This is a genomic window from Burkholderia reimsis (genome assembly GCF_003294055.1).
GTDB classification, from domain to species: domain Bacteria; phylum Pseudomonadota; class Gammaproteobacteria; order Burkholderiales; family Burkholderiaceae; genus Burkholderia; species Burkholderia cepacia.
In genome coordinates this window covers 169,794-224,582 of the sequence record NZ_QMFZ01000009.1, presented here as the reverse complement: position 1 = coordinate 224,582, position 54,789 = coordinate 169,794, and the positions used below count along the sequence as shown (strand labels likewise).

Annotated in this window: 56 protein-coding genes and 1 pseudogene (2 of these 57 running past the window's edge); 37 read left to right on the top strand and 20 right to left on the bottom strand. The window is 68.3% G+C overall.

Annotation, left to right across the window (positions count from 1 at the left end):
• Together DPV79_RS13940 and DPV79_RS13935 are read right to left on the bottom strand one after the other, a co-directional pair.
• Positions 1–966: the beginning of a heavy metal translocating P-type ATPase gene (locus DPV79_RS13940; RefSeq protein ID WP_113045656.1), read on the bottom strand. It extends 1,866 nt beyond the left edge of the window; 966 of the gene's 2,832 nt are visible here — the first part of the coding sequence; it begins with the start codon at positions 964–966; the stop codon falls past the left edge of the window.
• A 183-nt stretch (positions 967–1,149) separates the two neighbouring features.
• The gene (locus DPV79_RS13935; protein WP_060220056.1) at positions 1,150–1,476 is read right to left on the bottom strand and encodes a type II toxin-antitoxin system HicB family antitoxin; all 327 of its coding nucleotides are present in this window, start codon (positions 1,474–1,476) and stop codon (positions 1,150–1,152) included.
• Between the two features lie 439 nt (positions 1,477–1,915).
• Between DPV79_RS13935 and DPV79_RS13925 the strand changes: the two genes are divergently transcribed.
• Positions 1,916–3,352 (top strand): DUF1254 domain-containing protein, encoded by a 1,437-nt coding sequence (locus DPV79_RS13925; protein ID WP_113045654.1) that lies wholly within the window; start codon positions 1,916–1,918, stop codon positions 3,350–3,352.
• Positions 3,353–3,499: 147 nt separating this feature from the next.
• Positions 3,500–7,282 carry a DUF748 domain-containing protein gene (locus DPV79_RS13920; protein WP_113045653.1) on the top strand — a complete coding sequence of 1,261 codons (3,783 nt, stop codon included), beginning with the start codon at positions 3,500–3,502 and terminating at the stop codon, positions 7,280–7,282.
• 59 nt (positions 7,283–7,341) lie between these two features.
• Here the strand turns inward: DPV79_RS13920 and DPV79_RS13915 are convergent, their stop codons facing one another.
• Entirely contained in the window at positions 7,342–7,566 is a 225-nt protein-coding gene (locus DPV79_RS13915) for a hypothetical protein (RefSeq protein ID WP_027790361.1), read from the bottom strand.
• Between the two features lie 317 nt (positions 7,567–7,883).
• Between DPV79_RS13915 and DPV79_RS13905 the strand changes: the two genes are divergently transcribed.
• Positions 7,884–9,557 carry an alkaline phosphatase family protein gene (locus DPV79_RS13905; RefSeq protein WP_425267357.1) on the top strand — a complete coding sequence of 558 codons (1,674 nt, stop codon included), beginning with the start codon at positions 7,884–7,886 and terminating at the stop codon, positions 9,555–9,557.
• Positions 9,558–9,638: 81 nt separating this feature from the next.
• Here DPV79_RS13905 and DPV79_RS13900 read toward each other — a convergent pair whose 3' ends face one another.
• Entirely contained in the window at positions 9,639–10,535 is an 897-nt protein-coding gene (locus DPV79_RS13900) for a LysR substrate-binding domain-containing protein (RefSeq protein ID WP_048023562.1), read from the bottom strand.
• 162 nt (positions 10,536–10,697) lie between these two features.
• On the opposite strand from DPV79_RS13900, the gene DPV79_RS13895 reads away from it, so the two are divergent.
• The 8 genes from DPV79_RS13895 (at position 10,698) to DPV79_RS13860 (ending at position 17,117) form a co-directional block, all read left to right on the top strand.
• Entirely contained in the window at positions 10,698–11,549 is an 852-nt protein-coding gene (locus DPV79_RS13895) for an ABC transporter permease (RefSeq protein WP_060228862.1), read from the top strand.
• Between the two features lie 7 nt (positions 11,550–11,556).
• Positions 11,557–12,600: an ABC transporter ATP-binding protein gene (locus tag DPV79_RS13890; RefSeq protein ID WP_113045651.1), complete on the top strand. Its 1,044-nt coding sequence runs from the start codon at positions 11,557–11,559 to the stop codon at positions 12,598–12,600.
• Between the two features lie 26 nt (positions 12,601–12,626).
• A complete protein-coding gene (locus DPV79_RS13885) occupies positions 12,627–13,715 on the top strand; it encodes an extracellular solute-binding protein (RefSeq protein ID WP_048023558.1) in 1,089 nt (362 codons plus the stop codon).
• Between the two features lie 10 nt (positions 13,716–13,725).
• On the top strand, positions 13,726–14,556 hold the full coding sequence (locus DPV79_RS13880; protein ID WP_048023556.1) for an ABC transporter permease: 831 nt from the start codon (positions 13,726–13,728) through the stop codon (positions 14,554–14,556).
• Positions 14,557–14,632: 76 nt separating this feature from the next.
• Positions 14,633–15,088 (top strand): TIGR00725 family protein, encoded by a 456-nt coding sequence (locus DPV79_RS13875; protein ID WP_224052235.1) that lies wholly within the window; start codon positions 14,633–14,635, stop codon positions 15,086–15,088.
• A 98-nt stretch (positions 15,089–15,186) separates the two neighbouring features.
• Positions 15,187–15,381, top strand: a complete 195-nt coding sequence (locus DPV79_RS13870; RefSeq protein WP_048023552.1) for a YqaE/Pmp3 family membrane protein — start codon at positions 15,187–15,189, stop codon at positions 15,379–15,381.
• 120 nt (positions 15,382–15,501) lie between these two features.
• Positions 15,502–16,818: a type II toxin-antitoxin system HipA family toxin gene (locus tag DPV79_RS13865; RefSeq protein WP_048023549.1), complete on the top strand. Its 1,317-nt coding sequence runs from the start codon at positions 15,502–15,504 to the stop codon at positions 16,816–16,818.
• A gap of 14 nt (positions 16,819–16,832) precedes the next feature.
• A complete protein-coding gene (locus DPV79_RS13860) occupies positions 16,833–17,117 on the top strand; it encodes a helix-turn-helix domain-containing protein (RefSeq protein ID WP_048023547.1) in 285 nt (94 codons plus the stop codon).
• Positions 17,118–17,138: 21 nt separating this feature from the next.
• Here the strand turns inward: DPV79_RS13860 and DPV79_RS13855 are convergent, their stop codons facing one another.
• The gene (locus DPV79_RS13855) at positions 17,139–18,044 is read right to left on the bottom strand and encodes a LysR substrate-binding domain-containing protein (RefSeq protein WP_113045650.1); all 906 of its coding nucleotides are present in this window, start codon (positions 18,042–18,044) and stop codon (positions 17,139–17,141) included.
• 208 nt (positions 18,045–18,252) lie between these two features.
• Between DPV79_RS13855 and DPV79_RS13850 the strand changes: the two genes are divergently transcribed.
• The gene (locus tag DPV79_RS13850; protein ID WP_244321744.1) at positions 18,253–18,840 is read left to right on the top strand and encodes a hypothetical protein; all 588 of its coding nucleotides are present in this window, start codon (positions 18,253–18,255) and stop codon (positions 18,838–18,840) included.
• A gap of 144 nt (positions 18,841–18,984) precedes the next feature.
• Here the strand turns inward: DPV79_RS13850 and DPV79_RS13845 are convergent, their stop codons facing one another.
• The 3 genes from DPV79_RS13845 to DPV79_RS13835 are packed head-to-tail and all read right to left on the bottom strand — an operon-like array spanning position 18,985 to position 21,598.
• Positions 18,985–19,167: a hypothetical protein gene (locus DPV79_RS13845; RefSeq protein ID WP_113045648.1), complete on the bottom strand. Its 183-nt coding sequence runs from the start codon at positions 19,165–19,167 to the stop codon at positions 18,985–18,987.
• Positions 19,139–20,146, bottom strand: coding sequence for a cytochrome d ubiquinol oxidase subunit II (cydB, locus tag DPV79_RS13840; RefSeq protein ID WP_021163567.1), 1,008 nt, complete (start codon positions 20,144–20,146; stop codon positions 19,139–19,141). The genes DPV79_RS13845 and cydB overlap by 29 nt, the downstream gene beginning before the upstream one ends.
• A 30-nt stretch (positions 20,147–20,176) precedes the next feature.
• Positions 20,177–21,598 (bottom strand): cytochrome ubiquinol oxidase subunit I, encoded by a 1,422-nt coding sequence (locus DPV79_RS13835; RefSeq protein WP_060174005.1) that lies wholly within the window; start codon positions 21,596–21,598, stop codon positions 20,177–20,179.
• Positions 21,599–22,100: 502 nt separating this feature from the next.
• On the opposite strand from DPV79_RS13835, the gene DPV79_RS13830 reads away from it, so the two are divergent.
• The 3 genes from DPV79_RS13830 (at position 22,101) to ltaE (ending at position 24,150) form a co-directional block, all read left to right on the top strand.
• The gene (locus DPV79_RS13830) at positions 22,101–22,427 is read left to right on the top strand and encodes a hypothetical protein (protein ID WP_021163569.1); all 327 of its coding nucleotides are present in this window, start codon (positions 22,101–22,103) and stop codon (positions 22,425–22,427) included.
• 13 nt (positions 22,428–22,440) lie between these two features.
• Positions 22,441–22,971 carry a YMGG-like glycine zipper-containing protein gene (locus DPV79_RS13825; RefSeq protein WP_060051060.1) on the top strand — a complete coding sequence of 177 codons (531 nt, stop codon included), beginning with the start codon at positions 22,441–22,443 and terminating at the stop codon, positions 22,969–22,971.
• Between the two features lie 165 nt (positions 22,972–23,136).
• A complete protein-coding gene (gene ltaE, locus DPV79_RS13820) occupies positions 23,137–24,150 on the top strand; it encodes a low-specificity L-threonine aldolase (protein ID WP_059487550.1) in 1,014 nt (337 codons plus the stop codon).
• Positions 24,151–24,264: 114 nt separating this feature from the next.
• Here ltaE and DPV79_RS13815 read toward each other — a convergent pair whose 3' ends face one another.
• Positions 24,265–24,477, bottom strand: a complete 213-nt coding sequence (locus DPV79_RS13815) for a DUF1059 domain-containing protein (RefSeq protein ID WP_042978387.1) — start codon at positions 24,475–24,477, stop codon at positions 24,265–24,267.
• Between the two features lie 159 nt (positions 24,478–24,636).
• On the bottom strand, positions 24,637–25,542 hold the full coding sequence (locus DPV79_RS13810) for an HTH-type transcriptional regulator ArgP (RefSeq protein ID WP_021164296.1): 906 nt from the start codon (positions 25,540–25,542) through the stop codon (positions 24,637–24,639).
• Positions 25,543–25,828: 286 nt separating this feature from the next.
• On the opposite strand from DPV79_RS13810, the gene DPV79_RS13805 reads away from it, so the two are divergent.
• From DPV79_RS13805 to DPV79_RS13795, 3 genes are all read left to right on the top strand, one after another.
• Positions 25,829–26,482 carry a peroxiredoxin gene (locus DPV79_RS13805; RefSeq protein WP_059648996.1) on the top strand — a complete coding sequence of 218 codons (654 nt, stop codon included), beginning with the start codon at positions 25,829–25,831 and terminating at the stop codon, positions 26,480–26,482.
• Between the two features lie 131 nt (positions 26,483–26,613).
• Positions 26,614–27,684, top strand: coding sequence for a rhodanese-like domain-containing protein (locus DPV79_RS13800; protein WP_048023538.1), 1,071 nt, complete (start codon positions 26,614–26,616; stop codon positions 27,682–27,684).
• 127 nt (positions 27,685–27,811) lie between these two features.
• Positions 27,812–28,471: a glutathione S-transferase family protein gene (locus DPV79_RS13795; protein ID WP_021164299.1), complete on the top strand. Its 660-nt coding sequence runs from the start codon at positions 27,812–27,814 to the stop codon at positions 28,469–28,471.
• 99 nt (positions 28,472–28,570) lie between these two features.
• Here DPV79_RS13795 and DPV79_RS13790 read toward each other — a convergent pair whose 3' ends face one another.
• The 3 genes from DPV79_RS13790 to DPV79_RS13780 form a co-directional block, all read right to left on the bottom strand.
• The gene (locus tag DPV79_RS13790; protein ID WP_113045647.1) at positions 28,571–29,263 is read right to left on the bottom strand and encodes a phosphatase PAP2 family protein; all 693 of its coding nucleotides are present in this window, start codon (positions 29,261–29,263) and stop codon (positions 28,571–28,573) included.
• A 475-nt stretch (positions 29,264–29,738) separates the two neighbouring features.
• Complete coding sequence (locus tag DPV79_RS13785; RefSeq protein WP_113045646.1) at positions 29,739–30,377, bottom strand: 2-hydroxychromene-2-carboxylate isomerase; 639 nt, start codon at positions 30,375–30,377, stop codon at positions 29,739–29,741.
• Between the two features lie 154 nt (positions 30,378–30,531).
• Positions 30,532–31,353, bottom strand: a complete 822-nt coding sequence (locus tag DPV79_RS13780) for an IclR family transcriptional regulator (RefSeq protein ID WP_059857119.1) — start codon at positions 31,351–31,353, stop codon at positions 30,532–30,534.
• A gap of 173 nt (positions 31,354–31,526) precedes the next feature.
• Here DPV79_RS13780 and DPV79_RS13775 point away from each other — a divergent pair, with 173 nt between their 5' ends.
• From DPV79_RS13775 to DPV79_RS13760, 4 genes are all read left to right on the top strand, one after another.
• On the top strand, positions 31,527–32,513 hold the full coding sequence (locus tag DPV79_RS13775) for a hydroxymethylglutaryl-CoA lyase (RefSeq protein ID WP_069255037.1): 987 nt from the start codon (positions 31,527–31,529) through the stop codon (positions 32,511–32,513).
• Complete coding sequence (locus DPV79_RS13770; protein WP_060127755.1) at positions 32,510–33,790, top strand: CaiB/BaiF CoA transferase family protein; 1,281 nt, start codon at positions 32,510–32,512, stop codon at positions 33,788–33,790. Before DPV79_RS13775 ends, DPV79_RS13770 begins: the two co-directional genes overlap by 4 nt.
• An 83-nt stretch (positions 33,791–33,873) precedes the next feature.
• Entirely contained in the window at positions 33,874–35,181 is a 1,308-nt protein-coding gene (locus tag DPV79_RS13765) for an MFS transporter (protein ID WP_059496248.1), read from the top strand.
• A gap of 1 nt (position 35,182) precedes the next feature.
• The gene (locus tag DPV79_RS13760) at positions 35,183–36,316 is read left to right on the top strand and encodes an amidohydrolase family protein (protein WP_059552607.1); all 1,134 of its coding nucleotides are present in this window, start codon (positions 35,183–35,185) and stop codon (positions 36,314–36,316) included.
• 31 nt (positions 36,317–36,347) lie between these two features.
• On the opposite strand, the gene DPV79_RS13755 is transcribed toward DPV79_RS13760, so the two are convergent.
• From DPV79_RS13755 to DPV79_RS13745, 3 genes are all read right to left on the bottom strand, one after another.
• Positions 36,348–36,824 carry an SRPBCC family protein gene (locus tag DPV79_RS13755; protein ID WP_113045645.1) on the bottom strand — a complete coding sequence of 159 codons (477 nt, stop codon included), beginning with the start codon at positions 36,822–36,824 and terminating at the stop codon, positions 36,348–36,350.
• A 119-nt stretch (positions 36,825–36,943) separates the two neighbouring features.
• Positions 36,944–37,429, bottom strand: coding sequence for an SRPBCC family protein (locus DPV79_RS13750; protein WP_113045644.1), 486 nt, complete (start codon positions 37,427–37,429; stop codon positions 36,944–36,946).
• Positions 37,401–37,766: an ArsR/SmtB family transcription factor gene (locus tag DPV79_RS13745; RefSeq protein ID WP_113045643.1), complete on the bottom strand. Its 366-nt coding sequence runs from the start codon at positions 37,764–37,766 to the stop codon at positions 37,401–37,403. The genes DPV79_RS13750 and DPV79_RS13745 overlap by 29 nt, the downstream gene beginning before the upstream one ends.
• A 204-nt stretch (positions 37,767–37,970) precedes the next feature.
• On the opposite strand from DPV79_RS13745, the gene DPV79_RS13740 reads away from it, so the two are divergent.
• The 3 genes from DPV79_RS13740 to DPV79_RS13730 all read left to right on the top strand — a co-directional run bounded on the left by DPV79_RS13740 (position 37,971) and on the right by DPV79_RS13730 (position 40,151).
• Positions 37,971–38,501, top strand: a complete 531-nt coding sequence (locus DPV79_RS13740; protein ID WP_059684059.1) for a GNAT family N-acetyltransferase — start codon at positions 37,971–37,973, stop codon at positions 38,499–38,501.
• An 11-nt stretch (positions 38,502–38,512) separates the two neighbouring features.
• Entirely contained in the window at positions 38,513–39,298 is a 786-nt protein-coding gene (locus DPV79_RS13735) for a YhfC family intramembrane metalloprotease (RefSeq protein ID WP_113045642.1), read from the top strand.
• A gap of 274 nt (positions 39,299–39,572) precedes the next feature.
• Positions 39,573–40,151 carry a hypothetical protein gene (locus DPV79_RS13730; RefSeq protein WP_059487540.1) on the top strand — a complete coding sequence of 193 codons (579 nt, stop codon included), beginning with the start codon at positions 39,573–39,575 and terminating at the stop codon, positions 40,149–40,151.
• Positions 40,152–40,197: 46 nt separating this feature from the next.
• Here DPV79_RS13730 and DPV79_RS13725 read toward each other — a convergent pair whose 3' ends face one another.
• On the bottom strand, positions 40,198–40,782 hold the full coding sequence (locus DPV79_RS13725) for a TetR/AcrR family transcriptional regulator (RefSeq protein ID WP_111997894.1): 585 nt from the start codon (positions 40,780–40,782) through the stop codon (positions 40,198–40,200).
• Positions 40,783–41,129: 347 nt separating this feature from the next.
• Here DPV79_RS13725 and DPV79_RS13720 point away from each other — a divergent pair, with 347 nt between their 5' ends.
• A complete protein-coding gene (locus DPV79_RS13720) occupies positions 41,130–41,834 on the top strand; it encodes an SDR family oxidoreductase (protein ID WP_048023522.1) in 705 nt (234 codons plus the stop codon).
• A gap of 64 nt (positions 41,835–41,898) precedes the next feature.
• On the opposite strand, the gene fabV is transcribed toward DPV79_RS13720, so the two are convergent.
• Positions 41,899–43,101 (bottom strand): enoyl-ACP reductase FabV, encoded by a 1,203-nt coding sequence (gene fabV / locus DPV79_RS13715; protein ID WP_021159934.1) that lies wholly within the window; start codon positions 43,099–43,101, stop codon positions 41,899–41,901.
• A 161-nt stretch (positions 43,102–43,262) separates the two neighbouring features.
• On the opposite strand from fabV, the gene DPV79_RS13710 reads away from it, so the two are divergent.
• From DPV79_RS13710 to DPV79_RS13685, 6 genes are all read left to right on the top strand, one after another.
• Complete coding sequence (locus DPV79_RS13710; protein ID WP_006480371.1) at positions 43,263–43,796, top strand: GbsR/MarR family transcriptional regulator; 534 nt, start codon at positions 43,263–43,265, stop codon at positions 43,794–43,796.
• 88 nt (positions 43,797–43,884) lie between these two features.
• Positions 43,885–45,204: an SDR family oxidoreductase gene (locus tag DPV79_RS13705; protein ID WP_113045664.1), complete on the top strand. Its 1,320-nt coding sequence runs from the start codon at positions 43,885–43,887 to the stop codon at positions 45,202–45,204.
• The gene (locus tag DPV79_RS13700; protein ID WP_021159932.1) at positions 45,201–45,671 is read left to right on the top strand and encodes a DUF2269 family protein; all 471 of its coding nucleotides are present in this window, start codon (positions 45,201–45,203) and stop codon (positions 45,669–45,671) included. The genes DPV79_RS13705 and DPV79_RS13700 overlap by 4 nt, the downstream gene beginning before the upstream one ends.
• Positions 45,672–45,767: 96 nt before the next feature.
• On the top strand, positions 45,768–46,643 hold the full coding sequence (locus DPV79_RS13695) for a thiol-disulfide oxidoreductase DCC family protein (protein WP_113045641.1): 876 nt from the start codon (positions 45,768–45,770) through the stop codon (positions 46,641–46,643).
• Entirely contained in the window at positions 46,640–48,139 is a 1,500-nt protein-coding gene (locus DPV79_RS13690; RefSeq protein ID WP_059648986.1) for a TIGR01777 family oxidoreductase, read from the top strand. The genes DPV79_RS13695 and DPV79_RS13690 overlap by 4 nt, the downstream gene beginning before the upstream one ends.
• 143 nt (positions 48,140–48,282) lie before the next feature.
• Positions 48,283–48,906 carry a glutathione S-transferase family protein gene (locus DPV79_RS13685; protein WP_021159929.1) on the top strand — a complete coding sequence of 208 codons (624 nt, stop codon included), beginning with the start codon at positions 48,283–48,285 and terminating at the stop codon, positions 48,904–48,906.
• An 81-nt stretch (positions 48,907–48,987) separates the two neighbouring features.
• On the opposite strand, the gene DPV79_RS13680 is transcribed toward DPV79_RS13685, so the two are convergent.
• Both DPV79_RS13680 and DPV79_RS13675 read right to left on the bottom strand, forming a co-directional pair.
• A complete protein-coding gene (locus DPV79_RS13680) occupies positions 48,988–50,406 on the bottom strand; it encodes a serine hydrolase domain-containing protein (protein ID WP_113045640.1) in 1,419 nt (472 codons plus the stop codon).
• Positions 50,407–50,598: 192 nt separating this feature from the next.
• Positions 50,599–50,883: pseudogene (locus DPV79_RS13675) on the bottom strand (hypothetical protein); the annotation flags it as partial.
• A gap of 88 nt (positions 50,884–50,971) precedes the next feature.
• Here DPV79_RS13675 and DPV79_RS13670 point away from each other — a divergent pair.
• The 5 genes from DPV79_RS13670 to DPV79_RS13655 all read left to right on the top strand — a co-directional run.
• Positions 50,972–51,391: an HIT family protein gene (locus DPV79_RS13670; protein WP_048023513.1), complete on the top strand. Its 420-nt coding sequence runs from the start codon at positions 50,972–50,974 to the stop codon at positions 51,389–51,391.
• 254 nt (positions 51,392–51,645) lie between these two features.
• On the top strand, positions 51,646–51,810 hold the full coding sequence (locus tag DPV79_RS42645) for a hypothetical protein (RefSeq protein WP_021159926.1): 165 nt from the start codon (positions 51,646–51,648) through the stop codon (positions 51,808–51,810).
• Between the two features lie 156 nt (positions 51,811–51,966).
• Entirely contained in the window at positions 51,967–52,626 is a 660-nt protein-coding gene (locus DPV79_RS13665) for a methyltransferase family protein (protein ID WP_113045639.1), read from the top strand.
• 378 nt (positions 52,627–53,004) lie between these two features.
• Positions 53,005–53,442, top strand: a complete 438-nt coding sequence (locus tag DPV79_RS13660; RefSeq protein WP_027790397.1) for a hypothetical protein — start codon at positions 53,005–53,007, stop codon at positions 53,440–53,442.
• 890 nt (positions 53,443–54,332) lie between these two features.
• Positions 54,333–54,789, top strand: the 5' portion of a protein-coding gene (locus tag DPV79_RS13655; protein WP_113045638.1) for a bifunctional allantoicase/(S)-ureidoglycine aminohydrolase. It continues 380 nt past the right edge of the window; 457 of the gene's 837 nt are visible here — the first part of the coding sequence; its start codon is at positions 54,333–54,335; the stop codon falls past the right edge of the window.

Genomic DNA, 54,789 nt, shown 5'->3' with positions numbered 1-54,789 from the left:
GTGGATGCCGAACGGCGCGACGAGCATCGGCGCGATCAGGGGCGCGCTCAGCACCGCGGACCAGATCACGAGATCGCGTTCGCGGATCGCTTCGAGGCGCTTGCGTGTTTCGGGGTCCTGTGCGGCGCTGGCCGGTTGTGTGTCGGCGCCGGCCGTGGCGCCGGCTGACGACGCGTCGGCGAGCGACGCGCGATAGCCGGCGGTGGTGACGGCCGCGATCAGCGTGGCGGCGTCGAGGGCGCCGGCGCCGTGCACCGATGCGCGCTCGGTCGCGAGGTTGACCGAAACGCGCGCGACGCCCGGCACGGCGGCCAGCGCTTTTTCGACGCGGCCGACGCAGGACGCGCAGGTCATGCCGTCGATGTCGAGTTCGAGGTCGGCGGGGGCGGTGGAAGCAGCCGGCGGGATGGCCGCGCCAGCAACCGGCGTCGCGCCGTATCCGGCTTGTTTGACGGCTTCGGCGAGCCGGGCGGCGGTAACGTCGGGCGCGGCGTCCACGGTCGCCCGTTCGGTCGCGAGGTTGACCGACGCGCGCGTGACGCCCGGCACCTTCGCCAGCGCTTTCTCGACGCGCGACACGCAGGACGCGCAGGTCATGCCGTCGATATCGAGTTCGATGGTGCTGTTGGCGGGAAGCGGATGGCCGGCTGTCGAAGCGGCTGCGGCCATCGGCGCGGGCGATGCTTCGACAGGATGCGCATGCGCGGCGGCGGCGGCTTCGAGCACCGGTGCGCGTACGGAGGCGCCGTAACCGGCTGCGCCGACCGCCTCGATCAGTCGTGCGGCGTCGACGGTTTCCTGCGCAGTCACCGTCGCTGCGTGCGCGTCGAGGTCGACCGCCGCGTCGACGACGCCCGGCACCGCGGCCAGCGCCCGTTGCACGCGGCCCGTGCAGCCGCCGCAATGCATGCCGTCGACGCTCAGCTCGATCGTATGCAGCGCTGCGGAGGCAAGTGGTTCAGTCATGTCGGATTCCCAAAATGCACGGCTCGTGCCGCGAATGGACCCAGTATCAACGTTCCCATGATGGTAAGGTCAAGCGGCGGCAGCGCATGCCGATGCACACAGGGTGTCACAACGCGGAAAAGCAATCTCCCGGATTCCTGACCGACATCCGGGAGCGGCGCGCCTTTGCGCTCGACTGCGCGATCAGGCGCAGAGCTTGGCGCTCGCGAGACGATTCAGGCTGACGCCCTGCTCGGCGGCCTGGATCACCAGCGCGCGGTGTGCCTGCGGCGGGATGCGAACCTTGAATTCACCGCTGTAGGTGCGGTCGGCGATCGGCTCGGGCACCTTTTCTCCGCTTGCGGTCAAGTCGCGAACGACATCGGCGACTAGCCGGCGAATACCGGCCAGCGCACCTTCCGGCGTTGCGTCGAGCCACGAAAGAGACGGGAATTCCGCGCACAGGCCGACGTGCTCCCCGTCCTCCGGGGACCACGTTACGCGGTACGTAAAGTGGTCTTGAGTCGTGATTTCTGTTCCTTCAGTCGATCGATCGCGTCGAGAACCTGTCGCACCTGATTGTTGAATCGCACGTTCGCGGGCTCGCGCCTCATAAGTTCGAGGATCTTCCATACGCCAGGCATATCGAATGGTGTCATTAGTGACACCATTCGATAATCGACCAACCGGCGAGATTGTTTCGCCGTGAGCGTGTGTCGTGCCGATATCCCCTGTTTTGTTGCAAATCGCCAGAACTATTTCGAATTTGTCGACAATACGGCTAGCGTTCGGCCAGCTATTCGGCATATTAGGGGATGCCCGTAGGCGCTATGATACCGGCCTGACATCAGCGCCCACCGTTACGCAACGTCACGAAACGGTTATCCGGGCACGCTGGGGTGCCTTGCTTTCGCCATTCGCGCGTCGCACAAGGCGTTGACTGAAAAGAACGATATTCGGCCAGTACTCGATGATTGAAAACCAGCAGGAATCAGTTTCTCTGCGGCGCGCGTGCGCGTCGCTGGCCATGGCGGCGTTGCTTGTGGGGTGCGCGTCGCAACCGGATGCCATTCAGCGGAAAACCGGCTGGATGCGTGCGGAAGTCGCCGACTCCTATGTATATGCGTATCCGCTCGTGCTGATGGACGTCGCGAAGGAAGCGGCGACGGGCGGCGACGGCGCGCAGCCGGGGCAGGCGCCGCTCAACACGCTGCGCCACGCGCAGGCGCTGCCGCCCGTCGGCGCGGTCAATCCGCCGCTGCCGGGCGTCGACACGCTCGACTCGACCGGCTGGCTCGACGTCGCCGCCGAACCCGTGATCGTCACGTTGCCCGACACGCGCGGCCGTTACTGGGACGCGCGTGCGCTCGACATGTGGACGAACGTGCTGTGGTCGTCGTCGAGCGTGGCTGCACGCGGCACACGCGGCGGTGTGCGATCGCAAACGATTGCCTTCGCCGCGAAGGATTGGCAGGGCACGCTGCCGAAGGGCGCCGTCCGGATCGACGTCCCGTCGGCCAACGCGTGGCTCGAAGTCCGTCTGCAGACGAGCGGCGGGCGCGACCTGACGAACGTGAAGAAACTGCAGCGCGCGATCCGCGTGGTGCCCCTGTCCGTCTACACGGGTGCGGCGCGCGGCGCGTCGGTGGCGGTCCATGCGGGCAGCGCGCCGTCCGAGGCGGTGGGCGGCGGCACGCCGGCCGAGCAGGTGGCCGCGCTCGACCCGAAGGCGTTCTTCGCGCGTTTCGCGCAGGCGCTGCAGGACAACCCGGCGCCGGCCGACGACGCACACGCGCAGGCGTTGCTCGGCGACATCGGCGTGTCGGCCGGCTACCCGGTGCTGTGGACGGGCGACCGCCTCGCGGCCGCGACGGCCGGCGTCGCCGAGGCGCGCGCGCGGCTCGCGACCCCGCCGTCGAACCTGCTGAACGCGAACGGCTGGAGCTGGATCGGCGATACGGCCGGCAAGTACGGCCAGGACTACACGCTGCGCGCGTACGCGGCCTACACGCAGTTCGGCACCGCGACGCGCGACGACGAAACGCTCGCGGTCGTGCGTGTCGACAGCGACGGCCATCCGCTGAACGGAGCGAACCGCTACGTGCTGCATTTCGCGCCGGGCGCGCTGCCGCCGGTTCGCGCGTTCTGGACGCTCACGCCGTATGCGACGAACGGCGCGCTGCCCGACGTCGGGTCGGCGCGCCGCTCGCTCGGCGATCGCGACCGCCTGCGCCGCAACCACGACGGGTCGATCGACATCGTCGTGTCGGCGTCGCCGGGCGGCACGCATGCGGGCAACTGGCTGCCGGCGCCGCGCGCCGATTTCGCACTCGCGTTGCGCCTGTACGCACCGAAGCCGCAGGCGAGCGACGGATCGTGGATGCCGCCCGTCGTCGTCCGGAAATGAACGGAGGGCCGGCGGCGTTGTCCGACCGGCGGGCGCGGCGGCGCCCGAACCCCGTACTGTTACCACCTGAGCCTATACTTTCGGGATAGCGTGCGCGGCCGACCGGTTCTCCGGTATGGCCGGCATCCCATCCCGAGGCATTCAAGCATGGCAAGCGCAGACAAAGAAACCGTACCCTCGACCCTCCATGCCCTCGGTGGCGTTGCACGCTCGCGCCGCACCCGGCGCATCGGCCTCGGCCTGCTGATCTTCCTCGTTTTATTCGGACTGCTCGGGTTCTTCGCGGCGCCGCCGCTGATCCGCCATATCGCCGAACAGCAGCTGAGCCAGCAGCTCGACCGCCCCGCCACGATCCGGCGCATCGCGCTGAACCCGTACACGCTGAACCTCGAGGCCGACGGCATCCATCTGGGCGACAAGGGTGGGCAGGGCGACTTCATCGACATCGCGAAGCTCGTCGTGCGGCCGTCGTGGTCGTCGCTGTTCCGCGGTGCGCCGATCGTCAATGAAATCCGCCTCGACTCGCCGCAGTTCCATATCGTCCGCTACGATGCGCAGCGCTTCAATTTCACCGACCTGATCGAGAAATTCTCGACGCCGTCGCCCAAACCGGAAAGCAAGCCGACGCAGTTCTCGGTGTCGAACATCCAGGTCAACAACGGCCGGATCGATTTCGACGACCGCCTGCTGAACGAAAAGCACGTCGTCGACAACTGGACGCTCGGCATTCCGTATATTGCGACGCTGGCATCGAAGACCGACATCTTCGTCGAGCCGAAACTGCGCGCGCGCTTCGACGGCAGCCCGATTGCGATCGACGGCAAGACCAAGCCGTTCGCGCAGTCGCGCGAATCGGAAATCGCGCTGAAATTCGACGGCCTCGACGTGCCGAAGCTGATCTCGTATGTGCCCGCGAAGCTGCCGGTGGCCGTGACGAGCGGCCTGCTGAGCAGCGACCTCAAGGTCGATTTCGTGATGAGCGGCGAGACGCCCGCGCTGCGCGTATCGGGCACCGTCGACCTGAACGACGCGAAGGTGACGGACCACGCGTCCGCGCCGCTGTTCGCCGCGCGCGGCGTGCATGTCGCGGCGGCCAGCCTCGAGCCGCTGCGCAACGCGTTGCACTTCGACGAGATTCGGATCGACCAACCGGTGGTCGACCTGTCGCGCGACAAGCAGGGCGTGCTGAACGTCGAGAAGCTCGCCGCGCAGCCGGCAGCCGCATCGAACGCCGCCGAGGGCAAGCCGGCGGCGCCGGGCGCCGCGCCCGCTTCCGCGGCTGCGGCAGCCGCCGCCAGCGGCGCAAAGGTCGAAGCCGTCGCGAAGGCGGCGCCGCCGCTCGACCTGACGATCCGCCATTTCGCGATCGACGGCGGCACGGTCAACGTCGACGACCGCGTGCCGGCAACGCCGACCGCGCTGTCGCTCACGAAGCTTGCCGCGACGCTCGACGGCTTCTCGATGCAGGGCAAGACCCCCGCGAAATACACGCTGTCGACGTCGCTGTCGCGCGGCGGCGACGTGACGGCCGAAGGCACGTTCAATCTCGCGGAGAAGCAGGCCGACAGCAAGCTGACGGTCGCCGCACTCGCGCTGCCGGCGCTGCAGCCGTACCTCGGCGAGGCCACGCGTGCGCGCGTGCTCGACGGCACGCTCGGCGCCACCGTCAATGCGAAGGCCGACTGGGGCAAGACGCCGCTCGCCGCGCAGGTCGCCGACAGCACGGTCAGCCTGAAGTCGCTGAAGATCGCGACGCCCGACGCGAAGGCGCCCGCGATCGTGTTGCCCGACGCGAGCGCGAAGATCGCGAAGGTCGACGTGGCCGCGCGCACCGCGGAGATCGCGAGCGTCGACGCCAGCGGGCTCGCGCTCGACGTGCAGCGCCTGAAGGACGGCAGGATCGACCTCGCGGCACTGGCCGAACCCGCACAGGCGTCGGTGCCGAAGCGCACGGTCGCGCGCAAGGCCGAGGCCGCCGCGCCGTCGTGGCATTACCGGATCGATGCGCTGAACGTGAAGGATTCGTCCGCGAACTTCACCGACCTGTCGACGCCGCGCCCGGTGAAGCTGGCGATCAAGCCGCTGGAACTGTCGGTGCAGAAGATCAGCGACGACATGAGCAAGCCGCTGCCCGTGCAGTTGAAGGCGACACTGAACCGCAAGGGCTCGCTGAACGTGACGGGCGACGTGACCGCGCAGCCGCTGAAGCTCGGCCTGAAGATCGACGGCAACCGCCTCGACGCGGCCGCGTTCGAGCCGTACTTCGGCAGTGCGCTGAACGCGACGATCGCCAGCGCGCTGCTCAACGCGCAGGGCAACCTGACGTTCGCGCAGGTGAAGGACGCCCCGCGCGCGACCTATCGCGGCGACGTCGCGCTCGTCGACGTGCGGATGCTCGACAAGGCGACCTCCGACCCGTTCGCGGGCTGGCGCTCGCTCGCGCTGACGAACCTGAAGGCGAACTACGACGAGAAGGGCACCGACGTCGACGCGGCGCGCGTGACGTTCTCGAACTTCTACGGCCGCGTGCTGCTCGATGCGCAGGGGCGGCTGAACCTGAAGGACGTGGTCGCGAAGGAGACGGGCCCGGCGCAGTCGCTCACGCGCGACGCGAGCAAGGGCGAACCGGTGCCGCTGTCGCCGGGCGTGACGCCGCCGGCTGCCGCCGCGCCGCAGGCGTCCGCGCCGGCCGCCGCGTCGGCGACGGTGGTCGTGAAGGCCGCGCAGCCGCCGCAGAACCCGGTGCGGATGCATTTCGGCGAGTTGCTGCTGCAGAACGGCCGCGTCACCTACACCGACAACTTCATCAAGCCGAACTACACGGCGAACCTGGTCGCGATCAAGGGCACGGTCGGCGCGTTCGGCACGGATTCGACGACGTCCGCGCCGGTCGACGTCGCCGCGAACCTCGCGGGCAACGGGCCGATCTCGATCAAGGGTTCGGTGAACCCGCTGATCGAGAAACCGGCACTCGACCTCACCGCGACTGCACACGACATCGAGCTGACCAACCTGACGCCGTATTCGGCGAAGTACGCGGGCTACCCGATCACGAAGGGCAAGCTCAACGTCGACCTGCATTACGAGCTCGCGAACGATCAGCTGAAGGCGAACAACCACATCTTCATCGACCAGCTCACGTTCGGCGACCATGTGGAGAACGACACGGCGACCAGGCTGCCGGTGAAGCTCGCGATTTCGCTGCTGAAGAACACGCGCGGCCAGATCGACGTGAACCTGCCGGTGTCGGGCTCGCTGTCGAACCCCGAGTTCAGTGTCGGCGGGCTGATCTGGCGCGCGGTGCTGAACCTGATCGCGAAGGCCGTCACGTCGCCGTTCTCGCTGCTCGCGCATGCGTTCGGCAGCGGCGGCGAGGATCTCGGCTACGTCGAATTCGCGCCGGGCTCGTACCAGCTCGACGACGCGCAGCAGAAGAAGCTCGACACCGTCGTGAAGATGCTGACCGAGAAGCCGTCGATCCGCCTCGACCTGATCGGCCGCGTCGACCCGGCGAAGGACACGTCGGGGCTCGGCGACGCGTATGTCGAGCGGCTGGTGCGCCAGCAGAAGCTGAAGGACGTGATCGGGCAGGGCGAGAGCATCGACCCGATGTCGGTGAAGGTCGAGCCGGCCGAGTACAGCAAGTACCTGACGCGCGCGTACAAGGCCGCCGACTTCAAGAAGCCGCGCAACCTGATCGGCCTGCAGAAGACGCTGCCCGATGCCGACATGAAGAAGGCGCTCGCCGAACACGCGCCGGCCGACGACAACGCGCTGCGTGCGCTCGCGCAGCAGCGCGCGCAGGCCGTGCGCCAGTACCTCGACGGCAAGATCGATTCGAGCCGCGTGTTCGTCGTCGCGCCGAAGCTCGATGCGAAGGGCATCGACGACAAGGGCGCGACCACCCGCGTCGATTTCGGCCTGCAGTAAGCAGGCCGTCCGCCGCCGCTGCGCCCGTTCCTCCGTTCGGGCGCGGCGGCGCGCTGCCTTCAGCGCGCGGCGATCGCCGGTTCCTCGCGCTTGCCCAATTCCTTCTTCGCGGCCAGCGGCAGACGTGCGTCGTCCCACTGCGCCAGCCATTCGACTTCCTTCGCGGTGAACACCTGTCCGTAGTTGCGCAACGCGTACTGCAACGCGTCGACGACGTGGTGGCGAATGATTTCGGGGGTGCGTGCATCGTCCAGCACGAACCGGAGGGCTTCCAGGGTCGACATGCTCTTGCTCCGGGTCAGGGAAAACCCTTTATCACACGCCAATAGTCGCGCGCCAAGCCGGAAAAAAAATCGCGCGGCGGGTGACGCCGCGGACGGTTGGCCGATGCACCGCGGCGGTGCTTGCCGGTGAGCGCGCGAGTCCGCGACGTGCGCCGGGCCACGCCGGTTTGCGACCGCATCGTGTCACTTGCGATTGGTTACGTTTGATAGAAAACAGAAAGCCCCGCTTCATGCGAGCGACCCACGGCGCAGCCATATTCTTGCGCGCCTGATGGCAAGTCACGCAGTTCAACGTCAATCGATGAGGTGGGGTGATCATGTCTTTCCTTGGTAAGCAGCGGAAGTGGGTGGGGATGGTGGCGGGCGCGCTGGCGCTCGCGGGCGCCAGCGCGCATGCGGCGCAGCAGGACGGCAACCGTCAGGACGAGGATCGCGGCCACGCGAACCGCGTCGTGAAGCACGTGCTGCTGATCAGCATCGACGGCCTGCACGAGCAGGATCTCGCGCGCTGCATCGGCGCGAACACGTGCCCGAATATCGCGGTGCTCGCGAAGAGCGGCGTGACCTACACGAATGCCTATACGCCCGGCCTGTCGGATTCGTTTCCGGGCCTCGCCGCGCTCGTGACCGGTGGCTCGCCGAAGACGGCCGGCCTGTTCTACGACGTGTCGTACGATCGCAACCTGTACGCGCCGGGCGACACGAGCTGTTCGGGCAAGCAGGGCTGGAACGTCGTGTTCGACGAGACGACCGGCATCGACGCGGAGAACGGCGGCGCGCTGGTTCACCTGAACGGCGGCGGCGCATTCAATCCGCAGGCGATCCCGAACGCGAAGGTCAACGGCAAGTGCGTGCCGGTCTATCCGCACAACTACGTGAAGACCAACACGGTGTTCGAGGCCGTGAAGGCGGGCATCCCGAACGCGACCACCGCGTGGGCCGACAAGCACGCATGGGGCTATGACTGGCTGAACGGGCCGTCGGGCACCGGCGTCGACGATCTCGCGCGCACCGAGATCAACTCGATCGACCCGGCGACGCAGACGGACTACACGGACGTCTATTCGCATACCGCGCAATTCGACAACCTGCACGTGCAGGCGCTGATCAACCAGATCAACGGCCGCGACTCGACGGGCACGAAGCGCGCGCCGGTGCCGACGCTGTTCGGCGCCGATTTCCAGACGCTGAGCGTCGCGCAGAAAGCGGTGGTGACGAAGGGCGGCGGCTACCTGGATGCGAACTTCACGCCGAACGGGCAGGTCGCGAACGCGATCACGTACGTCGACAACGCGATCGGCCATGTCGTCGAGGCGCTGAAGCAGGCGAACCTGTATTCGTCGACGGCCGTGATCGTCACGTCGAAGCATGGCCAGTCGCCGACCGATCACACGAAGCTCGTGAAGAACGGCGACACGCTGACGAAGCTGCTCGAAGCGAGCAACTATCTCGACCCGAACGGCAACTTCGGCCAGAACAACACGAAGACGGGCAACCTGAACGACGGTTCGGGCCTGGTCGGCACGGGCTTCGTGCAGACCGACGACGTCGGCCTGATCTGGCTGCGCGACCGCAACCAGCGCACGGCCGTCGTGCAGACGCTGAAGGCGAACCTGGGCTGCAATGCGCCGGGGATCTGCGCGGATGGCCCGCAGGCGTACATTCTGTACGGCGCGGCGCTCGCCGAGCGGTTCGGCGATCCGGCCAACGGCCGCACGCCGGACATCGTCGTCCAGCCGAATCCGGGCGTGATCTATACGTCGAGCACGAAGAAGGACGAGGAGCACGGCGGCAACGCGCCGGACGACAGCCACCTCGGCCTGCTCGTGTCGTATCCGGGCCTGCATCGCGCGCGCACGGTGACCGACACGGTCGGCACGAAGCAGGTCGCGCCGACGATCCTCGGGCTGCTCGGTGCCGACCCGCGCCTGCTGCATGCGGTGGTGGCCGAGAATACCGGCGTGCTGCCGGGGCTCGGTATCGGTCGCTGATGCAGCGTGCCGGATGCCGCCGTCGGGCGGCGTCCGGCACAGGGCGCGCGCGGCCGTGCGGCGGCGCGCGCCGTTTCCGACCTACGCGCGCGCCGATTCTTCCAGCATCCAGTTCCTGAACCGCCTCAACGCATCGCTCGTGTCGAGACGCTCCGGCGCGTAGCAGAGGTAGTGTCCCTGCGCGTCCACGTCGACCGGCGCGTCGAACGGCTCGACCAGCGTGCCGGCCGCGAGATTGTCGAGAATCAGGAAGCGCGGCACGAGGGCGATCCCGAGCCCGGCCTGTGCGGCCTGGATCAGCACCGAATACTGCTCGAAGCGGGGCCCGGCCAGCGCGTTCATCTGCGACGCGCGGTGACGTTCCGCCCATGCGGACCATGCGATCTCCGCCTGCTCGTGCACGAGGCGCGGTGCGGCCACGACATCGGCGGGCGCGTGCAGCGCATGCCGGTCGGCGAATTCGCGCGAGCAGACCGGCACGAACGTCCGTCCGCCCAGATAGTCGCTTCGCACGCCTTCCCATCCCCCGTCGCCGTAGCGGATCGCCGCGTCGAGCCCGAACGGAAACACGTCGCCGGGCGCGAGATGGCGGCGAAAACTCAGCGTGACATCCGGCGCCGTGGCCAGAAAGCGCGTGAGCCGCGGCAGCAGCCACTTGGTCGTGAACGTCGGCACGCTCGCGATCGTCAGCAGGTCGCTGTTCTCGCGTGCGCTCAGCAGTTCGATCGACGCGTTGCCGATTTCGCGCAACGGCCCGACGACGCGCGCGTGATACACCTGGCCCGCCCGCGTGAGCGCGAGGCCGCGCCCCTCGCGCACGAACAGCTTCACGCCGAACAGTGCCTCGAGGTTCGCAATCTGGCGGCTGACCGCGCTCGGCGTCAGGCCCAGTTCGCGGGCCGCGTAGGAGAAGTTCAGGTACTTCGCGGAAGTGGCGAATGCGTGCAGCTCCGCCACGTTCGGATACAGGTGCTTCATGGCGGGCTGTTCCGTCCTTGCACAGATCGATGCGCGCTTTTTACGTTTTTTTCATGACGATGCCATGTCGAAACCGCACACTGCGCCGGCTTCGACAACGCATGTGGACCACGTCCGGCGGGCGTTGTGCGATGTTTTCCCCGATCGTCAGCGAGTGTGTTCATGCATCCGTCAACCGCCCCGGCATTGGCCGACGGTGTTCCGATTCGTCTTAACAGACCGGCGCATCCGCGTGTCGGCCGCCTGTTGCTGCAGGCGCTGCTCGCGGTGTTCGCGCTCTATCTGCTGCTGCCGATCGCGTTGCTGCTGATCGGCGCCGTGGGCGAATCGTGGACGAACACGTTGCTGCCCACCGGTGTCACCGGGCACTGGTTTGCCGATCTGGCCGCGAACCGGAGCTTCACCCGCGCGTTCGGCACGAGCTTCATCGTCGCGCTGGCGTGCTGTGCGCTCAACGCGGCGATCGGCCTGCCGCTCGCGTACGCGCTGCACCACCGCGCGCAGGCCGGCGGCGGGTTCGCGACGCGCGTCGTGATGCTGATGCCGGTTGCCGTGCCGGCGCTGACACTCGGCTTCGGCTACATCGCGATCTTCAGCGGCGACACGCTGCCGTGGCTCGGCACGTTGCCGCTGATGATCGCGGCGCACGCGGTGCTGACGTTGCCGTATCTGCTGCAGACGCTGCTCGGCGACCTGCGTCACCTCGGCCTCGCGCGGCTCGAGGCCTGCGCGGCGACGCTCGGCGCGACGCCGCTGCGCCAGTTCGTCACGATCGTCCTGCCGAACCTGCGGCACAGCCTGTTTTCCGGCCTCGTGATGGTGGCCGCGCTGTCGATCGGCGAATTCCAGATCTCGAACCTGATCGCCGGCTTTCGCTACCGGAATTATCCGATCGTGTTGCTGCAGGCGTTCTACGGCGCGACAGGGATGGCGTGCGCGGCCACCGTCGTGCTGCTCGTGCTCGCCGTGCTCGCGACGCTCGTCTCCGTCGGCACCGTGCAACGTTTGAAGTGAGTCATCCATGAGTCTCGAATTCGAACACGTCAGCTTCCAGTATCCGGGCGCCCGTCACGGCGTCGACGACGTCACGCTGTCCGCCGCGCAGGGTGAACTGCTCGCGGTGATGGGGCGCAGCGGGTCCGGAAAATCCACGCTGCTGAGGCTCGCGGCCGGGCTGCTCGACGGCTGGCGCGGCCGCATCGCGATCGGCGGCGGCGACGTGGCCGGCGTGCCGGTGTGGCGGCGCGAAGTGGGAATGGTGTTCCAGCACTACGCGCTGTTCCCGAACCTGTCGGTCGTCGACAACGTCGCGTACGGGCTGAAGATGCGCGGCGTGGCGGCCGACCTGCGGCGCCGGCGCGCGCTCGACATGCTCGAGCGCGTCGGGCTGTCGGCCCATGCGACGCGCGGCGTCGCGATGCTGTCCGGCGGCCAGCAGCAGCGCGTCGCGCTTGCTCGGGCGCTCGTGATCGAGCCGAAGCTGCTGCTGCTCGACGAGCCGTTGGCGGCGCTCGATGCGGGCATCCGCCATCAGCTGCGCGACGAGATCCGTGCGCTGCAGCGCGCGTGCGGCGCGACGACGCTGTTCGTCACGCACGACCAGGACGAAGCGCTGAGCATGGCCGACCGCGTCGCGATCGTCGACGGCGGTCGCGTGCTCCAGGCCGGCACGCCGCGCGACCTGTACGAGCGTCCGGCTACCGCGCAGGTCGCGCGTTTCGTCGGGCATTCGACGCTGCTGCGCGGGCGGGTGCTCGCGCACGGCGAAATCGACGTGCGTTTCGCGACGCTGCGCGCGGAAACGGGAGCGTATCGACCGGGCGAGGAAATCGCGGTGCTGGTGCGGCCCGAGCATGTGCAGGCCGATCCGCCGATGCAGAGCACGAATCGCATCGAAGGCCGACGCGGAGAGGTGCGTTATTTCGGCGCGACGCAGCGCTATGACTTCATGCCGGACGGCTCGGCCGACGTGCTGCTGTGCGAGGGGCGCGAGCCCGCCGCGCACAGCATCGCGATCGAACCGCGTCATCTGCTCGTGCTGCCGGCATCGCCGGACGCGCACTGATTTCTTTCGTTCAACGGAGATTCACGATGCTTGCAGGCTCCCCCCTTGTGAAGGCCATGCGCGCCCGCGTGCTGGCGCTGTGCGCGCTCGCGGCGCTCTCTTGCGCGGCGGCGCAGGCCGCGCCGCTGTATCCGGGCGAAGACGCGCTGTACGCGAAGGCGGCCGACGAAGGGCTCGTCGTGTCGTTCGATACCGGCCCCGAGTGGGCGAACTGGAAGGCACTGTTCGCCGAATTCCGCAAGCGCTACCCGAAGGTCGAGATCACATACAACGACATCGGCTCGGCCGCGACCGTCGTTGCGCTCGACAAGTCGCGCCGCCGTCCGCAGGCCGATACCGCGTACTACTTCGCGGCGTCGGCGCTCGATGCCGCGGGCAAGGACGTCGTCGCGCCGTTCCGGCCGGTCAACTTCGACAAGCTGCCGGGCGTGTTCCGCTCGGCGGACGGCCGCTGGTTCGCCGTGCATTCGCTGAACATCGCGTTCCTCGTCAACCGGAAGCTCGTCAAGAACGTGCCGCAGCGCTGGTCCGACCTGCTGAAGCCCGAGTATCGCAACGCGGTGGTCTATCTCGACCCGCGTTCGACCGGGCAGGGCCAGGTCGCGGTGTTCGCGGCCGCGTATGCGAACGGCGGCAGCGTCGACAACCCGAAACCGGGCGCCGACTTTTTCGGCAAGCTGAAGCAGGCCGGCAACGTGCTGCGCGTCGAGGGCACGACGCCGTACGCGAAGTTCGTGAAGGGCGAGATTCCGATCCTGATCGGCTACGAGAACGACGGCCTCAAGGCGAAGTACGCGGACGGCATGGGCGACGCGGCCGACGTGGTGATTCCGCAGGACGGCAGCGTGTCGGCGCCGTATGCGATGAGTCTCGTGAAGAACGGCCCGAACCCGTCCGCCGCGCAGCTCTGGCTCAACCTCGTGATGAGCGACGTCGGGCAGGCGCTGTTCGCGCAAGGCTATGTGCGCCCGGCGGTGCCCGGCACGCCGGTCGCACCGGAGGTCGCGGCGAAGCTGCCGAACGCGCCGCAGGTGCGTCCGCTCGATGTCGCCAAGGCGGCGGGGCGCAAGGCCGAGGTCGACCAGCTCTGGTCGCAGGCCACGCTCGGCCAGTAAGGGGCGCGGGATGCAGGCTTCCTTGACGGAACGCGGCGTACTGCGCCGCTTCGGCGCGCTGCCCGCCGCGGCCTTGCTCGCAGTGTGCTTCGTGCTGCCGCTGGCCGCGCTGGTCGATGCGGCGTGCACGGACGGCGGTCGCGCGTTCGCGGCGGTGTGGCGCGATCCGCTCGTCGTCGATGCGATCGCGCGCTCGCTGATGCTGGCGATCGGCGCCGGCACGCTGTCGGTCGGCGTGGGCGTGCCGGTCGCTTTCGCACTGGCCGGGCAGTCGCCGGCGCGCCGCCACTGGTCGCTCGCGCTGCTCGGCGTGCCGCTCGCGTTTTCCGGGCTGGTGATCGCGTACGGCTTCATCCTCGCATTCGGCCGCGCGGGCTTCGTGACCACGCTGCTGGCTGCGCTGGGTGCCGATCCGACCGTGGTCGGCGGTGCGATCTACACGATGCCGGGGCTCGCGGTCGCGTATGCGTACTACCTGATTCCGCGCGTCGCGCTGATGATCTACCCGGCGCTCGCGAATCTCGACCGGCGGCCGCTCGAGGCGGCACTGACGCTCGGCGCGCGGCCGTGGCGCGCGTGGCTCGACGTCGCGTGGCGCGAACTGTGGCCGTCGGTCGCGTCCGCGTGGTGCCTCGTCACCGCGATCGCGCTCGGCACCTACGGCACGGCGCTTGCGCTGGCCGGTACGCAGATCAATATCCTGCCGCTGCTGATGTATCTGAAGCTGTCGGACGGGCAAACCGATTTCTCGCAGGCGGCCGTGCTGTCGATCGTGCTGACGGCCATCTGTACCTGCGTTCTGGCACTGGGGGAAGGTCTTGTTCGCCAACGACGTCATTGAATCCGCGTGGTCCGGGCCGGTGCGCGACGCGCTCGCGCGACTCGCGCGGCGGCAACGCAGCGCACGCCGGCACCGGATGCCGGTCGGCTTGATCGGCCCGCGCGACGCGACGGATGAGCAGATGCGGGTCGCGGAACGGATTGCGTACGCGGTGGCGTCGACGGGCGTTGCGCTGGTCGGCGGCGGCAAGCAGGGCGTGATGGAGGCCGCCGCGCGTGGTGCGCACGCGGCTGGCGGCTGCGCGATCGGGCTGTTGCCCGAAGACGATGCGACGCTTGCGAATCCGTACCTGAGCGTCGCACTGCCGACCGGGCTCGGCATCACGCGCAATGCACTGGTCGCGCGTGCGTCGCTGTGCCTGATCGCAGTCGGCGGCGGGCTCGGCACGCTGTCCGAAATCGCGCTCGGGTTGCAGTGGGGCAAGCCGGTATTCACGATTTGCGGTGCGCCACAGGTCGCGGGCGTCGAGCGCTTCGACGACACGGACGCGCTCGTCGCGCGCGTCGCGCAGTGGCTGGCCGATTCGGCGTAACGCCGGCTCGCGCGTCGGGCACGGCCTTGAATTGAGGCGTGCAACCCGCCATATTGGCTGCGTATCACCCGTTCAACGACGTACCGAGAGGATTGTTCATGCGCCTACTGCTTGCGCTGCTGCTGCCGTGGTTCCAGTTTTTCACGATCGGCCGCCCGATCGCCGGGATCATCTGCCTGGTCCTGCAACTCACGATCATCGGCTGGCTGCCGGCCGCGATCTGGTCGGTGTATGCGCTGAGCCAGTACAAGACCGACCGCAAGATCGACGCGGCGTTGCGCGAGCGGCGGTGAGCGGGCTCTGGCGGTAGCGGGAATCGTCAGGAGGAGCTTCCAGAAGCAGTTGTCATTTCGGCAGAAATTTATATAATTCATGCGTGCTTACCTGCATTATTTGTATAGATTTATGCGTAAATGAGGGCTTCCTGCACAATCCAGCTTCATGCCGATGGCAACTGGCACGATATCGGCAGCGTCACCCTGTTCGGCGAGCCTGACGAAGGGTGGCGCGGTCGCGCCTATTCGGGTTACGACGTCGAATGGATCGTCCGTCATCAGTCTGTTCGTGACGCGCACGCGATGTCGTGCACGTTTCCGGTCGAACTCGAGCCGCTGGTGACGTCTCACTGGCCGGTTTTCCTGATCGATTTGTTGCCCCAGGGTTTCGGCCGCCAGGAACTGTTGCGCCGCCTCGATTTGCCGGAAACGGCAGAGGAGCGTGCCGACTGGCCACTGCTGCTGGCGGGAGCCGGTAATTCGATCGGCAATCTGCGGATCAAGGAAGCCGCGCAGTGGCTTGCCGAGCGCGAGGGGCCGCTGCAAGGTTTCACGGATGACGACGTGGCCATGCGCGGAGACGCGTTCAGCGAATATCTCGCCGAACACGGATTCTTCGTTGCAGGCTCCTCGGGCGTGCAGGGTGAATGGCCGAAGCTGTTGCTGACCCGCGCCGACGACGGACTGCTCTATCTCGATCACACGCTGCCCGACGCGCGAGCGGTCGCGCACTACATCGTCAAGTTCGGGCGTGGTACCAACGAGCGTCTTGCACAGATCCTGCGACACGAAGCACCCTACATGGCTTTGGCCCAGCGCCTGGGCTTGCGCGTGCATGCGCCGCTCACGCTGCGTGATCGGGCGTTATTCATCCCGCGGTTCGATCGCGCACGCGTCGGCGACGGTGTTGTCCGGTTGGCCCAGGAAAGCATTGCATCGTTGACGGGCAAAGCCGGTTTCGGTGTCGTGCCGAGTCACGACGAGGTATGTGCGCATCTCGTCCGGCAATGCACGAATCCCCACACCGAGGTTGCCGAGTACTTGTGTCGCGACGTCGCCAATCTCGCGTTGGGCAACAAGGACAATCACGCGCGAAACACCGCCTTGCAACGCGATTTCGACGGGCATGTTGCGCTGACGCCGCTTTTCGACTTTGCACCGATGTATCTGCATCCCGACGGCATTGCGCGACGCATTCGGTGGGAAGGAAATGACGGCGGTCGGCCGGATTGGGAGCGGGTGCTCGATGCGGTTGTCCGGTCGAGCGAGCAGCACGCGGGAGAGGGGCAACCCGTGCTGGATCGTGACGCATTGCGTGCGCGGCTCCGTGCAATGGCACCGCGTTTGCAGGAGATCGCCGATCAGGGGGCGGATCTGGGCCTGGAACCCGATGTGCACGCATTTCTCAAACCGGGCCTGGAGCGGCTGGCCCGTGAACTGGATGCGTTGCGCTGAGCGGGAACGACACCATGGACAAACGCTATAACGCGATGTCGCTTCCGGAACAGCTCGCGCTGAGGCGGCAAGCGATCGAGGACGTGCTGGCGCACCCCGAATGGTCGCTGCGTGAATCGGTGCGCCATCTGAAGAAGACGATGCGGCTGACGAGCGCCGAAATGGCCAAGCTCGCAGGCGTGTCGACCAAGACGATTCAGGATATCGAGCAGGGCCGCAGTGACGGGACGGTACAGACGATGAATCGCATCTTTGGCATGCTGGGGCTCAAACTGGGTGTGGTGCGGCAGAACGCATAGCCCGGTAATGCCCATCGCCGGTTACTGCGGCGGCGGCCCATCCAGCGCCTCGGCCCGCGCGAACAGCCAGTCGATGAACGTGCGCAGCGCCGGATCGTCGTCGTTGCGATACAGGCAATGAAACGGCGGTCCTTCCAGGTGGACTTCCGGAAACAGCGCGATGAGCCGGCCGCGAGCGAGATCGTCGCGCACCACCGCGCGCGGCGCGAGGCATACGCCGAGCCCGCTCGCGGCGGCCTGGACCAACAGGAAAAACTCGCGATAGAACGGCCCGCGCAGCGTCTCGGTGGCGTCGGTGCCAGCCTGGTGGAACCAGTATTGCCACGCCTGCGGCAACCCCGCGTAGTGGAGCAGCGGCGCATCGCGCAGGTCCGCCGGCACGCGTACCCGTTCGAGAGCGGGATGGCCGGGCGCACACACGGGTAACGCGACATTCGCGAGCAGCGGCCGCGACACGAAACCCTTGCGACGCAGCTCCGGCGTATAGCGGCGGATCACGATGTCGCATGTCTCGTCGAACTGGTCGCGCTCCATGTCGGCGCTCGTGACGAGCTGCACGTCGATGTCGGGATGCGCGGCCTGGAACACGGCCAGTTGCGTCAGCAACCATCCATGCGCGAATGACACGGATGCATTGATGCGGATCGGATGGCCGCCGACCGGCTCGAACATCTGCCCCGTCGCCTGCGCAAGCCGGCCGAGGCAGCTCGCGACGTCGACGAGGTAATGCCGCGCGCGCGGCGTGAGCCGCAACGAGCGCCCGTCGCGTTCGAACAGCTTCTGCCCGAAGAACGATTCGAGCACGCGGATCTGCTGCGCGACCGCGCTCTGGGTCACGTTCAGTTCGTCGGCGGCGAGGGTGAGGCTCTGCAGGCGGCCGGCAGCTTCGAAGCTGCGCAGCGCGTTCAGGGGCGGCAATCGGCGCATCGTGAGATCGCGAAGAAAAGCTACACAGTGGGTCAAAAAATGTCATTTGTGGCGGTCGGGGCGCCTCCCTATCATGGCGCCGACAGGAGAGAACGCCCCGATGACGATCATATCGCCACCCGACGCCCGGGCAACCGGAATTCGCCACCGTCTTCGCGTCCGGCGCGCGGCACGTCGTGCGACGAACCGCCCGGCCGCGGTGCCGCCCATGCGCGGCCGCGGCGCGCTGGCGCTCGCCTGTGCCGGGCTGTTCGCGGCGCTGACCGGATGCGCGACGAAAGCCGACAACGAGCGGCAGATCGGCGACGGCGGATCGCTGGTGCGCTACAGCTCGAGCCAGACCGAAGTCGACCTGACCGATGCCGAGCAGCAGACGCTGCGCATGCTCAGCGACCGCCGCTATGCGGACGCGACGCAGGCGCGCGTGCTCGACGCGGTGGCCGGCGCGCTGCGTGCGCAGGGTTATGCGCCGGTGACGGTCGATCGCGATTCGGGGCTGGTGGAAGCGGGGCGCAGCGACACGCTGATCCCGAAGTGGCGTCAGCTGCTGCGCGGCGCGCTGAAGGCGCGCATCGGGATGCTGCCGACGAAGCCCGATCATGAACGCGTGACCGCAATCGTGACGGTTCGGGCGGGGCGGGACGCGCACGTCGCGATCGTGCGCGCGCGATTCGATCGTACGGTGTGGGACAGCGCCGGCGATTCGCGTACCAAGACCGTCATGGAGCCCGAGTACTACCAGGCGTTTTTCGCGGAAGTGGACAAGGCGATGTGCGCGACGAAGTGCGAGCAGTGAGCGGGGCACGCGCCGGCGCGTGAAAGCGTGAATGCCGGGGACGAGGATCGCCACGGCGGCGTGCCGGTGGCGACGGTGGCGCGCCGGAGGCGGATTGCGCGGAACGGGCCCGGCATGCGCCCTGGCGTGCAACGCGGAAGGGGCCTACTTCACCGCAAACAGCGTCAGGTTCATGAAGATCTTGAACGCGTAACCGAGCGTGACGGCGCCGATCACGCCGCCGGCCCACAGCACGACGAACCACATCCAGCCGCGCATCCGCGGCCGGGGGGCCGCGGCGGCGGAGTGCCCGGCGGAATCAGTGGTGGTAGTAATGCTGGTCTTCATGGCGCACCTTGCCTCGGAATACCCAGTAACCCATCGTCGTGTAGGCGATGATGATCGGGAGGATAACCGCTGCGCCGACCAGTGTGAAGGTCTGGCTGGAGCGCGGTGCCGCGGCTTCCCAGATCGTCATCGTCTGAGGAATCGCATACGGGAACAGCGTGACGAGCAGGCCGACGTAGCCGAGCAGCACGAGCGCCAGCGCGAGCACGAACGGCGTCATGTCATGCCGGTTGCGCACCGCGCGGCGCATCCATACCGCGCACGCGGCGACCAGGAACGGCACCGGCAGCAGGCGCCAGAACAGCCCCGAATCGAACCAGCGCTGCGCGATGGCCGGGTCCTGCAGCGGCGTCCACAGGCTCACCACCGCGATGAAGCCGAGCAGCACGAGCGTCAGCGGCCACACGACGCGATGGAGGCGCCGCTGCAGGTCGCCTTCCGTCTTCGCGACGAGCCAGCAGCAGCCGAGCAGCGCGTAGGTCACGATCAGGCCGAGGCCGGTCAGCAGGCTGAACGGCGTGAGCCAGTCGAAGGCATCGCCCGCGAACACGCCGTCCTTCACGTTGATGCCCTGCAGGAACGCGCCGAGCGCGATCCCCTGGAACAGCGTCGCGCCGGCCGAGCCGCCGATGAACGCCAGATCCCACAGCTGCTTCGTGCGCCGCGCCTTCGCGCGGATCTCGAACGACACGCCGCGGAAGATCAGGCACACCAGCATGAAGATCAGCGGCAGGTACAGCGCCGACAGCACGGTCGAATAGACGACCGGGAACACCGCGAACAGCCCGGCGCCGCCGAGCACGAGCCACGTCTCGTTGCCGTCCCACACGGGCGCGACCGTGTTCATCATCAGGTCGCGTTCCTTCTCGTCCGGAAAGAACGGGAAGACGATGCCGATGCCGAGGTCGAAGCCGTCGAGCACGACGTACATGAAGAGCCCCAATGCGATGATCGCGGCCCAGATTACGGTGACGTCCATAGGTTTTCTCGTATGCGGAATGGGGTGGGCTCAGACGGTCTCGATCAGCTCGTCGACGGCCGACATCGGACGGCGCGCGGTGTGATCGGGGCGCGTGTCGGGCATGTCGTGTTTCGGGTCGTGCTTCACGTCGGGCAGCGCGGGGCCGGCCTTCATCAGCTTCAGCATGTAGTACACGCCGGTGCCGAACACGAGGAAGTACACGATCACGAACGTCATCATCGACAGGCTGACCTGCTGCACCGACAGCGGCGACACCGCATGCGCGGTGCGCATCACGCCATACACGACCCACGGCTGGCGGCCCGCTTCGGTCGTGACCCAGCCCGCGAGCAGCGACACGAAGCCGGTCGGGCCCATCACGAGCGCAAAGCGCTGGAACCACTTCGATTCATACAGGCTGCCGCGGCGGCGCAGGAGCCACGCGAGCGCGGCGAGGCCGATCATCGCGATGCCGAGGCCGACCATGATCCGGAAGCTCCAGAACACGACCGTCGAGTTCGGGCGGTCTTCCGGCGGGAATTCCTTCAGCCCGCGGATCTCGCCGTCCCAGCTGTGCGTGAGGATCAGGCTGCCGAGGTGCGGCACCTTCACCGCGTAGCGGGTCGTTTCCGCCTTCATGTCCGGAATGCCGAACAGGTTGAGCGCGGTGCCGCCCTTCTCGGTTTCCCACAGCCCTTCGATCGCGGCGATCTTCGCGGGCTGGTGTTTCAGCGTGTTGATGCCGTGCTGGTCGCCGATCACGGCCTGCAGCGGTGCGAGCACGAGCAGCAGCCACAGCGCCATCGAGAACATCTTCTTCACGCCCTTGTCGCGGCGGCCCTTCAGCAGGTGCCATGCGCCCGTTGCGGCCACCACCAGCGCGGCGACGATGAACGCGGCGATCGCCATGTGGAACAGGCGGTACGGGAACGACGGGTTGAAGATGATCGCGAACCAGTCGGTCGGCACGACGCGGCCGTCGACGATCTCGAAGCCCTGCGGCGTCTGCATCCAGCTGTTCGACGCGAGAATCCAGAACGTCGAGATCAGCGTGCCGATCGCGACCATCAGCGTCGCGCCGAAGTGCGCGCGCGGGCTCACGCGGTTCCAGCCGAACAGCATGATGCCGAGGAAACCGGCCTCGAGGAAGAACGCGGTCATGACCTCGTACATCAGCAGCGGCCCGGTGACCGCGCCGGCGAAGCTCGAGAAGCCCGACCAGTTCGTGCCGAACTGGTAGCTCATCACGACGCCGGAAACGACGCCCATCCCGAACGCGACCGCGAAGATCTTCGACCAGAACAGGCAGAGGGTTTTGTAGTACTGCTTGCCGGTTTTCAGCCAGCGATATTCGAGGACGGCGATGAAGCTGGCGAGGCCGATGCTCAGCGCCGGAAAGACGATGTGAAAGGAGACGGTGAACGCGAATTGCAGGCGGGCCAGATCGAGGGCCGAAAGAGCGGTGTCCATACCAGTTGACCGAGGCTGACGATACCCGCCGGCGGGTGCCGGCGGACCCCGGCGGACGGGCGTCGGGGTTGGCTGGAGTATGGGCCGCGATGTTGCACCGCGAAATGCGCCAACTCGTCGCAGATGTCCAGCCCGTCTCTCGCGATTCCGGGGTAAATCGTTGATTCGTATCAAGAAGCCTGTTTGCGGCGCGCGCGGCTGCGGCGTGGCGGTCTGACGCACGTGCGTCAATATGGCGCGTCGCGTCATCGGAACGGTTCGATCCGGGCGCGAACGCTGCGCGACACCGCCCCCCTCGGCGCCCGCGCGCGGCCGAACCGTTGCGGTGCGTTATCGCGTAACGCACGCGCTCGTGCCGGCGGGCCGCGGGAGATGGGGTCTGTCACATCGGTAACGCCGCGCAACATTGGCGCGTGCGCCCGTAATGGATGACGGATCGCGCGCGGCGTAGCGTTCGGTATGTCGGGTTCGCATCGACGAACCGCCAGCCGGAGAACGTGACGTGAATGGATTGAAGCTCGCACTGGGCGCGGTGGCCGCAGTGGCGATCGCGACGGGCGGCGTGGCGCATGCCGCCCGGGTCGGGGTCTATATCGGCCCCGGCTACCCGTATTACTACCCCGTCGTCCCTGCGCCTTATTACTACCCGCCGCCCGTCGTCGCGGTACCCGTCGACCCGGGGCCGCCGCCCGAGTACGTCGAGAAAGGGCAGCCGCAGGACGACGGCGACGCGAACGTCTGGTACTACTGCGACGCGTCGAAGCATTACTACCCGCATGTGAAGACCTGCAAGTCGGGCTGGCGATCGGTGCCGGCACGGCCGCAGTGACGGAGGCGCGACGATGAAATCCCTGTTTCGACCACTGCGCGTGCCGGCCGCGCTGGCGCTGGCCGGCCTGCTCGGCGCGTGCGCGTACATGCCGACCGGGCCGAGCGTGATGGCGCTGCCCGGCACCGGCAAGTCGTTCGACCAGTTCCGCGCCGACGATGCGAACTGCCGTCAATACGCGTTCGAGCAATCGGGTGGCGTGAGTGCCGGGCAGGCATCGACCGCGAGCGCGGTCGGCAGCGCGGCCGTCGGCACCGCACTCGGGGCGGCGGCCGGCGCGGCGTTCAACGGCGGCACGGGTGCGGCCGTCGGCGCAGGCGCGGGGCTGCTCGCGGGCAGCGTGGTCGGTGCCGGTGCGGCGCAAGGCTCGGCCTACGACATCCAGCGCCGCTACGACTACGGCTACCTGCAATGCATGTACGCGACCGGGAACCGCGTGCCGGTGCCGGGCGGGATGAGCGGCGGCGGTGGATACGGCGGCGCACCGCGCGCGGCGCCGCCGATGCCGCCGGCGGGTGTCCAGCCGCCGCCGCCGCGCTACTGACGGCGGCCCGGGTGGCGGCGTGCCGCATCGCGTGCCGGTGCGCCGTGCATACGTCGCCCGCCGGCCGCCGCCACACACACGCTGCGTGAATTGCGTACACTCTGAGTCTCGTTTCGGCAGGGCCGGGCGCATCGGTTCCGGTCCGCGTTTACCCAGGACTCAGCGATGATCGATTTACGCAGCGATACCGTGACACGTCCGAGCCAGGCAATGCTGGCCGCGATGACTGCCGCCGAAGTCGGCGACGACGTATGGGGTGACGACCCGACCGTGCTGCGCCTGCAGGCGGTGATGGCCGAGCGGGCCGGCAAGGAAGCCGGCCTGTTCTTCCCGAGCGGCACGCAGAGCAACCTCGCCGCGCTGATGGCCCATTGCGAACGCGGCGACGAGTACATCGTCGGCCAGCTCGCGCACACCTACAAGTACGAAGGCGGCGGTGCGGCCGTGCTGGGCAGCATCCAGCCGCAGCCGATCGAGAACGCGCCGGACGGCACGCTGCCGCTCGCGAAGATCGCCGCGGCGATCAAGCCGATCGACAATCACTTTGCCCGCACGCGCCTGCTCGCGCTCGAAAACACGATCGGCGGCCAGGTCTTGCCGGAAGGCTATGTCCAGGAAGCCACCGCGTTCGCGCGCAGCCGCGGGTTGGCGCTGCATCTCGACGGCGCGCGCGTGTGCAACGCCGCCGTCGCGTCGGGCCGTTCGATCGCCGAGCTGTGCGCGCCGTTCGACACCGTGTCGATCTGCTTCTCGAAAGGGCTCGGTACACCGGTCGGCTCGGTGCTGGTCGGCAACCGCGTGCTGATCGAGCGCGCGCAGCGCTGGCGCAAGGTGCTCGGCGGCGCGATGCGGCAGTCGGGCATTCTCGCGGCCGCGTGCCTGTATGCGCTCGACCACAACGTCGAGCGGCTCGCGGACGATCACGCGAACGCCGCGCATCTCGCGGCGGGCCTCGCGCGCATCGACGCGGTGAAGGTGCTGTCGCACGCGACGAACATGGTGTTCGCGCAATTCCCCGAAGCCGATTGCGCGCCGCTCGAGGCGTGGCTCAAGGAACGCGGGATCCTCACGCAGATGCTGTACGCGTCGCGCTTCGTCACGCACTGCGACGTGTCGCGCGCGGACATCGATACCTTCATCGATGCGGTCGGCGCGTATTTCGCGCAGCGCCGCGCGTAACGGGGAATGCGCCGGCCGGCGGGAGAGCCGGCACGAGGTGGCGCGAAGCAGGGAGCGAAGAGGCGACGGGGGCGACGAGGCAATCCGTCTGTCGATATCGGGCGAGCCGGCGGATTACGCTTGCCGGGGTGCGTCGGCGGGGGGCGTGCCGTCGCGGAACAGCGTTTTCAGCTGCGTGCGCAGTTCGGCGCTGTCGGTGTGCTGGTGCACCAGCACCGCATGCTGCACGGCGGCCTCCAGCAGTTCGTTGTCGGAGTCGGCGGAAATCGCGACCGAGCAGTTCGTCGCGCTGGGAAACTCGCGGCAATCGATATAGCGGCGGGACATGATGTTCTCCTTGCGGGAAAGGGAACGGCCGGATGTGCGTGATCGGCCGCGCGGCGCGTTCGCGAGGCCGATGGAAAAAGTATAGGCGGCGCGGCAGGGTTTCTCGCTGCGATGCGTACCGCGCCGCGCACCGCCCCGGCGGTGTCGATCACCCGCGCGTCACGGCAGCGGCGCGAGCAGCCGGCGTGCCGCCTCGACGACGCGTTCCGACAACGACGCCATCGTCGGCGACTGCACGGTCCACGCGTGCCAATACAGCGTGACGTCGGTCGGATGCGCGGGCGCGAGATCGACGAGCCCCTGCGCGTCGAGCGGCGCGGCGCCGATCAGCGGCTCCGGCACCATCGCGTAGCCGAGCCCGTGCCGCACCGCCGCGAAGTGCGAATGGGTGCCCGGCACGTAGTGGCACGGGTAGGCGCCCTCGGGCAGCCCGAATTTCTCCTTCAGGAACGACGACTGCAGCGTATCGCGCCGCGAGTACGCGACGACGGGCGCCTTGCGCGCGCTCGTGCGGTTCAGCCCGCGCGGGAACCAGCGCACCGCGAACGCGGCGGCCGCGAGCAGCCGGTAGCGCATCGTGCCGAGCGGCGTCGCGAGACAGCCGCGCATCGGCTTCGGCTCGGTCGTCACGCAGCCCACCGCCATCCCGCTTTCGAGCAGCGCGAACGTGTGGTCCTGGTCTTCGACGATCAGCTCGAACAGGATGCGCTCGCCGGCGAGTACGGACGTCAGTGCCGGAAGAAACCACGTGCCGAGGCTGTCGGAGTTGAGCGCGATCGTGACCGAGATCGGCGATTCGCGCTCGGTCGCGAGCGTGCTTTGCAGGTCGGCCTGCAGCAGCGCGACGCGGCGCAGGTGCTGCAGCACGCGCTGCCCGGCCACCGTCGGGCGGCACGGCCGCGTGCGCAGCACGAGCGGCGTGCCGAGGCTCGCTTCCAGTGCGCGGACCCGCTGCGTGACGGCCGATGCGGTCACGTGCAGGCGCACGGCCGCCTGCTCGAAGCTGCCCGTGTCGGCGACGGCCAGCAGTGCGGCGGCCTGCTTCGGATCGATCGTCATCGACATGTCGGTGGCATTCCTGTGAACGTAAGACGAGAGGAGCCGCTAGTGTAAGGCAGCCCGCACGCGCGCCCGGTTGCGGCGCATCGTGCTGCCGTGCCGCATTCGTCGTCGGAATCGGCCGAGACATCGCGCACACCGCATGCCGGTGGCGCGCGCATTTTGAACTAGGCTATATGAACGCGCGGAACCCGGGCATGTGCCATGCCTGCACTCCGCGCGCGGACGATCGCGCGTCGCGCGCAAGCCGCGGCGCGGGCGTCGTGACGATTCCCATTTGACGGAGACGAACATGTCGATTCGACTAGGCGAGGACGCGCCCGATTTCACCGCGGAGACCACCGAGGGAACGATCCGCTTTCATGAATGGATCGGCGACCATTGGGCGATCCTGTTTTCCCATCCGAAGGATTTCACGCCGGTATGCACGACCGAACTCGGCTACATGGCCGGGCTCAAGCCGGAATTCGACAAGCGCAACACGAAGATCATCGGGCTGTCGATCGATCCGGTCAGCGATCACCGGAAGTGGGTGGCGGATATCGCCGAGACGCAGGGTCACGCGGTCAACTATCCGCTGATCGGCGACGACGAGCTGAAGGTCGCGAAGCTGTACGACATGATTCATCCGAATGCGAGCGGCGGCCCGCGCACGGCGGTCGACAACGCGACCGTGCGCTCGGTGTTCGTCATCGGGCCGGACAAGAAGGTCAAGGCGATGCTCGTTTATCCGATGAGCGCGGGACGCAATTTCGACGAGGTGCTGCGCCTGCTCGACGCGTTGCAGCTCAACGCGCAGCATACGGTGGCGACGCCGGTCAACTGGCGGCCCGGCGACGATGTCATCATTCCGACGTCGGTGTCGGACGATGCGGCCAGGCAGAAGTATCCGCAGGGCTTCCGGACGCTGAAGCCGTACCTGCGTTACGTGACGCAGCCGCGCTGACGCGCCGTGCCGGCCGGATGCCGGCAGTGCGGGACCACGACGGGGCGGCCCGCGGCGGCCGCGGCGACAGGGGTGGCTGCGGCGGCGCGGGCCGGACAATGCGCATCAACCAGCGACGGAGCGACTTCGCGATGATCTTCCGGCAACTCTTCGACCCGCAATCGTCGACGTACACGTACCTGCTCGCCGACCCCGCGTCGCGCGAAGCACTGCTGATCGATCCGGTGTTCGAGCAGGTGCGCCGCGACGCGGCGCTGCTCGACGAGCTCGGGCTGCGGCTCGTCGCGACCGTCGACACGCACGTGCATGCCGATCACGTGACGGGCGCGTGGCTGCTGAAGCAGCGCACGGGCAGCACGATCGCGATCTCGGCTGCGAGCGGCGCGCAGGGCGCCGATCGTTACCTGAACGACGGCGACCGCTGTGCGTTCGGCGCGCGCTACCTGACCGTGCGCGCGACGCCCGGCCACACGAGCGGCTGCATCAGCCTCGTGCTCGACGACGAATCGATGGCGTTCACCGGCGATTGCCTGCTGATTCGCGGCACCGGCCGCACCGACTTCCAGCAGGGCGACCCGCGCGCGCTGTATCGCGCGGTGCACGGCCGGCTTTTCACGCTGCCGGCCGCGTGCCTGCTGTATCCGGCGCACGACTATCGCGGGCTCACGGTGACGAGCGTCGGCGAGGAGCGGCGCTTCAATCCGCGCCTCGGCGGCGATCTGAGCGAAGACGATTTCGCGGGCTACATGCGCAACCTCGGGCTCGCGCACCCGCGCCAGATCGATGTCGCGGTGCCGGCGAACCTTCAATGCGGCGTCGCCGCGAACGCGCCCGATGCGCAGGCGGCACCCGACTGGGCGCCGCTCGTCTACACGTTCGCCGGGTTCTGGGAAATCGATCCGCAATGGCTCGAGGATCATTTGCAGGCGGTGCAGGTGGTCGACGTGCGCGAGCCGGACGAATTCACGGGCCCGCTCGGCCATCTGCCCGGCGCGACGCCGATTCCGCTCGGCGAACTGGCCGCGCGTGCCGGCGAGATCGCGCGCGACCGGCCGGTCGTGACCGTGTGCCGGGCCGGCGGGCGATCCGCGCAGGCGACCGTGATCCTGCTGAAAGCCGGCTTCGACACGGTCGCCAATCTCGGCGGCGGGATGCTGCGCTGGCGTGCCGAGGGGCGCGTCGTGATGGACGGCCGGTCGTAACGGCACAAGTCGCACGACAAAAATAAATTCCGGACCGCTGTCGAAACGGCCGGGTGCCGTTCGTCGTCAAGGTATCCGATCACGTGGCGCCGCACGACGCGGCGCCGAAACCCGGAGAGACCGCACGATGATACCGACGCTTTACGCCCATCCCTTTTCGTCCTACTGCCAGAAGGTGCTGACCGCGCTGTACGAGAACGGCACGCCGTTCGCGTATCGCGTGCTCGCGCACGACGATCCGAAGCCGATGCAGGAACTGGCCGCGCTGTGGCCGCTGAAGCGCTTTCCGGTGCTCGTCGATGCCGGCCGCACCGTGATCGAGGCGTCCATCATCATCGAGTACCTCGGCCTGAACCATCCGGGCCCCGTGCGGCTGCTGCCCGACGATCCGCACGCGGCGCTCGAGGTGCGCACGATGGATCGTTTCTTCGACAACTACGTGTCGACGCCGCAACAGAAGGTCGTGTTCGATGCGCTGCGGCCGGAAGCCGAGCGCGATGCACGCGGTGTCGCCGATGCGCGCGCGATGCTCGACACGTCGTATGCGTGGCTGGACAGGAAGATGGCCGACCGCGAATGGGCGGCCGGCGACCGCTTCAGCCTCGCCGACTGCGGCGCGGCGCCGTTCCTGTTCTATGCGGACTGGACGCACCGGATCGATCCGTCGTTCGCGAACGTGATCGCGTATCGCAAGCGTCTGCTGGCGCGGCCGTCGTTTGCGCGCGCGGTCGACGAGGCGCGGCCGTATCGCCCGTTCTTTCCGCTGGGCGCGCCCGATCGCGACTGAACGGCGCGGGCGTCGCGCGGCGCGCCGACGCCGCGCATGGCCGGCAGCGCGTGCCGGGGCGACGGAACGAAAGCAGCGGCAGCATCGCGGCGTCTCCCGTTACATCGTGCGGGTGGCCGACTGCGCGAGCGTCAGCAGTTCGTCGAACTGCGTGATCAGCTCGAAGCACAGCAGGAACGCGAGCGTATAGGCCGGCGCGGGGAAGCGTCGGATCGTCGCCAGCACCTGCGGCGCGAAGCGCGAGCGGATCGCGTCGCGCGTCAGCAGCCATGCGATCGCGACGCCGATCGCGGCGCCGGCGATCAGGTCGGTCGGGTAGTGGAAGCCGAGATAGGCGCGCGGTACGCAGATGAACACGACCGCATACAGCAGCGCGAGCACGCCGACGCGGCGCGCGATGATGAAGATGCCGGTGGCGATCGCCATCCACAGCATCGCGTGATCGCTGGGAAACGAACTCCATGCCTGCAGCGTGGCCGCGCGCAGCCCTGCCGACGGGAAGTGCAGGTGCAGTTCGGGGTTGTAGATCGGCCGCACGCGGAACGGCAGCACCTGGGCGAGCAGCCGGCCGATCGCGAGCGCAATGAGCCCGCTCGCGATCGTCGCGACGACCAGTTCGCGCTGCCGCTCGCGGTTCGGGCCCGGCTGGAACCACAGCCAGCACAGCACGGGAATGAGCACGAAGCCCTTGAACGTATACAGGCCAGCGATCACGCGGATCGCGTGATTCATCAGCGGTCCGAACGTGATGTGGGTGAGGAAGGTCTGGATCGTGGTATCGAAATTGTTCATGTCGTGCGATCCCGGCGGACGCTCGATGCATCACACGCGGCCGGCCGGATCTGGAAGCGCGCTCGCACCGGAGCGCAACGGGGGGCAAGTATGTCACCCGTTATTTCGAAGAAAATGCGAAAAAATACCGGGAATCCCCTGATGAAACGGGGTTGTGCGATGGGGCCGGATGGGCGGGCGCCGTGTGGCGGGGGGATCGAAATCGTCCGATATTTCCGCGTCGATGCGCGCGGCCATCCGAAAAATAATCGGTAGAACTGGACAGTCGCGCGGGACGGTGTGGATCTTGCACCGGATGAGCGGTTCTCGCGCCGGATGCGCGCGAATCTGCCGGGCCGCGCGGCGTCATCCGTGCACCGATCGAAAATAAAAGAAAAGGCGGGCAAGCCCTGTGGGCCTGCCCGCCATGGGCGCGCGGTGCGGAAATTCAGCGGCGCCGGATTCGTGCCGTGAGCGCCGGGCGGCCGCTGCGCCGTCAGCCGCGCCGGATGCCTTCGGGCAGTGCGCTGATGCGGCGCACTTCGGGCGAATCGAGCCACGCGCGCGACGTCGCGCAGTCGGCGAACATGTCGGTCGCATCCTCGCCCCAGAACAGGTCGCCGTCGAGTTCGAAGGTCGGCACGCCGAATACGCCGTGCGCGATCGCATCGTCGGTGTTCGCGCGCAGCGCGTCCTTGACCGGCTGGGCTTCGACGGCCGTCACGCCTTCCGGGAAGCCGACGGCTTCGCACAGCGCGGCGAACCCTTCCGGCGTCGACACGTCCTGGCCGTCGCGCCAGATATGCCGGAAGATCCGGCGGATCGCGTCGGGTGAATTGCCCATCGCGATCGCGAGACGCAGCGGCCTGATCGGATTGAACGGGTGCGCGGGCGGCATCCGGAATGCAATGCCGAGCTTGTCCGCGCGATATTGCGCGTGGCGATAGGTGAAGACGCGTTTCGTCGCGATCTCGGCCGGCGCTTTCTGGCCCCAGTGTGAGAGCAGTGCGCCGAGCACGATGGGCCGCGGCTCGAACGCGGCGGCGGCCGGCAACCGGTCGAACTGTTCCTGCTGCAGGTACGCGAACGGCGAGACGAAATCGAAATACCAGCTGGCGGTGCGCGCGGCGTTCATGGTGGCTGCCCTCATGGGTGTCCGGTTGGCGGTGGCACGCGCGGTACGCCCGTAGGCGGCGCGCGATGCATGCATCGGCGGCGAGTGTCGCACGCGGCTGCCTTTTGCGTTGTTGCGCTGTAGCGCTGTTGCGTGGCGGTGCGCGCGCCGCCGGTCACGACGCCGTGTCGTCGTGGCCTGCTGCCGACGCGAACTGCGCGAGGCTGTCACGTACGGCCGCCGCGTCGTAGCGTGCGCCTGCGCCGCCGAGCGCCACGGTCGCCTTCTGCGCGAGCGGCAGCAGCATCGCGAGCGCTGCCGCCATGGCCGGTGCGGCGGCGAGCCGCGATTTCGGGCCCGATACGGTCAGCGCGCCGACACACTCGCCGGCCGCGCCGAACACGGGTACGGACGCCGAAGCCGTCTCGGGGTCGCGCTCGCCGTAAGACGCGGCCCAGAGTCGTTCGCGCACGTCGTGCCATTGCGCATCCTGCGTGTCGGTGAACGCCAGCAGCACCTTCCCGGACGCGCCCTGGCGAACCGGAAATTCCTCGCCGACACGAATCGACACGCGCACCGCGCGGGCGGGCTCGACCCGGTACAGCACCGAGCGCATGTCGCCCTGGCGCACGTAGAACGATGCCGTTTCGCCGAGTTCGCGGCTGAGCGTTTCGAGCAGCGGCTCGACCACCGGGCCGACCCGGAACGAACGCTGGTACAGCGCGGCGAGCCGCAGCGGCTCGTGCCCGATCGCGTACTGGCCGTCGTCGAGCTTGCGCATGAAGCCGCCATGCTCGAGCGCGGCGAGCAGGCGCAGGATCGTGCTCTTGTACAGCCCGGTGCGGCGCGACAGCTCCGCGAGCGACAGCCGGTCGTCGGTTTGCCCGAAGGCGCGGAGGATCGCAAACGCGCGATCGAGGACGGCGACGCCGCTGGACGCTTCTTCGGCCGGCGAATCGGGCTCGCTGCCGGCGTGATCGGTGTGAGTCGTAGGCACTGCCTGCTTCCTTCAGAAGGATGATCGGCCGACTATATCGTTCTGTCTGGCAGAACTCAAGTTCCAGAAAATCGCAATTTCACGGGTATACCCCGCTTACAGCACGTTCGACGCACGCTTAGAGTTCTATCAAACAGAACGATGTTCTTTCAGATAGAACGATGGAGTACCAAATGAGCGTTTCCGAATATCCGAAGGTGCTGGTCAGCGAGGTCGGGCCGCGCGACGGCCTGCAGAGCATCCGGGCCGTGATGCCGACGGCCGGCAAGCTGCGCTGGATCACGGCGCTGGCCGCGGCCGGCTTGCGCGAGATCGAGGTCGGGTCGTTCGTGCCGGCGAGGCTGTTGCCGCAGATGGCCGACGTGCGTGAGGTCGTCGCGCATGCGCTGGCGATTCCCGGGCTGCATGTCGCCGCGCTCGCGCCGAACCTGCGCGGCGCCGAGGGCGCATTCGAAGCAGGCGTGCACAAGCTGACGCTGCCGGTATCGGTGACGGAGGCGCATTCGCTGGCGAATATCCGCAAGACGCCCGCGCAGATGATCGACGAGGTGCGCGCGATCGTCGCGCTGCGCGATGCGCGGTTCCCGTCGGTGCAGATCGAGGCGGGCGTGTCGGTCGCGTTCGGCTGCACGATCGCGGGCGCCGTCAGCGACGACGAGACGATCGCGATGGCGGTGGCGATGGCCGAATGCGGGGTCGACGAGATCGGGCTGTCCGACACGAGCGGTTATGCGAACCCGGCGCAGGTACGCCGGCTGTTTGTCCGGCTGCGCCGGGAAGTCGGCGACAAGGCGGGCGGCGCACATTTCCACAATACGCGCGGGCAGGGGCTCGCCAACGTCGTCGCGGCGCTCGACGCGGGCGTGACGACGATCGATGCGAGCCAGGGCGGCCTCGGCGGTTGCCCGTATGCGCCGGGCGCGACCGGCAACATCGTCACCGAGGATCTCGTGTTCCTGCTCGAATCGATGGGATTCGACACGGGTATCGACGTCGACGCCCTGCTCGCCGCGCGCGCGATCCTGCACGCGGCGCTGCCGGCCGAGGCGTTGTACGGCCATGTGCCGGACGCCGGTTTGCCGAAGGGCTTCCGTTATGCGGACGGCCGTTCTCCAACCGCGCCGCAACCGGAAGGATGCCTGGCGGGAGTCGCGCAATGAACGGCCGCCAACCCGCTTCGATGCTGCCGTACGCCGGCGTCCGCGTGATCGAGATGACGCACATGGTGATGGGCCCGACCTGCGGGATGCTGCTCGCGGATCTCGGCGCGGAAGTCATCAAGATCGAACCGATCGCCGGCGACAGCACGCGCGCGCTGCGCGGTTCGGGCGCTGGATTCTTCGGGATGTTCAACCGCAACAAGAAGAGCCTCGCGGTCGACGTGAAGGATCCGCGCGGGCTCGAGATCGTGCTGCGGCTCGTCGCGACGGCAGACGTGTTCAGCGAGAACTTCAAGAGCGGCACGATGGACCGGCTCGGCCTCGGTTATCCGGCGCTGCACTCGCTGAATCCGCGCATCGTGTACGTGTCGCACAAGGGCTTCCTGCCGGGGCCGTACGAGCATCGCACCGCGCTCGACGAGGTGGTGCAGATGATGGGCGGCCTCGCGTACATGACCGGCCCGGAGGGGCGGCCGCTGCGCGCGGGCGCGAGCGTGAACGACATCATGGGCGGCATGTTCGGCGCGATCGGCGCGATGGCCGCGCTCGCGCAGCGCGAGCGCACCGGCCGCGGCCAGCAGGTGCAGAGTTCGCTGTTCGAAAACAACGTGTTCCTCGTGGCGCAGCACATGATGCAGTTCGCGGTGACGGGGCAGGCCGCATCGCCGATGCCGAGCCGGATTTCCGCGTGGGCCGTCTACGACGTGTTCTCCGTGAAGGACGGCGAGCAGATCTTTCTCGCGGTCGTGTCGGATACGCAGTGGGCGCTGTTCTGCGATGCGTTCGGGCTGGCTGCGCTGAAGGACGATGCGCGCCTCGCGACCAACAACCTGCGCGTGCAGGCGCGCGAGTGGCTGCTGCCAGAACTGCGCGCGCGGCTCGCGCCGCATTCGGCCGCGGAGATCGGCGCGATCTTCGAGTCGATCGGCCTGCCGTATGCACCGATCACCAGGCCGCAGGACCTGTTCGACGATCCGCACCTGCTGGCGACGGGCGGCCTCGCGGACGTGAGGTTGCCGGCCGATGCGAGCAGCGCCGGGCGGCCGGTCGACACGCGCACCGCGCTGCTGCCGCTCACGCTCGCGGGCGAGCGCCTGCGGCTGCGCTCGGCGCCGCCGGCGCTCGGGCAAGACACGCGCGCGCTGCTTGGCGAACTCGGCTACACGCCGGACGAGGCGCGCGCGCTGATCGAGGCCGGCGTCGTGGCCGGGCGGCACGACGCGGACGGCGCGGCGGCGGGCGGCGCGCCGTCGCCGAACGAACTGGCGAGCGCGTAGCGCGGCCGCGATCCCCTGATCGAACAAAGGCGTCCCGGCCGCGCCACGCGCGGGCGAGGATCGCCCTATCCACGGAGACAACCATGACATCCGCATTCCCGGCGCTGGCCGCCGATCGCGAGACCGATGCATCGATCGAGCAGCGGGCCGTGCGCAAGGCCGCATGGCGCTTCATCCCGCTGCTCGCGCTCGCATATTTCTTCAATTACCTGGACCGCACGAGCGTCGGGTTCGCGGCGCTCACGATGAACCGCGATCTCGGGCTGACGGCGACGCAGTTCGGCTGGGGCGCGGGGATCATGTTCGCCGGCTACTGCGTGTTCGAGGTGCCGAGCAATCTCGCGCTGTACCGCTTCGGCGCGCGCCGCTGGCTCGCCCGCATCATGATCACGTGGGGCGTGATGGCGGCCGCGACTGCGCTCGCGACCGGGCCGACGAGTTTCTATGCGATCCGGCTGCTGCTCGGTATCGGGGAAGCCGGGTTCTTTCCGGGCGTGATCTTCTTCCTCGCCGTGTGGTTTCCGGCGAGCTACCGCACGCGGGTGCTGGCGTGGTTCACCGTGTCGACGCCGCTGTCGTCGCTGATCGGCGGGCCGCTGTCGACGTGGCTGCTGCAACTCGACGGCGCGCTCGGGCTGGCCGGCTGGAAATGGATGTTCATCGTCGAAGGGCTGCCGGCGTGCGCGCTCGGTTTTCTCGTACTGAAGCTGCTGTCCGATTCGCCCGCGGATGCCGCGTGGCTGACGGGCGACGAGCGTGCCGCGCTGCAGCGCGCGTTCGAGCGCGAAGGCGCGGCCGCCGGCCGCAAGAAGCGCTTCGGCGTCGCGCTGCGCGACGTGCGCGTGTACGTGCTCGCGCTGATCTCGTTCGGTTTCACGATGGGTTCCTACGGGATCGGCATCTGGCTGCCGCAGATGCTCAAGGCGCACGGCATGTCGACGATGCAGACGGGCTGGCTGTCCGCGGTGCCGTACTTCTTCGCGACCGTCGCGCTGCTGTGGTGGGCGAAGCGCGTGGACCGTCGCGGCGGCCCGGTCGCGAACCTGGCGATCGGGCTGTTCATCGGCGCGGTGGCGCTCGGCGTCTCGACGCACTTCCTGACGCTCGGCCCCGCACTCGCCGGCATCACGCTGGCGCTGGTCGGCACGATCGCCGGCCGCACGATCTTCTACACGCTGCCCTCGCGCTTCCTGTCCGGCCAGGCGGCGGCCGGCGGGCTCGCGCTGATCAACTCGATCGGCGCGCTCGGCGGCTTCGCCGGCCCTTATCTCGTCGGCTACCTGAAGGACGCCTTCGGCACCTTTACCGCCGGCATGCTCGGCCTCGCGATCGTGCTCGCGATCACGACGCTGCTGACGCTGTCGCTGTACGCGTTCGACCGGAGCGAATGACATGGACACGACGCTTTCGATCAAGCGGCGCCGGCTGCTCGGCGCGGCCGCCGCATCGCTCGCGCTGCCCGCGTTCACCGAGACGCGCGCGGCGACCCAGGAGGGAGTTTCCCGCATGACGACGCAAAGCAACTATCTGGCGGTCCGCCCCGACTGGCTCGCGTCGGCGCTCGAACCCGTGCTCGAGCCCGACCTGCCGATCGTCGATGCGCATCATCATTTCTATGAGCGGCCAGGCTGGATCTACATGCTCGACGACTATCTGCAGGACGCGCGCTCGGGCCACAACATCCAGGCGTCCGTCTACATGCAGGCGCAGACGCGCTATCGCGATGCGGGCCCGGTCGAACTGAAGCCGGCGGGCGAGACGGCCTACGTTGCCGGCGTGACCGAGCCGTTGCAGCAGCACGGCCGTCCGGCTGTTGCGAAAGGCATCGTCGGCCATGCGGACCTGCGTCTCGGCGAGCGCGTGCGCGAGGTGCTCGAAGCACATCTCGAAGCCGGGCGCGGGCGGTTTCGCGGCGTTCGTCACCTGACGACCTGGGATGCCGATCCCACGCTTGCCAATCCGCTATCGGCGGTGCCGCGCGGCATGCTGCTCGATTCCGCGTACCGGGCGGGCGTCGCGCAGCTCGCGCCGCTCGGGCTGTCGTACGACGCGTGGCTGTTCTTTCCCCAACTCCCTGAACTGTTCGAGCTCGCGAAGGCGAATCCCGATACGCGCATCATCGTCAATCACTGCGGCGGCGTCGTACGGATCGCGAGTTATGCCGACAAGCGGCCGGAGGTGTTCGAACGCTGGTCGGCGTCGATGCGCGCGCTCGCGCGGCTGCCGAACGTGTACGTGAAGGTCGGCGGGCTCGGGATGCGCATCAACGGTTTCGATTTCGAGAAAGGCGCGCGGCCGCCGTCTTCCGTGCAGCTCGCCGACGCGTGGAAGCCGTGGATGATGACCTGCATCGACGCGTTCGGCCCCGAGCGCTGCATGTTCGAGAGCAATTTTCCGGTCGACAAGGGCTCGTATTCGTTCGTGAACGGCTGGAATGCGTTCAAGCGCCTGACGGCGCAGGCAAGCCCGGACGAGCGCGACGCGCTGTTCCGCGGCACGGTCACGCGGGCTTACCGGCTCGGCTGACGTGCGTCGCGACGACAGGCCCGGCGCTTGCTCACTTCGCCTCCACCAGCGCCGCCAGCCTCGCCAGCGCCATTTGCCAGCCGGTTTCGTTGTCGGCGGCCGGCACGCCGGGCGGCACCCCGTCGTGCACGGCGTCCACGCGCGTGCCGCCCGCTTCGTCGGACAGCGTGATCGTGATCGTCATGGCGCCGCGCAGCATCGGATCGTCGGTTTCGAACACGTCGATCTCGACGATCTGCTTGTCCGGCACGAGCGTGACGAAGCGGCCGTGATAGGTATCGGTGCGCGCGGTGGTCTTGCCGGCGCCGGCCGACGGTGCGTCATAGCTCAGCGACACGCGCAGCGCGCCGCCTTCGCGCGCGTCGTACGCATGCACGCGGCACGTCATGCCGTCGGGCACCTTCCATTGTTCGACGGCGTGCGGATCGAGCAGCGCGCGGTAGACGCGCCCGCGCGGGGCGTTCAGGTGCCGGCTGACCCGGGTCGAATGCGTGTGCGTGTGCAACATGTCGCCTCCCGCGGAGCGCGCGCGACGGTGCACGCCGGCGGCCGGCGTGTCGTCGCGCTTCCTTCAGGAATCCTAGGCGCGCGCAAGGCGGCATGCAATGATCGCGCACCCGGCCGCGCTCAGCGCAGCGCGGCCGCGAAGGCGTCGAGCTGCGTGATGCAGGTGTTCCAGCCCTCGAAGAAGCCGAGCGCTTCATGGCGCTCGCGCGTGGCGGCGTCCGGATGCATCACGCGCGCCTCGTAGCGGCTGCCCGCATCGTCGTCGGCCATCGTGACGACTGCCGTGAACCCCATCCACGGCACTTGCGGCCGCCAGCCGCCCGCGAGCATCGACGTGAACACGATGCGCGATTCGGGCACGATTTCGAGGAAGCAGCCGGGGTTGTCGCTCGTGCCGCCGTCGGGGCCGCGCATGAACGTGTGAAAAGCGCCGCCCGGACGCAGGTCGAATGCGCGTACTTCGGTGGTCCACGGTTTCGGGCACCACCATTCCTTCAGCAGTTCGGGGTCGGTCCACGCACGCCACAGCGCGTGGCGCGGCGCGTGCAACGTGCGCGTGATGACGAGATCGTGGGCTTCATCGGGGTCGACGGGGCTGGCTGACATCGTGCTCCTCCTGGTGACGGCGTTCGACGAATTCGACGAGACGATCGGATCGTGCTTCCCATAGCGCGCGCTGCGCGGCGAGCCATGCCTCGGCCTCGGCGAGCCGGCTGCCGACCAGGGTGCAGGTGCGCGAGCGGCCGGATTTCCGGGTCTGCACGAGGCCGCTGCGCTCGAGCACGGCCACGTGCTTCATGAACGACGGCAGCGCCATGTCGAACGGCTCGGCCAGTGCGGAGACGGTCCGCTCGCCCTGGCCGAGCGCGCCGACGATCGCGCAGCGCGTCGGATCGGCGAGGGCGTGGAACACGTCGCTGAGGCCGGGTTGAAAGTTAGCCATGTGGCTAAGTGTAGGCAATGGGAACGGCGATGCAACGGAAATTTTCGTCGCGTAGGATGATGGGGCGGTAACACGCGCCGACCGGGCGCGGTGTCGCCGCATGCCTGCTGCCGTTGCGCGAGCCGCGACGACCGGCCGGTGTTCTTTCCGATCCGCCCGCCCGCCGAACCCGTGCGGGCGGCCCACCTGACTCCCGGAGATGGCATGACCGAATCCGTTACCGTCCGCCGCATCGACGCGGGCGAAGCGATGACCTGCGTCGATGCGCTGGCCGACGTGCTGATCGATTGCGTCGAGGGCGGCGCGTCCGTCAGCTTCATGTTGCCGATCGGGCGGCCGACCGCCGTCGCGTTCTGGACCCACGTCGCCGACGGCGTCGCGAACGGCGAGCGCATCCTGCTCGTCGCCGAGGACGCGGCCGGCCGGATCGTCGGCACCGTGCAGGTCGTGACCGCGCAGCCGGAGAACCAGCCGCATCGTGCGGATATCGCGAAGATGCTCGTGTCGCGTCACGCGCGCCGGCAGGGCATCGCCGGGCGGCTGATGGCGGCGGCCGACGCGGCCGCGCGCGACGCCGGCAAGACCGTGCTCGTGCTCGATACCGTGACGGGCGGCGACGCCGAGCGGCTGTACGAGCGGGCCGGCTGGCAGCGCGTCGGCGTCGTGCCGAACTATGCGTTGATGCCCGACGGCACGCCCTGCGCGACGACGGTTTTCCACAAGCAACTCGCGTAACGGGGCGCGCGATGCATCCCGTCGCTCCCGCGCTCCTGTTCTTTACGCTCGCGGCCGGTCTCGTCGCGCTGGTCGCGCCTGCGTGGCTCGCGGCCGCGTGGCGACGCCGCACGCAGGTGCCGCTTCGCGTGTTTTTCTACGGGATGCTGACCTTCTTCGTGTTCCAGCCGGTACTGCGCATGTCGTGGCAGATTCCGCTGTACCGCTGGCTTGCTCACGACCCGCGCTGGCACCTGCCGATGCTCGTGTTCGCGGCATTGACGGCCGGGCTCTTCGAGGAATGCGGGCGCTGGGTCGCCTTCCGGTATCTGCTGCCGAAGCGGCATGATGCACCGACGGCCGTGATGCTCGGGCTCGGGCACGGCGGACTGGAGGCGATGCTGCTGGTCGGCGTCGGGTTTCTCGCGCTCGGCACGACTTATCTGCTCGCGCACGCGGGTGTCGTGGTGCCGGAGGGCGTGCAGTCGCTGGTCGGGTCGCAGTTCGCGGGGCTGACGCTCGCGTCGCCCGTTCTCGCGTTGCTCGAGCGCACGAGCGCGCTGGCCGCGCATGTCGGACTGTCGCTGATCGTGCTGCAGACGTTCGTGCGCGGAACGAAGCGCTGGCTGGTGCATGCGATTGCGCTCCATTTCGTGTTCGACCTCGTTGTCGTGCTGCTGACGCGGTACTGGCATGTCGATACGGTGCTGGTCGAGGCGACCCTGTTCGTGTGCAGTGTCGTGCTCCTGTTGCTGGGCATTCGCTGGAGCCGCCGGACAGCGGGTGCCGGAGGCGCGAGCACCGGGCACATCGCGTGACGGGCAGGGAGCGTGTCAGCCGTTTGCAGCGGGTTCGGTCGCCGGATGGCCGGCGCATCTGATTGTCCTGGCGGTATCAGCGGGTAAAAGGTCCCGGGTTCGACGAAACGGCAGATCGCAACGGCAAGCGCCGGAATGTCTCCCCGGTCGCGGCGAGCACAGTGCCCCGGGGCGACCGGGCTCCGTCCGGGAATCAGGCAGGGCCGGAGACGTCGCCAGTCCGATATAGTCACGCAGGAAGATTTCAGCTGCACGCCCCGGAACCCCCTCGTCGATGAAACGCTCCCATGTCGTTTACGCCCTCACGGGCCTGCTTGTCGCGCTGCCGATTGCCGCGTATGCGCTGGTCAAGCCGCTGCGCGTCGTCGCGCCTGCGCTGGTTCCCGGCGTGTCGTGCCCGAGCGCCGATCTCTGCACGGACGATGCCGCGAGGCTCGGCGACGCACGGCAGCTCTATCGCGACGGTTATGCGCGCGCGGCGGCGGCCGTCGGCGCGTTCCGGGAGGCGCCGCGCGTCGTGTTCTGTTCGACCCGCGCGTGCGCCGATGCATTCGGCCTCGGCCAGCGCGCGGCGCTGACGCTCGGGAATTTCGGCGTGGTTGTCGCACCGCGCGGCTGGCAGACCTACTTTCTCGCGCACGAGCTGATCCATCATCGCCAGGCGGAAGTGCTCGGCAACCTGGCTGTCGTGACCAAGCCGCGCTGGCTGATCGAAGGGATGGCGTATTCGCTCAGCGACGATCCGCGCCATCCGTTGGCGGAGCCGTTCGAAGCGTGGCGCACGCGTTTCGACGCATGGCATGCGGCGCTGGGCGGGCAGCCGCTGTGGGAGGCCGCGCGGGCGGTCGAATAGCGGGGCAAGGGCGCCGCGCGCGCCGTCTTGCCCCGCCGTCTGCCCGTCATGCCGGCGCGACCGGATCGTCGCGCCCGGCGGTGAGCGCGTCCCGCCCCGCCGCGAGGATTTCGTCGGCCAGCGCGGGCTCGGTGCCGGCGATCGCGCGCGACAGCACGAGCGCGCCGACCATCTGGCTGAAGACGGCGATCGCGTCGCGACGCGTCTGCGCCGGTGTCCCGCCTTCGACGGCCACCATCCGTTCCAGCCGGTCGAGATACGTGGCGAGGCCGTGCGCGTAGCACGCACGCGCCGCATCGGTCAGTCGCGGCGCATCGCCCGCGAAACCGGACAGCGGGCACCCGGCCTCGACGTTGTCGCGATGCGCGGCCGACAGATACGACGCCACCTGCGCGTCGAGACTGCCGGCGTTCGGCGAATCCGCGCGGTCCTGCATGGCCTTTGCCATCACCTCGGCGACCAGCGCGTCTTTCGACTTGAAGTGGTTGTAGAAGCCGCCCTGCGTGAAGCCGGCTTCCTTCATCAGCTCCGTGAGTCCGACCGCGTCGACGCCGCGCACGCGGAACAGCCGCTCGGCGGCCGCGACAATCGCGCTCCGGTTCTCGGCAGCCTGCTGTCTTGAAACGCCCATCGATTCCTCCCTGATTTTTGCCGATCGCGTCGATTGAAAATCACAATGTCGACCACCATTGACATGAGTGGATTGCGTGAACACAATGCACGGCAAAGACAATGGTGATCGACATTGACATCGAGTGTAGCCGACTTGGCGGAGGGTGCAAAGCCGCTGCCGGAACAGCCGATGGCAATCGATCGGCGTCTTTGGCGCCGCCGGGGCACGTGTATCGGGCAACGGGCGGCTTGCCGTCTGCCGGCGGCGTACCGGTTCGGAACGCAATGGCAGCTTGGCTTTTTCACCGGATCTCACGCGCGCGGCGAGCCGGCGCGCATGCGATTCATCATGCGAAAGGAAGCGTCATGAAGATCGAAGGTGCAGTGGTGTTCGTCACGGGTGCGAATCGCGGGCTCGGGCTCGAGTTCGCGAAGCAGGCGCTTGCGAGAGGGGCGCGCAAGGTCTACGCGGCGGCGCGCGATCCGGCCACCGTGACGCTGCCGGGCGTCGTGCCGGTGAAGCTCGACGTGACCGATCCGGCGGCCGTCGCGGCGGCCGCCGACGCGGCGCGCGACGTCACGCTGCTGATCAACAACGCGGGCATCGCGCGACTCGGCAGCCTGACGGACGACGGTGCGACCGACGCATTGCGCGACCACTTCGAGACCAACGTGTTCGGGATGCTGGCGATGTCGCGCGCGTTCGCGGGCATCCTCGCCGGCCATGGCGGCGGCGCGATCCTGAACATCCTGTCCGTCGCGAGCTGGGTGAACCGGCCGATCCTGTCGGGTTACGGCGTGTCGAAATCGGCCGCGTGGGCGTTGACCAACGGGCTGCGCCATTCGCTGCGCGAGCAGCGCACGCAGGTCGTCGGGCTGCATGCCGGCTTCATCGATACCGACCTGACGGCCGGCCTCGACGTGCCGAAGGCGACGCCGGCCGACGTCGTGCGCCAGGCGTATGAAGCGATCGAAGCAGGGGAAGAAGAAGTGTCGACCGACGAGTTCACGCGGCAGGTGAAGGCCACGCTGTCGTCGGGCGTCTATCTGGAAGAACCGGCGCCGCGTTGACGCCGCCGGAGTCTCGAACCCGCCTCCCGCGCCGCGTGGGCGGTACGGGCGGCGGGCCGGGCCGTCAGGCCGTGGTGTCGATGATGCCGGGGATCTTCACGTCCGGGTTCACGTCCGCGTCGTAGTCGACGCCGGCGATCTCGAAGCCGAACAGGCGCAGGAACTCGGTCTTGTAGCCGGCGAAGTCGGTCAGCTCGTACAGGTTGTCGTTCGTCACGTGGTTCCACTGCGCGACGACCTTCGCCTGCACCTGCGGATCGAGCTCCTTGTAATCCGCGCGCAGGCGGCCTTCTTCGTCGACGTGCGGCGTCGCACCGTACAGGCTGTCCTTGAACAGCCCGTACACCTGCTCGATGCAGCCTTCGTGCGTGCCGGTTTCCTTCATCGTCTTGAACAGCAGCGACAGGTACAGCGGCATCATCGGGATCGCCGAGCTTGCCTGCGTGACGACGGCCTTCAGCACCGACACGCGCGCATCGCCGCCGTGCGCGGCCAGCTTGTCGCGGATCGACAGCACCTTCTTGTCGAGATCCTTCTTCGCTTCGCCGATCGAGCCGTTCCAGTAGATGTCGTGCGTGATCTGCTCGCCGAGATACGTGAACGCGGTCGTCTTCGCGCCGTCGGCCAGCACGCCGGCTTCATCGAGCGCGTCGATCCACATCTGCCAGTCCTCGCCGCCCATCACGGCGACGGTGCCGTCGATTTCTTCCTGCGTCGCCGGTTCCAGCGTGACGTCGCGGATCACTTCCTTGTCGGTGTCGAGGCCGCGGAACGTGACCGTCTTGCCGATCGGCTTGAGCGTCGAGCTGATGGTTTCGCCCGTCTTCGGATGCGTGCGGCGCGGCGCCGCGAGGCTGTAGACGACGAGATCGACCTTGCCGAGATCCTGCTTGATGGTGTCGATCGTGACCTGCTTGACCTTGTCGGAGAATGCGTCGCCGTTGATGCTGCGCGCATAGACCCCTTTTTCGGCGGCGAATTTCTCGAACGCGGCGCTGTTGTACCAGCCGGCCGTGCCCGGCTTCGTTTCGCTGCCGGCGCGCTCGAAGAACACGCCGAGCGTGTCCGCACCCGAGCCGAAGGCGGCCGAGATCCGGGCGGCGAGGCCGTAGCCGGTCGACGCGCCGATCACGAGCACCTTTTTCGGGCCGTTGGCGATCGGGCCGTGCGAAGTCACGTAGTCGATCTGTTCCTTGACGTTGGCTTCACAGCCGACCGGATGAGTCGTCACGCAGATGAAGCCACGCACGCGCGGTTTGATGATCATGGAAACCCTCTAGTCAGAAAGGCAGAAACGGCCTGAAATCGGAAAAATCCCGCGCATTGTAATGGAAGCGGCCGATCGCGGGCGGGCGCGGCCGGAACCTGGCGGATCGTCCGGTTATTTCTCTCTTGACAGAAATAACTGAAATGCCTAAATTTCACGCCATGGAACTCACACCGATTGCCGAACGATTCATTCTCCACTGGGGCGAAATGGGCTCGCGGTGGGGCGTCAACCGCACCGTCTCGCAGATCCACGCGCTGCTGTATCTGGCCGGCCGGCCGGTCGCGGCCGACGAGATCGCCGAGACACTCAACGTCGCGCGCTCCAACGTCAGCACGAGCCTGAAGGAGCTGCAGGCATGGCGGCTCGCGAAGGTCGTGCATGTGCTGGGCGACCGCCGCGACCACTTCGAGACGTCGACCGACATCTGGGAACTGTTCAAGCTGATCGTCGAAGGGCGGCGGCAGCGCGAGATCGAGCCGACGCTCACGGTGCTGCGCGATTGCCTGACGAATCCGGAGATCGCGAACGAGAGCCGCGAGACCGAGCAGCGCATCCGCGACACGCTGCAGTTCGTCGAGACGCTCACGACCTGGTCGGACGAGATGCTGCGGCTCAAGCCCGATACGCTGATGAAGGCGCTCGGCATCGGCGCGAAGATCAGCCAGACGGTCAGGCGCAAGCCGTCGAAGTAAGCGTGACGCGCAGTGCGGGCAGGCAGCCCGCTTTTTTTGGGGTTTTTATTTCTGTCTGTACAGAAATAACTGTAAGTAGAGGATGAAAATGAACGCTGTCTTGCCGTCGACCTGCCCGCAGGGCCGCACCGGGGCGCGCCGCATGACGGTCCTCGTGTGCGGCGCGAACGGCTTCATCGGGCGGGCACTGTGCGCGCAGCTCGAAGCCGGCGGCCATCGTGTGCTGCGCGGCGTGCGGCATGCGGCCGGCCCGTGCGACGTCGCGATCGACTTCGCCGCCGACATCGATCCCGACGCGTGGCTCGCGCGGCTGAAGGGCGTCGACGTGGTGATCAATGCGGTCGGCATCCTCGCCGATCGGCGCGGCGCGACACTCGACGCCGTGCACCGTGCCGCGCCGTGCGCACTCTTTACCGCGTGCTGCCGCGCCGGCGTGCGGCGCGTGATCCAGATCTCGGCGCTCGGCGTCGAGCGCGGCGGCACGCGCTACTTCGCCAGCAAGCTTGCCGCCGACCGCTTCCTGCAGACGCTGCCGGTCGACTTCCGGATCGTGCGGCCCGCGCTCGTCTACGGCGTGGACGGCGCGTCCGCGCGGTTTTTCCGGATGCTCGCGAGCCTGCCCGTGCAGGTGTTGCCGGCGGGCGGCCGTCAGCGGCTGCGCCCCGTGCACGTCGACGATCTCGCCGAAGTCGTCGCGCGGCTCGTCGTGCAACCGGGCGATGCATCGGCGGCCGGCCGCGCGGTGATCGACGTGGTCGGCAACGACGAAGTCGAATACCGCGAGATGCTGGCCCGCTACCGTGCCGCGCTGCGATTTCCACCGGCCGCCCGCGTGACGCTGCCGGGCCCGCTGGCCGGCGCGGCGGCCGCGTTGCTCGGCACGCTGCCGGGCGCGATGTTCACGCGCGACACGTGGACGATGCTGCGTGGCGGGAACACCGGCGATTCGGCCGCCGTCACGACCATGCTCGGCCGGCCGCCGCGCGGGATCGACGGCTTCATCGGCACGGAAGCCGTTGCGCTGCGTCGCGACGCGCTGGCGATGTGGCGTCGGCCGTTGCTGCGCGGCGCGCTCGCGATCGTGTGGATCTGGACGGCCATCGCCAGCGCGTTCATCCATCCGCTGCCCGCGAGCCTCGCGCTGCTCGCGCCTGCGCACCTGACGGGGCTGCCCGCGCTGATCGCGTTGTACGCGGCCAGCGCGCTGGACTTCGCGTTCGGCATCGCGACCGTCGTCGCACCTTCTCGGCGCCTGTGGGCTGCGCAGGCGACGCTGATCGTCGCGTACTCGGCCGTCATCGCGGTCACGATGCCGGCGCTGCTCGCCGAGCCGTTCGGCCCCGTGCTCAAGAACGCGCCGATTCTCGCGATCCTGTTGATCCTTTTTTCAGAAGAAGAACAAGCATGAATACCTATCTCGTCATCAAGGCGCTTCACATCCTGTCCTCCGTGCTGCTGGTCGGCACCGGCTTCGGCACCGCGTTCTACCTGTTCTTCGCGAACCGCACGCAGTCGGTGCCTGCGATCGCGGCCGTGTCGCGCCTCGTGGTGCGCGCGGACTGGTGGTTCACGACGCCGGCCGTGATCTTCCAGCCGGCATCGGGGCTCTGGCTCGCGCACACCGCCGGCTGGCCGTGGCATACGCCGTGGCTGCTCGCGTCGATCGTGCTGTATGCGATCGCCGGTGCGTGCTGGCTGCCGGTCGTGTGGCTGCAGCTAGAACTTGCATCGATGGCGAAGCTCGCCCATGCGAACGGCGACGCCGCATTGCCGGAGCGCTACTGGCGCTATGCGAAGCGCTGGGAACTGCTCGGCTACCCGGCATTCTTCGCGATGCTGTCCGTCTACTTCCTGATGGTGCTCAAGCCGATGTAAGCACGTGGCCGCCGCCGCACGGGAGCGGCGGTACGGCGTGCGGGAAAGCAGTCGATCGATTCACGATGCACGCAAGAACAAGAAGGAATGCGAATCATGGAATCAAGTGAACTGGTGCTGTACTTCGACGGACGATGTCCGTTATGTGTCGCGCAGATACGGCGTCTCGGTGCCCGCGACGCGCAGCAGCGGCTGGCTTTCGTCGATATCGCCGGGCCGGGCTTCGACCCGGCGCCGCTGGGCGTCGGCCTGCCCGCGCTGAATCGCGAGCTTCATGCGCGTCTGCCGGACGGACGCATGCTGACCGGTGTGGACGGCATCCTCGCCGCCCATGTGCTGACCGGGCGCGGCTGGCTCGTCCGGCTGCTTCGCGTGCCGGTCGTGCGCGGTGTGCTGGCACCGCTGTATCGCCGCTTCGCGCGCAACCGGCACGCCGTTTCGCGCTGGCTCGGTTATCGCGCCGAAGCGGCGTGCGACGGGCCGGCGTGCGGTAGCGACCGTGCCGCCGAACCCGCCGAACCCGCGGCCGATCGTCCCGCGCGCGATGACATGCGCCGCATCGTGGTGACCTGGATGTACGGCGCGGCGCTTGCCCACCTGCTCGTCGGCATCGCCGTTCCGTGGGTGGCCGGCACGCCGTGGCTCGACGCGTATCACCGCGTCATCGAGCTGCATTTCTGGGCGGGTACGGCGCCTGGCCCGGCGCGCGCGCAGCAGGTCTGGTGGATGTCGCTGATCGGCGCGACGGTGCAATGCGCGTCGGTCTGGATGCTGGCGCTCGTCCACCTCGGCAACCGGCTGCGCCGACGGGAGGTGTGGGGGTGGCTGCTGGCCGGCCTGTCGATCTGGGCGCCGCAGGACATGCTGTTTTCATTGCAGGCCCGAGTATCGGGCCACGTGGCGATCGACGCGGCGGCACTCGTTGCAATGGTGCCGCCGCTTGTGTGGCTGTGGAGGAGGGATACCCCATGAACACCTTGCCTGCTTACGACTGGGCGCTCAACCTGCTGATCGTGCAGGGCGCAATGGGCGCATTCGATACGCTCTATCACCACGAGCTCACGCAGGATCTGCCGCACAGCCCGCGCGCGCGGCTCGAGCTGGGGATTCACGCGGTGCGCTCCGTGCTTTACGGTCTCGTGTTCGCGTCGATCGCGAACGTCGCCTTTCACGGCGCGTGGGTCGCGGCCCTCGCGGCGGTGGTGGTCGTCGAGGTGGTGCTGACGTTGTGGGATTTCGTCGTCGAGGACCAGAGTCGCAAGCTGCCGGCGACCGAGCGCGTGCTGCACACGCTGCTGGCCGTCAACGGCGGCGCGCTGTTCGGGATGATCGCGATGCAGCTGGCCGTCTGGGCGCACGAGCCGACCGCGCTTCAAGTACTCGACCTCGGCTGGCGCGGCGGGTTGCTGAGCGTGTTTGCCGTCGGCGTGACGGTATCGGGCATCCGCGACGGAATCGCGGCCTGCCGGATCGCGCAACGCGCGCCGGCCGCCAATCCGTTCGCGGGGCAGCCGCCGGGGAACGTGCTCGTCACGGGCGGCACCGGCTTCATCGGCGAAACCCTCGTGAACCATCTGCTCGATGCGGGCCATACGGTCACGTTGCTGGCGCGCGACCCGCTGCGCGCGGCCTACTCGTTTCAGGGCCGTGTGCGCAGCGTGACGTCCGCCGGGCAACTGCAGCCGCACGAGCGTTTCGACACGGTCATCAACCTCGCGGGGGCGCCGGTGCTGGGCGCGCGCTGGAGCAAGCGCCGGCAGGCGGTGCTGCTCGCCAGCCGCGTCGGCGTCACGGAATCGCTGATGCGCTGGGTCGAGACCGCCGAGGTCAAGCCCTGCACGTGGATCCAGGCGTCGGCGATCGGCTACTACGGCGTGCGTCCTGCCGACGAGCGGCTCGACGAGCGCAGCAGCGCCGGCAGCGGCTTCATGTCCGGGCTGTGCCGGCAGTGGGAGCTTGCCGCGCAGCCGCTCGAGCGCCACGGCGTGCGCACGGTGGTGCTGCGGTTGGGCGTCGTGTTCGGCCCCGGCGGCGCGTTGCGCCCGATGCTGCTGCCGCACTACTTCGGGATGGGCGGGCGATTCGGCGACGGCACGCAGGTGATGAGCTGGATACACCGGGACGACGTGCTGCGGATCATTGCACGCGTGATGTCGAACGCGGGCATGCACGGCGTCTACAACGCGGTCGCACCCGCGCCGTTGACCCAGCGCGAGTTCGTGCAGGTCGTGTCGAAGGTGTTGCGTCGCCCGGCCTGGCTGCACGTGCCGGCCGCGCCGCTGCGCGTCGCGATGGGCGAGATGGCCGAGCTGCTGCTGGACGGGCAGCGGGTGATGCCGGCGCGGCTGCATCAGGACGGATTCATGTTCCGGTTCCCGACGGCCGAGCACGCGCTGCGTGACCTGACGAACCGGCCGCATGGAGATTTCGCGCACGCGGCCTGCCGTTTGCCTCGCGGTCGTGTTTGACCGCTCTGCCCGTGCCCCGAAGGAAGTTCCCCAGGGGAAAAGGACGAGGGTTCCCGGAGCAAACCTGCTAAATTCGGCGTGAATGCGTTCGTGGCGCGTCGTGCGCCCCGAACGCTCCGCATCCGACCTCACAAGGAGACTGCATGCTGCACATCCTCGGCAAGATTCCGTCCATCAACGTCCGCAAGGTGCTGTGGCTGTGCACCGAACTGAACCTGCCGTTCGAACAGGAAGACTGGGGCGCGGGCTTTCGCACGACCAACGATCCGGCCTATCTCGCGCTGAACCCGAACGCGCTCGTGCCCGTCATCAAGGACGACGATTTCGTGCTCTGGGAATCGAACACGATCATCCGCTACCTCGCGAACCGTTACGGCGGCGACGCGCTGTATCCGGCCGAGCCGCAGGCGCGTGCGCGGGTCGACCAATGGATCGACTGGCAGGGCGCGGACCTGAACCGCTCGTGGGTCGGCGCGTTCCTCGGCCTCGTGCGGAAATCGCCCGATCACCAGGATCCGGCCGGCATCGCGCAGTCGATCGCAGGCTGGACGAAGCACATGCAGGTGCTGAACGCGCAGCTCGAAAAGACGGGCGCGTACGTGGCCGGCGATACGTTCACGCTCGCGGACATTCCGATCGGCCTGTCGGTCAACCGCTGGTTCGGCACGCCGTTCGAGCATCCGGAATTGCCGGCGGTGTCGCGCTATATCGAACGTCTCGCGACGCGCGAAGGCTTCAAGCAATACGCGGGCAGCGCGAATCCGTAAGGCCGGGCCGGCAGGGTGTGAAGCGGCCGTGTTGCAATCGCTGCCGCTTCACGCCTGATTCATCGATCCACGTACCCGTCGTCACGCGCCGGGCGCCGGCACCGCGTCGAGCACGCGCGCAAGAAACGCCTCGTGGTTCCACGCGGATTCCGGCCGCGACAGCCCGAGCCGCACGACCACCAGTTGACGGCTCGGCACCACGCTCACGAACTGGCCTTCATGGCCGACCGCATGAAACGCGTCGGCCGGCATCGCGACCGCGTGCGGATCGCGATCGTTGAACGGCTCCGGCACCTTGACCCACAGCTGCGCGCCGTATTCCTGGCGCGACGACTGCGGCGTCGCGCGCGTCAGGTAGCGTACCCAGCCGTCCGGCAGCCGCCGCTGCCCGTCCCACACGCCGTCCTGCAGCAGAAGCTGCCCGAAGCGCGCCCAGTCGCGTGCGCTCGCATACATGTACGACGCACTGACGAATGTGCCCGACACATCGGGCTCGAACACCGCGCTGCGCATGCCGAGCGGCGCGAACAGCGCGCGACGCGGAAACGCGAGGTAGTCGTCCTCGCCGCCGCCCAGCGCTTCGCGCATCACGCGCGCGACGATCGCGCTCGTCCCGCTTGAGTAAGACCACTGCGTGCCGGGTGTCGCCGCGAGCGGCTTCGCCGATGCGAACCGCGCGGTATCGGGCTGCGTGAACAGCATCAACGCGACGTCGGACAGCGGGTCGTCGTAGTCCTCGTTGAATTGCAGGCCGCTCGTCATCCGCAGCAGCTCGTCGAGCGTGATGGCCGCGCGCGGATCGCCGCTGCCGCGCCATTCGGGCAGCAGCGCCGACGTATCGGGCGACAGCTTGTGTTGCGCGACGAGCGCGCCGACCAGCGCGGCCGTCACGGTCTTCGTCATCGACCAGCCGGGCAGCGGCGTGTCGGCCGTGAAGCCGGGTGCATAGCGTTCGGCGATCACCTGGCCGCGCCACATCACGACGACCGCGCGCGTGCGTCGCGGTCGTGCCGGATCGGGCTCGTCGAACGCGCGGTCGAGCGCGGTCTGCAGTTTCCGTGCGTCGATGCCGGCCGGCGGCGTGGCCGGCGTGGCCGGCGCGGCTGGTGCGGGCTGCGCGGGCGGTGGATCGGGCAGGGGCGGCAGCGCGGCCGGCAACGCGGCGGGCGACGGCCCGATCGCGAGCGTGCAGCCGAGCCCGGGCCGGAAGTCGGCTTCGCGCCGGGCGAAGCCGGCGAAGGTCGCCACGGCGCGATGATGGTCGGGATCGATCGACGGGCGGACCAGTTTCAGCAGCGGATGCACGCCGGCCATGATGTCGACGTCGATCACGGACGCGGCAGGGCGGCCCGATACGTACACGCCGGAACACAGCGCCTTCGCCGCATAACCGGTCGCGACCGGCGCGAGCCGGGACAGCATGTAGCCCGTGTAGCCGATCGCGGCGACGGCCACGAGCGCGACGCCGCGCAGGATCGGCTTCTTGAAGGGGATCGTCATGCGCGGGTGTCCTCGGTTGTCTGAAGGCGGAACACGAACCGGCAGTGTCGCAGGTTCGGGCCGGCGGTGGCAATCGCGAGGGGCGGCGATGCCGGGCAGCGTCGACAGCGCGCAGATTGCCGGGCATGTGCGAACCGTGTGTGTCGATCGCGGATGTCGAACGGGCCGCGCGCGGCCCGTTCAAGCGACGCATCACTGCGTGTTGTTGTCGTCGGAGCGCAGGGTCCGGACCGTCGCGGTATTCGTGTTGTCGTCGACGGCCGCGAATTGCCGCTGGTCTTTGCTGCCGTGCCCGAACGCCAGGCCGAACGCGACCCCTGGAACGGTGTCGACCTGCATTTGTGCGACGAAGCGCCCGTCCACCGTGAATTCGACGATCTCGCTCGGCTGCTGCGGGGCGGCGTTGACCGCGTCGCCGTTCGCGGTCACGAGATGCCCGTTCGGTGCGAGCGCCAGCGTGAGCGGGCCTGACAAGTTGAAATCCGACCCGTCGCCGGCCGATAATCGTCGGGCATTGCACTCCCGCTTTACCGCTTTCCCAGTCCAACCGATATCGGAAACCGACATGCCCTACGACAACAACAACCCGTTCGCCAGAATCCTGCGTGGCGAACTGCCGTGCGTGAAGGTCGCGGAAGACGACACGACGCTCGCGATCATGGATCTGATGCCGCAGGCCGACGGCCACGTGCTCGTGATCCCGAAGGAGCCGGCCGCGCAGATCTTCGACTTGTCCGGCGATGCAGCCGCGGCCGGCATCCGCATGACGCAGCGCGTCGCGGCGGCGGTGCGCGCGGCGCTCGAGCCGGACGGCGTGTTCATCGGCCAGTTCAACGGCGCGGCAGCCGGCCAGACGGTTCCGCACGTGCACTTCCACGTGATCCCGCGCTGGGAGGGCGCCGAGCTGCGGATGCACGCGCGCGAGATCGCCGACGCGGCGACGCTCGAAGCGCTCGCGCAGCGCATTCGCGCGCGCTTCGTGTAACGCGTCGATTGCACGCGGCACGGCGCGCCGCGGCACACCGGCCGGCCGCCGCGCCATCGCCTGTTTCAGCGGTCATGCGAGGTAACACGTGTAACCGGCGGCGAAACTCGTCCCGGCCGACCCGGCGCTAGACTCGGCGCATTGCTTCATCGAGCGACAGGAAGGGCGGATCGTCTCTTCGTGCCGGCCGCCGCACCTTGCGGCGGCGCGGCGTTCGCGAGGTGCCATTCGTCTTTCGCGCCGGGAATCGAGCCATGTCCAGACTTCTCATCACGCTTGCCCTGATCGGCGGCCTGTCCGGCTGCTACGTCGCGCCGCCGTACGGCTACGCGCCCGCGCCGGTCTACTACGGTTATGCGCCGGCGTATTACGCGCCGCCTGTCAGCGTCGGGATCGGCGGCCACTTCCGCATCCGCTGATCCGGCACCGGGCGCGGGCTCTGGCCGCCCCGGCCAGGGTCATGGCGTTGTGCCGGACGATGCGCGCGGATTCGCGCGCCGCATCACGGCGGTGCGCTGCGCGGCGTGCGCGCGGTTCCTATACTTCACAGGAAAGCGCACTCCGGCGAGGCAGTCATGACAGTCACCCGCAAGGTCGCCGCCCTGTCGGGCATCTCCACGCTCGTTTATCTCGGGCTCGCGGTGCTCGGCAGCGGCGGGTTCGCGGCCTTCTTCTCGCATCCGCCGCTGACCGTCGTCGTCGTCGCGACACTCGCGATGGCCGTCGCGGCGATGTTCACCGAAGGCAACCTGAGCAGCGGCGAGCGCGAGAACCGCGACAACCGCTGGGTGCTCGCGGCGTTCGCGGTGAGCGGGTTCCTGCTGGCCTACCTGCCCGCGCTGACCGACCGGCTCGACTTCTGGACCTTCGGCGGCGACGCGGTGCGCTGGGCCGGCGTTGCGCTCTACATCGCGGGCGGCGTGCTGCGCATCTGGCCCGTGTTCGTGCTCGGCAAGCGCTTCAGCGGGCTTGTCGCGATCCAGCCGGGCCATACGCTCGTGACCGACGGCATCTACCGCCGCATCCGCAATCCGAGCTATCTCGGCCTGCTCGTCAATTCGGTCGGCTGGGCGCTCGCGTTCCGCTCGGGTGTCGGCGTGCTGCTGGTCGCGTTGACGATGATCCCGCTCGTCGCGCGTATCCGCTCCGAAGAGGCGCTGCTGCGTGCGCAATTCGGTGCCGAGTACGACGCGTATTGCGCGCGAACCTGGCGGCTGCTGCCCGGCGTGTACTGACCCCCTTCATTTTTCCCAGATGGTCGTTTCCGGGCCCGCTCACGACACGTGCCCGATGTGTTGCCACGTGTGTCGCAAACGTGCGACGCCCCGCATGGGCGACCCGTCGTCGCGCAGGGCCGGAACCTCGGCAGAGCCAATGCCGGCGCGGGTTTGCGGGCATTCTGGTGCGGGCGTTCGGGGGCGCCTGTTCGTAAACAACTTGTTACCAGAATGTCGACGGCAAGGATGCGGGACCGGTGCTATTCTTCGCCGCAAGCTCATTGAAATGAATTGGTCCGCGGTTCGGCACAATGCCGGATCCGACGTCGATCGATTCAGATCGTCGTACCGAGCGGACCTTCGATAACCAGATTGCGAACAAGGAAGAATACGGGAATGTGGAAGAAAATCGCCCCCGCTCTCGTCGTCGCCGCGCTGACCGGCGCGACTGCGCTGCCGGCCCTGGCAGGTGACATGAACAACGCGCTTGGCGGCGCGCTCGGCGGGGTAGCCGGCGCAGCGGTCGGCGGTGCGCTCGGCGGCAGCACGGGCTCGGTGATCGGCGGCGCCATCGGCGGCGGCGCGGGCGGCGCGGTGACGTCGAACCGTCGCGAGCGCACCGGCGCGATCATCGGCGGCGCCCTCGGCGGCGGCGCAGGCACCGCGGCAGGCAACGCGATGGGCGGCCGCACGGGCGGCCTGCTGGGTGCGGCGGTCGGCGGCGGCGCCGGCGCGGCGCTCGGCGGCAACATGTCGCGCAGCTCGTACGAGCGCGATCATGGCGATCGTGGCTATCGCCACCGCAAGCATCGTCACCACCGCGACTGGGACTGATCGCCGCTCGCGCGGCACGGTGCGCGAACCGCGCACCGGCGCGTAGACGGCGTCGGCTTCCGACGCGAGATTCGGCCCGGCGGCCTGCCGGGCCGCCATCGCCGGCCAGACCGGCGAACACTTTCCGGCTTCACCAGCCGCGGCCGGATGCCCGATCGATGGGCCGACCAGTTTCCCCTCCTCGCAGCATTTCCCCGTTTTCCGGCTACACCGCCTCTCGCGACGGAATGCGTCCGCGCAGCGTCGACATCCTTGGCGTTCCGTTCGACCCCCGTTCTGCCCCGTTCTGCCCCGTTGCCCCGTTCCGGTCCGACGACGGCTCATGATCGGTGCGGAGCGGCTCGCAGCCTTGCACGCTTCGGCGCACGCCAATCTGCGTAACCGGATGTATCGCGACCCGCGTGCGCGACCGGCGTGACCGCAGTTGCATACCCGCGCCTCCAGCGCCGCCGACGTGCGTTCGCACGGCCCCGCCCGTCAGGATTTCCCGGATAGCCAGACCGTCGCGCCGCGCTCCGTCACCGCGTATCGCGGGTGCCGGCAGGTAGTGGGAAATCGAATGGAATCCATCGCAACATTTAATTGGTCGATTGCGAACGACTTCGCTATCGTCGGCGATGCTCGCGTACGGCGTCGAACCGTGCCGCCGGCCGCGCCTCGCCGCATGAACGCGAGCGCCACGGCCCGGCCGCCGGCCCCACAAGCATGGGCCGCTGCGTCCGATGAACCGGACGAACCCGTCGCGAAGCCTGGCCGACCGAACGAAGGCGCGTGCGCCTTCAAGCCACCCCGGCAACGATGTCCCGCCGCCGCATGCGCGCCCCACGCGCATGCGTGTCGCCGATGCCGTTGGCGCCCGGGGCCGGACCAACCCATTGCCTGGATGCACTATGTCTAAGACAACGTATTACGCGCCGCACGGCGGCCACCCGCCGCAGACCGATCTGCTGACCGATCGCGCGATGTTCACCGAGGCGTACGCGGTGATCCCGAAGGGTGTGATGCGCGACATCGTCACGAGCTGGCTGCCGTTCTGGACGAACACGCGCCTGTGGGTGATCGCCCGCCCGCTGTCGGGTTTCGCGGAAACCTTCTCGCAGTACATCGTCGAAGTGAACCCGGGCGGCGGCAGCGACAAGCCCGAGCAGGACAAGAACGCCGAAGCCGTGCTGTTCGTCGTCGAAGGCGAAGCCGAGCTGACGCTGCAGGGCACGAAGCACGTGCTGAAGCCGGGCGGCTACGCGTTCATTCCGCCGGGCGCCGACTGGACGCTGTACAACGTCAGCGATGCCGCGGTGCGTTTCCACTGGGTGCGCAAGCATTACCAGGCCGTCGACGGCATTCCGC

What these genes read in the sequence shown, in the direction of transcription:
- DPV79_RS13885 (WP_048023558.1), top strand. Translation starts at nt 12,627, where the DNA reads ATGCTTGCAGGCTCCCCCCTTGTGAAGGCCATGCGCGCCCGCGTGCTG.
- DPV79_RS13790 (WP_113045647.1), bottom strand. Translation starts at nt 29,263, where the DNA reads ATGAACAATTTCGATACCACGATCCAGACCTTCCTCACCCACATCACG.
- DPV79_RS13750 (WP_113045644.1), bottom strand. Translation starts at nt 37,429, where the DNA reads ATGTCAGCCAGCCCCGTCGACCCCGATGAAGCCCACGATCTCGTCATC.
- DPV79_RS13835 (WP_060174005.1), bottom strand. Translation starts at nt 21,598, where the DNA reads ATGGACACCGCTCTTTCGGCCCTCGATCTGGCCCGCCTGCAATTCGCG.
- ltaE (WP_059487550.1), top strand. Translation starts at nt 23,137, where the DNA reads ATGATCGATTTACGCAGCGATACCGTGACACGTCCGAGCCAGGCAATG.
- DPV79_RS13905 (WP_425267357.1), top strand. Translation starts at nt 7,884, where the DNA reads ATGTCTTTCCTTGGTAAGCAGCGGAAGTGGGTGGGGATGGTGGCGGGC.
- DPV79_RS13680 (WP_113045640.1), bottom strand. Translation starts at nt 50,406, where the DNA reads ATGACGATCCCCTTCAAGAAGCCGATCCTGCGCGGCGTCGCGCTCGTG.
- DPV79_RS13860 (WP_048023547.1), top strand. Translation starts at nt 16,833, where the DNA reads ATGGACAAACGCTATAACGCGATGTCGCTTCCGGAACAGCTCGCGCTG.
- DPV79_RS13775 (WP_069255037.1), top strand. Translation starts at nt 31,527, where the DNA reads ATGAGCGTTTCCGAATATCCGAAGGTGCTGGTCAGCGAGGTCGGGCCG.
- DPV79_RS42645 (WP_021159926.1), top strand. Translation starts at nt 51,646, where the DNA reads ATGTCCAGACTTCTCATCACGCTTGCCCTGATCGGCGGCCTGTCCGGC.
- DPV79_RS13785 (WP_113045646.1), bottom strand. Translation starts at nt 30,377, where the DNA reads ATGAACGCCGCGCGCACCGCCAGCTGGTATTTCGATTTCGTCTCGCCG.
- DPV79_RS13740 (WP_059684059.1), top strand. Translation starts at nt 37,971, where the DNA reads ATGACCGAATCCGTTACCGTCCGCCGCATCGACGCGGGCGAAGCGATG.
- DPV79_RS13855 (WP_113045650.1), bottom strand. Translation starts at nt 18,044, where the DNA reads ATGCGCCGATTGCCGCCCCTGAACGCGCTGCGCAGCTTCGAAGCTGCC.
- DPV79_RS13760 (WP_059552607.1), top strand. Translation starts at nt 35,183, where the DNA reads ATGGACACGACGCTTTCGATCAAGCGGCGCCGGCTGCTCGGCGCGGCC.
- DPV79_RS13735 (WP_113045642.1), top strand. Translation starts at nt 38,513, where the DNA reads ATGCATCCCGTCGCTCCCGCGCTCCTGTTCTTTACGCTCGCGGCCGGT.
- DPV79_RS13825 (WP_060051060.1), top strand. Translation starts at nt 22,441, where the DNA reads ATGAAATCCCTGTTTCGACCACTGCGCGTGCCGGCCGCGCTGGCGCTG.
- DPV79_RS13895 (WP_060228862.1), top strand. Translation starts at nt 10,698, where the DNA reads ATGCATCCGTCAACCGCCCCGGCATTGGCCGACGGTGTTCCGATTCGT.
- DPV79_RS13920 (WP_113045653.1), top strand. Translation starts at nt 3,500, where the DNA reads ATGGCAAGCGCAGACAAAGAAACCGTACCCTCGACCCTCCATGCCCTC.
- DPV79_RS13695 (WP_113045641.1), top strand. Translation starts at nt 45,768, where the DNA reads ATGGAATCAAGTGAACTGGTGCTGTACTTCGACGGACGATGTCCGTTA.
- DPV79_RS13755 (WP_113045645.1), bottom strand. Translation starts at nt 36,824, where the DNA reads ATGTTGCACACGCACACGCATTCGACCCGGGTCAGCCGGCACCTGAAC.
- cydB (WP_021163567.1), bottom strand. Translation starts at nt 20,146, where the DNA reads ATGGACGTCACCGTAATCTGGGCCGCGATCATCGCATTGGGGCTCTTC.
- DPV79_RS13890 (WP_113045651.1), top strand. Translation starts at nt 11,557, where the DNA reads ATGAGTCTCGAATTCGAACACGTCAGCTTCCAGTATCCGGGCGCCCGT.
- DPV79_RS13795 (WP_021164299.1), top strand. Translation starts at nt 27,812, where the DNA reads ATGATACCGACGCTTTACGCCCATCCCTTTTCGTCCTACTGCCAGAAG.
- DPV79_RS13725 (WP_111997894.1), bottom strand. Translation starts at nt 40,782, where the DNA reads ATGGGCGTTTCAAGACAGCAGGCTGCCGAGAACCGGAGCGCGATTGTC.
- DPV79_RS13745 (WP_113045643.1), bottom strand. Translation starts at nt 37,766, where the DNA reads ATGGCTAACTTTCAACCCGGCCTCAGCGACGTGTTCCACGCCCTCGCC.
- DPV79_RS13870 (WP_048023552.1), top strand. Translation starts at nt 15,187, where the DNA reads ATGCGCCTACTGCTTGCGCTGCTGCTGCCGTGGTTCCAGTTTTTCACG.
- DPV79_RS13900 (WP_048023562.1), bottom strand. Translation starts at nt 10,535, where the DNA reads ATGAAGCACCTGTATCCGAACGTGGCGGAGCTGCACGCATTCGCCACT.
- DPV79_RS13810 (WP_021164296.1), bottom strand. Translation starts at nt 25,542, where the DNA reads ATGTCGATGACGATCGATCCGAAGCAGGCCGCCGCACTGCTGGCCGTC.
- DPV79_RS13800 (WP_048023538.1), top strand. Translation starts at nt 26,614, where the DNA reads ATGATCTTCCGGCAACTCTTCGACCCGCAATCGTCGACGTACACGTAC.
- DPV79_RS13705 (WP_113045664.1), top strand. Translation starts at nt 43,885, where the DNA reads ATGAACGCTGTCTTGCCGTCGACCTGCCCGCAGGGCCGCACCGGGGCG.
- DPV79_RS13850 (WP_244321744.1), top strand. Translation starts at nt 18,253, where the DNA reads ATGCGCGGCCGCGGCGCGCTGGCGCTCGCCTGTGCCGGGCTGTTCGCG.
- DPV79_RS13845 (WP_113045648.1), bottom strand. Translation starts at nt 19,167, where the DNA reads ATGAAGACCAGCATTACTACCACCACTGATTCCGCCGGGCACTCCGCC.
- DPV79_RS13720 (WP_048023522.1), top strand. Translation starts at nt 41,130, where the DNA reads ATGAAGATCGAAGGTGCAGTGGTGTTCGTCACGGGTGCGAATCGCGGG.
- DPV79_RS13665 (WP_113045639.1), top strand. Translation starts at nt 51,967, where the DNA reads ATGACAGTCACCCGCAAGGTCGCCGCCCTGTCGGGCATCTCCACGCTC.
- DPV79_RS13875 (WP_224052235.1), top strand. Translation starts at nt 14,633, where the DNA reads ATGCCGGTCGGCTTGATCGGCCCGCGCGACGCGACGGATGAGCAGATG.
- DPV79_RS13710 (WP_006480371.1), top strand. Translation starts at nt 43,263, where the DNA reads ATGGAACTCACACCGATTGCCGAACGATTCATTCTCCACTGGGGCGAA.
- DPV79_RS13660 (WP_027790397.1), top strand. Translation starts at nt 53,005, where the DNA reads ATGTGGAAGAAAATCGCCCCCGCTCTCGTCGTCGCCGCGCTGACCGGC.
- DPV79_RS13880 (WP_048023556.1), top strand. Translation starts at nt 13,726, where the DNA reads ATGCAGGCTTCCTTGACGGAACGCGGCGTACTGCGCCGCTTCGGCGCG.
- DPV79_RS13915 (WP_027790361.1), bottom strand. Translation starts at nt 7,566, where the DNA reads ATGTCGACCCTGGAAGCCCTCCGGTTCGTGCTGGACGATGCACGCACC.
- DPV79_RS13765 (WP_059496248.1), top strand. Translation starts at nt 33,874, where the DNA reads ATGACATCCGCATTCCCGGCGCTGGCCGCCGATCGCGAGACCGATGCA.
- fabV (WP_021159934.1), bottom strand. Translation starts at nt 43,101, where the DNA reads ATGATCATCAAACCGCGCGTGCGTGGCTTCATCTGCGTGACGACTCAT.
- DPV79_RS13925 (WP_113045654.1), top strand. Translation starts at nt 1,916, where the DNA reads ATGATTGAAAACCAGCAGGAATCAGTTTCTCTGCGGCGCGCGTGCGCG.
- DPV79_RS13805 (WP_059648996.1), top strand. Translation starts at nt 25,829, where the DNA reads ATGTCGATTCGACTAGGCGAGGACGCGCCCGATTTCACCGCGGAGACC.
- DPV79_RS13690 (WP_059648986.1), top strand. Translation starts at nt 46,640, where the DNA reads ATGAACACCTTGCCTGCTTACGACTGGGCGCTCAACCTGCTGATCGTG.
- DPV79_RS13685 (WP_021159929.1), top strand. Translation starts at nt 48,283, where the DNA reads ATGCTGCACATCCTCGGCAAGATTCCGTCCATCAACGTCCGCAAGGTG.
- DPV79_RS13865 (WP_048023549.1), top strand. Translation starts at nt 15,502, where the DNA reads ATGAGGGCTTCCTGCACAATCCAGCTTCATGCCGATGGCAACTGGCAC.
- DPV79_RS13770 (WP_060127755.1), top strand. Translation starts at nt 32,510, where the DNA reads ATGAACGGCCGCCAACCCGCTTCGATGCTGCCGTACGCCGGCGTCCGC.
- DPV79_RS13815 (WP_042978387.1), bottom strand. Translation starts at nt 24,477, where the DNA reads ATGTCCCGCCGCTATATCGATTGCCGCGAGTTTCCCAGCGCGACGAAC.
- DPV79_RS13670 (WP_048023513.1), top strand. Translation starts at nt 50,972, where the DNA reads ATGCCCTACGACAACAACAACCCGTTCGCCAGAATCCTGCGTGGCGAA.
- DPV79_RS13700 (WP_021159932.1), top strand. Translation starts at nt 45,201, where the DNA reads ATGAATACCTATCTCGTCATCAAGGCGCTTCACATCCTGTCCTCCGTG.
- DPV79_RS13730 (WP_059487540.1), top strand. Translation starts at nt 39,573, where the DNA reads ATGAAACGCTCCCATGTCGTTTACGCCCTCACGGGCCTGCTTGTCGCG.